The sequence below is a fragment of the Verrucomicrobiota bacterium genome (assembly GCA_034440155.1).
In the GTDB taxonomy this organism is placed as follows: domain Bacteria; phylum Verrucomicrobiota; class Verrucomicrobiia; order JAWXBN01; family JAWXBN01; genus JAWXBN01.
This window is the reverse complement of sequence record JAWXBN010000040.1, coordinates 1-57,018: the sequence shown is the minus strand read 5'-3', so window position 1 is coordinate 57,018 and position 57,018 is coordinate 1. Positions and strand designations below refer to the sequence as shown.

Sequence of the window (57,018 nt, the reverse complement as noted above, 5' to 3'; positions counted from 1 at the left end):
CCTATTTGCTCCGCCAGCGCAAGTTGCGCGAGATTCATGTCCCGCCGGATTTCCCCCTTCGCTTGGCCGAGCAACTCAATGAACAGGACATCTGGCTTGTGAGTACGGATAAACTTTTTCCCGAACGGGAATTTAAAAGTGCTCTAGAAGTGAAGGCTGTCGAAGGGGCCTTGCGGATGACCGAGGCAGGCTTAAAGGCAGGAATCGACTTGATCAGGAATGCGCAAATTGTCCGCAAATCCCTTACCTTTGAAGGGAAAAAATTAACCAGTGAAAGAGTGCGCGCTGAGATTGATGCCACCATCATCCGGCTGGGAGGTTTGCCCGCGCATACGATTGTCGCCGGTGGAAATCAGGCGTGTGACCCCCATGAAAGGGGATTTGGTGTACTCCGTCCGCATGAGACGATCATTCTCGATATTTTTCCGCGTGAACAGAAAAGCGGTTATTTCGGGGATATGACCCGGACAGTAGTTCGTGGCAAAGCCTCTGAAAAAGTAAAAAAAATGTACCAAACAGTTTTTGAAGGCCAGCAAATGGCCCTTCGCAAGATGCGCCCCGGTGCCGATGGGCGGCAGATTCATGATGAAATTAAAGAATATTTTACCCGGCAAGGGTTCCCCACGGGAATAAAAAAAGGTCGGCAAAGTGGTTTTTTCCACGGGACCGGCCATGGCGTGGGCCTTGAAATCCACGAATCCCCCCGTTTTGGCCTGACAACATTCAAGCCCGGCCAAGTCATTACCGTTGAACCAGGTCTTTATTATTGGGGAGTCGGGGGTGTGCGGATTGAGGACATTGCCTTAGTAACCTCCAAAGGGAACCGCCTTTTATCAGATTTTCCATATCAGCTGGAAATTTAGGGGCTTAAGTAAAATCTTTTAATAGGTTGACAGGCTTCGGGATTTGTTTTTTAAATATGTAAAAATTTACATTTACAATTCTTATGTCGATAGTTGGAAAGATTTTTAGCATCATTACTCTGGTTCTCGTCCTCATCGCAGGATACCTCAGTTTCGTCGTATTTAACAAACGGACTGCGGATACGCAAACGATTGCCCAGAAAGTCACACAGGTACAACAAGCTGAGGCTGAGGTTAAGAAAAAATCAGAAGAAGTGGTGACTGCATTAAAAGAAGTGGAACAAAAGACATCCGAAGTCCAGGCGGCTGCAGACCTAGCTACAAAAACCAAAAAAGAATATGATGAAGCCCAAAAGAAGGTTTCGGAATTACAGACTCAATTAGGCGGTAAGGATGAAGAGCTAAATAAAGTCAAAACGGAATTCGATACTTACAAAGAACAATTTTCCGGGATGACCCCTGAGCAGGTCCAAGCCCAAAAGGATGAATATGAAAAACAGATCCAGATGTTGGGCGAGGAAAAGGATCTCTTGACGAAGGGATTAGAGAAGGCCAAAACCGATTTGGCTGATCTTGTCGAAAAAGAGGAACGCCGCAAGCAAGGTGTGATGCCGGTGGGAACCCGTGGCAAGGTGGTTTCATTTAATGCCGATTGGAATTTTGTAGTGGTGGATATTGGTGATAAACAAAAAGTTGTTGAAGGTGTCCAAATGCTTCTTTATCGTGGAAATGTCTTGATGGGCCGGGTGAAAATCAGGACAGTAGAGAGGAATTCCAGTGTTGCTGATATTGTGGCTGTCACGGATGCAGCGATGCAGGGCGCCGGACAAACAAAAGTGCTGGACATCCAGCCTGGTGATATTGTGATATTCTAACAACCCATTTATTCCCCTATGAAAACAACAACTAGAATTATTCTTATTTGCCTTTTTATTTCGCTACCTGCTGTTTTTACCGGCTGTAGCAGCACGAAGGACGAACCCGCAGGCAATGGAAACAATGTGTCTTCCATTCCTTGGAACCGCCCCCAGAAATGGGAAGGAAGCGGTGGGATGGGTAACATGGTGCAAGGTTCCCAGTAAACAGGATAGAGGTTTTTTTATCCTGATGGGGTTCATAGAGTCCCGCAAATTCACCATTTGATGGCTTGAATGGCTTTGGATCCCTGAGAGATGGCTCTTCCCGCTTCCCAAGGTATCCACCGTTGAGAATAATCTGGTCCCCAGGAATCTGAATAACAGATTTCACCAGAAGCTTTATTATAACCGACGATGATCCGGATATGGCCTCCCTGTATGTCAGGTTGGAATCCAACAGGTAAACGGTATTTTTTTATAGATGAAGCCCATTCCTTTTGGCCTTTTGATGCCCTTTCGATGGTGAATTGGTTACTTTGAATTTCGATTTCCGAGGTCACGTAAACGCTCCAAATCAGGGGAATGCCTTGATCGATCCATTTTGTGATTTCGTTAAAATTCAGCGGGATATTCTTTTCCATATCCCTTCCTGAACGGCTCAGGAGATCATCTATGGCTTTAGCAAGATTGTCCGTATACGTTCCCCCACCCCTTTCTGTCCCCCCGCAATTTGCAAGCGTATAAAGATCGACATTGAGCCCCAGATACCGGAGGACTCGTTCATAGGTCGCTGGGGCACAATAACCTTTAGGCCCCTGGTCTATCATGGGAATCTGGCTGATGATCACATCCCCATTGTCCCGTTTTTCCACATTTAATTTGAGAAGGATTTTTAGGTCAGCATCCGTTGTTTTATCTCGCGGACGTCCTTGGGCGTCGGCGGTATTTTTTGGCCAGATCCGCAAGGCGATATATTTCTCCGGCTGGACACAGAGTAAAATGGCAATGGTACCGTTATCCCAGCGGTAAACTTTTTCCTTGAGTGAACCGACACCGAAAGAGGATTGTTTTGGATTGCCCAATGCAGCCGTTAATCTATCAAGTAATGATTTTTCCTGTGAAGAGATTTCTTTTTTGAACGCCGCTTCCTGTTCATAGATGACCTTTTGTCTGTCGGCGGTAATGGGGATATCACCAAAGAAATCCCCCTGATTCATGAAGATGAGATTTAATTCAGTCGGGTGCGTGGGGTCACCATAGACTGAGGCCATGAAGGGTTTGATTCCCGCAATTTCGAGTCCTGTCGTCTGATAACTCCTATAGGAACTCAGATATTTGGTTTGGGATTCCGGGGATAATCCCATTTGCCGGGCCAACTGGCCGGCATCCTGTTCCCAGAATTTTTCTTCAAACCAAATATTTTGATTCAGAGCCTTCAGCTTGTTGAATTCCGACTCTTTTCCCTCCGGTGCAGAGACCTCTGCGGAGGGTCCTTGGCTTTCTGGCACGAGGGGAGGCGTTTGCTCTTGGCCTTGTGCGAGGAGTGAAATGAAAACACCCGTTATCATCAGCAGGGAGGATATCCTCACGCAATCAATTCCTCGGCGATTTGCACGGCATTGAGCGCGGCACCTTTGAGGAGCTGGTCGCCGACGACCCAGAAAGTCAGGCCGTTATCAAAAACTAAATCCTTGCGGATACGTCCGACAGCACAATTATCTTTCCCGGAATATTCGATGGGCATCGGATATACTTTATTTGCAGGATCATCAATTAACTCGATCCCCGGGGCATTCGCTAATACCTCACGGGCTGCAGCTACAGTTACGGGCTTTTCAAATTCCGCAGTGACACTGACGGAGTGGGCGCGCAGGACAGGCACGCGCACACAAGTGGCGGTGGCTTTTAATCCAGGCAGGCCCATGATTTTACGGCCTTCATTCTGGAGCTTCATCTCTTCCTTGGTGTAACCATCTTCCAGAAAGACGTCGACTTGGGGCACGACATTGTAAGCAATTTGTTTGGGCAGGACTTTTACAGTCGGGGTTTTGCCTTGGGCGATTTCGGCAATTTGTGATTTAAGCTCTTCCATCGCCTGGGCCCCTGCGCCGCTTGCGGCTTGGTAGGTCGAGATAATGAGCTTTTTGAGGCCGAAAGCTTTGTGGAGGGGATGAACCGCCATTAATGTGATGGCTGTGGTGCAGTTCGGATTCGCAAGAATGCCTTTGTGCCCGGCGACAGCAGCCCCGTTGATTTCAGGCACGACCAAGGGGACTGAATCATCCATGCGGAATGCGCTGGAATTATCCACCACCACAGCCCCGGCTTTTACTGCGATGGGGGCATATTCTTTTGAAATCTCGCCCCCGGCACTGAAAAGGGCGATATCCACTCCTTCAAATGAGGAGGGTTTTAATTCCTCCACCGTGATGTCTTGACCTTTGAATTTGAGCTTTTTTCCGGCGGACCTGGCGGATGCGAGCAGGGTGAGCTTGCCGACAGGGAATTTGCGGCGTTCAAGGGTTTCAATCATGTCGATACCCACGGCTCCCGTGGCTCCGACGATGGCGATGTGAAGGTTTGTTTTTTTCATGAGTATATAGGTGTATTAGTCGATTCAGGACGGGGAATAATTTATTCCACCATTTTGCACGTGAAGAATGACCGGATTTGTTCTAACAATCAAGACTATGTCTTCCACGCAAAACCCTCAAGTCATAAAAATCCTTGTCAATGTGACCTCGCAAACAGTCGAGGTACGTGATCCGCAAGGGGTGGTTTTCCTCCGTTTGCCTGTAGCCACCTCGAGATTTGGTCTTGGCAGTGAAGAAGGAAGTTTCAAGACACCCACGGGGCTTTTTGTGGTAGCCCAGAAAATGGGGGAAGGGTTACCCCTCGGCGCAGTCCTCAAAGGCCGAGAGTGGACGGGACAAATCTGGTCGGCTGGATCTCCCGCGCAATTTGCTCCGGATGAGGATCTGATCCTGACCCGGATCCTCTGGCTCCAAGGCCTAGAGCTGCAAAATGCCAATACCATGGAGCGCTATATCTATTTCCACGGTACTAACCAAGAGTCATTGATTGGAACCCCATCTTCACACGGTTGTATCCGGCTGACGAATCATGACATCTTGACCTTATTCCAATGGGTCACACCCGGGGATATGGTGCAAATTGCGTAGATGAATCCGGAAATGGCTGTCCAAACGCCATGATTCCCTGTCCCTGCGCAAATTGTGTGAGTTTGGGGTTTACCTCCGGACAAATTGCGTGAGTTTCCCCGTTGTTCCTATCATCAGTCTTGCTTTACGGCGGGCCCCGCAGGGGCGAATTGCCACTCTACGGGAAATTAAATCGAAGCTTGGACTTCGATCAGGCGGGCGTATTTGCCTTTGAGGGCGAGGAGTTCCGTATGTGTGCCGCGCTCAATGATCGTACCGTCGTCGATCACGAGGATCATATCGGCTTGTTTGATGGTGCTGAGGCGGTGGGCGATGACAAAGGTGGTCCGGTTGAGCATGAGCTTGTGGAGGGCTTCTTGGATTAATGCTTCAGTGACTGTATCCACACTAGCGGTCGCCTCGTCGAGGATCAGGATGGGGGGATCTTTGAGTAAGGCGCGGGCGATGGAAAGGCGTTGTTTTTCCCCGACGCTGAGCTTGACCCCGCGTTCCCCGACGACCGTGTCGAGTTTATGTGTGAAATCCATCGCGAAATCAAAAGCATTAGCGTCTTTGAGTGATCGGGATAAATCTTCCTCGCTGGCATCCAGGCGACCATACATGACATTGTCACGGATGGTGCCGTTAAAGAGGAAAGGTTCTTGTGAGACCAGACCGATCTGCTGGCGCAGGGCGGTGAGGGTATATTCCCTGTGATCCCTCCCATCGATCATGATCTGACCGCCGGTCACGTCATGGAAACGGGGGAGTAAATTAACCAGTGTGGATTTCCCGGCGCCTGTGGGCCCGACCAAAGCAATGGTTTGACCTGCGTGGGCGGTAAAATGGATGCCATGCAAAGTGAGTTTATCCTCGTTATAACTGAATGAAACGTCATTGAACCGCACGTCCCCTTTTGCCCGGCCATAAGGGTTTTTTGTGGTGGGGCCGACTTCCAAATCCCCAAAAAGGCTGATTGCCGTGGGTTGGTCAACGATCTGGGGTTTTTCGTCGAGGATTTCAAAAACTCTTTTTCCTGAAGCGCGAGCGGATTGGAGGAGTTGGTTAAGGGGATGGAGCCTATTGATTGGTTCATAAAACATATTCAGGAAAAGTAGGAATTTAACGAGCTGGCCGACTTCCATCCGTCCGTCCATGACGTATTTTGATCCGATCCCGAGAATGATGACCAGGCCGGTTGAACGGATGAAATTTGTCAGAGGGGAATAAATCGCCCAGGTTTTCATCAGCTTGAGGACGACCTGGAAATACTGTTTGAGGCGTTCACCAAAACGTTTAATTTCATAATCCTCGCGCCCGAAGGTTTTGATTTGGCGCATGCCCTGGATATTATCATGGAGGAGGGAGGCGAGGTTATCGCGTTTTTTGGCGTTGAGCGAGTAAAGCTTATGGGCCCGTTTTGTATACCATGCCACAGCGAGCGCCAGAAAAGGCATGGGGATCATGGCGTAGAGGGCTAATGTCCAGTTAGTCAGGAAAAGCATGGCCCCGACCCCGAGTATCTGGAGAGCGAGGACTAATCCTTGTTCGGTCCCATCGACCAGGACGCGTTCGAGATTAACGACGTCATCTTGCATCCTGGTCATGATCTGGCCGGTGCTGCGCTCGTCAAAATATTTCACGGAGAATTTCTGGAGCTTCGCATAAAGGTCTAAGCGCAAATCGGCGGCGATGCGTTGTTCCAGAGTGTTATTAAAAATAATCCTCAGTCCGTTCATGATGTCACTGAGGAGAAAGGCGCCGAAGGCTGCGGCAAGGATCGGGATGAATAAGTGATATTCTTTTGCACGGATGACACGGTCGATCATGATCTCCGTGACATTAGGATAGACAAAACCCATCACGGTCGTGGTCAGGGCGCAAAAAAGGGTCAAGACGACCATTCGTTTGTGACCTTTTGCATAAGAGAGGACACGGATGATAGGGGATGTTTTCAAGGAGGCCATGGGAAACGGATCAAGTATTGTTTTTAATGGTTAGGAACACCCAGCACACGCCGGATTTTATCGTGGATCATTCCGGTGATTCCGGCGGTTAACTCATGCACATGGATAGGGCGGTGGGTATTAGTGATTTTATTTTCACGGAGGGAATTAAAAATGGAGGGGATGGAAAGTTCCGGGGAATCAACAAGGCAATAGCTCCGGTTAAGGTTTGGCAGATGGTGGATGTCACCGGTTGCGACGATGGGTTTATTGTATCGCCGGGCCACTCGCACGGCTTTACGGTTAAAATTAAGCGGGCTTAAATAAAAATTACAGTGTTCGATAGCGTCGAAGAGGTCGATATGATCAGTGAGTTTGTGGTGGAGGCATTGTTTCCCCGGAAAGTAAGGATGGGGTGCCATCACGAAAATTTCATTTCCCCTTTTTTCACGCAAATTGCGCAGGGCATTAAAATCCATTTTTCCGGAGACTTCCTGCTCCGTGACGTTATAGAGCAGGACTTCTTTGCCTTCGATCCACTTCTCGATTCCAGGAATCAGTAGGAAATTTTTACTCCGAGCATAATCGTAAGCGGCCTGCCGGGTCAGTAATGAACCGTGCATGGTAATAGCGAGACCGTGGTAACCGTGGGAGATACAAACGTTAATAAGATCTTCAGCCGAATAGGATATGTAATCTTTCGGGTCTTCGTTACAATGGGAATGAAATTCAATTTTCCACACGGCGGCAAAAATCAGTCCAAGTCGCTTAAGAGAACCGAGGTGCGGTCACGGGTGGCGAGTAATTTTGCTTGGGCTACGACCCTGTCGGCAGCGGAGTCAAAACGGTAACCATTACAATTTGGGCAGAAAGCCGCACTTTCACCTACAATAGACTCGCAGCCCTCACAAACCTTGTAATTTTGTGGGGTCGCAATGATTTTTGCAGCTTGTGCAGCCCGCTTTGGGTTAGACATGTCAAAATATTAGCCATTTTAGGAAACTTTTACAACTTTTTACATGTAAAGAGAAAAATATTGTTTAAGAGTTTGAGATTTAGGGCTTTATCACCTTGACACATGGTTCAAAGTGAATTAACAAAAATGCTAGAAAATTACTCAAAGGAAAATCTAAATTTATGCCTCCCGAATTGAACAAAAATTATCTTGCGACTGATATTGAAATTAAAGGAACAATCAAGTTCGCTGCTGACCTGACCTTGGACGGAAAGGTGGAAGGAGAAATCATCTCCGAAGCGGGTCTCCTGACTATTGCTGAAAATGCTGTAGTGACAGGTGAGATCAAAACCAAGTCTGTTATCGTCATGGGCAAAGTCAATGGAAATATTACCGTCACAGAGCGTGCGGAATTAAAAGCCAAAGCCCAACTTCTCGGCGACATTAAAGCCACCCGTTTGGTCATTGAAGAGGGTGCTACAATTGTCGGTAAATCCGAAGTCACGCCCAATAAAGGTGCACTTGGCGGCATCAAACCTTCAGGTGGGACAAGTGGAAATTCTGAACAAGACAGGAAGTCCGTATTTGCCACACCTGCTACGGGTAAATAAAGATTACTTGTAACTAAGCGCACAAACAATGGTTGATCTTTTCTTCTGGCGTTCAAAAAAAGCAATCGACGTGATATGCCCTCATTGTGGGGCACATCAGTCGGAGCCGAAGGATTGTATCTCCACAGTTTGTAAAGGTTGTGGCGGCTATTTTAAGCCAAGCTCCGCCCTCCGGGTCGAGCCACACCACAAGCGCGCGAAAAAAAATGAAAAACGTAGTGTAGAGTGTTTTGCTTGCCACCAACAACTCGAGGTCTCTGATAAACAACTTTCAGCCATTTGTTTTCACTGTGGTCATAATATTGATATGAATGATTACAGTGTGGAGGGGATATGCGCGCGCAATATTGAAACCAAAGGCCATCTCTATGTCGGGGTGAAAGGTCGTCTGGTGGGGGAGAAAGTGGCAGTGGGTTCGGCTGACATACGGGGGAAGGTCTCAACAAAGGATATTTCCTGTGAAGGTGTTTTTGAGCTGCATCCATCGGCGACATTTTTCGGACATTTAAAAGCCCAAACCCTTAAAGTCTTAGAGGGGGCGACTTTCCATGTTGACCGCATGATGGAAGTTAAAAATGCGGAGATCTACGGTAAAGTAAAAGGTAAAATGATTGTCGAGGGTCGTATTTATTTGGCTGCATCAGCGCAAATCGACGGTGATATCGTTGCTGGAGCCGTGGATGCAGAGCCCGGGGCGGCCATCAATGGGTATGTGAATATCAAGAGTGTGCAAAAAGTGGATTTCAAGAAACAGAATCAGCAGGATAATGATGAAAATGATGTCCTTGATTCTGCCATGAGAGCTTGATCTCTGGATTTTATAATTTTTTTTTAAAAGGGTATTGTCTATGATTCACCATGTTATATTTTTTAAAATTAAAGAGAATACCAGCCCTGATAAAGTCGAAGAGATGATTATCGAAACCCGTATTAGGCTTCTAAAAATCCAGGGCGTGAGCAATTTAAGGGTCGGTAAAAATGCCGACCAGAAAAGCCCTTGGCAATTTTTCCTCTCACTAGACTTGGAGAGCATGGAGAGGCTGGCTCTTTATCGCGATGACGCTATTCACCTCAAGTATGTAGAGGATATTATCAAGCCAAATACAATTGACCGCATGGCTCTTGATTTTGAAATCAGTGCAGGGATTTAGGGCTGCTTATTGCGGTAAAAATATGCATAAAAATATTGTAGGAATACTATCAAAATACTCTCGTATTATAGACTTTGGATTAATAAGTGCAGCAGTTTTATTGGCCTTCTCTTCATTAATTCTTCAATATAAATTGATTACGACACCATTGCCCCTTGAGATTAGGGAAGGGCTAATGCCTTTGGTGACAGGGATCATATTGGATGGTTATAGTCCATATCAAAAAGAGTTTTTACCTTTATATTTAAATGTCTATGGGTTGGGTTATAATCTGGTTTCTGCATGTTTTGCCCTTATTTTTGGGAATACTTTTCTCGTTCATAGAACAGTCACTGCTATATCAATCTTGCTCCTTACTCTCCTTACCTGGACTGTGATCAGAAGGCTGCATGTGTCTCTGGTTTATACGATAGCAGCAAGTTGTATTCTTTATGCGATTTTAGTCGGACAATATTCCAATGCGGCAAGGCCTGATTATCTAGGCGCTCTCTTTTTTTGGTCGAGCATCTATTTAGCAGGATTTCATCAAAACCGAATAAAAGTACTCCTTTTGAGCGTTATTTTAGGAGTAGCAGCATTCTATACAAAACCCTATTTCGGTCTTTTCATGCCAGCTGTGACAATGGGTCTTTTGTGTGTAGGACAGAGAATTAATGCGATAATATATTTGATCTGTAGTATATTATTATTGATATTAACCGGCATATTTTTTCAAAGTCAATGGCCGGCATATTTCTACTCGACCATACAAATACACTTAAATACAAATGAGGCTTCGACAGCCCATTTAATTCCACAAATAAGAGATTATGTTGTTATTCATTGGGGATTAATAGTGATTTTAATATGTGGATTATATTTAATTTATGTAAAAGTGAACAGAGGTATCAGTGGAAGGATTTTATTACGCCACTGGAAAAGTAAATTCTATTCCAAAAGTTACGGAATTTATAATAGTTTATATTACATTATTATCATTTTTATTTTTCTCTGTTGTGCGAGTATTTGGCTCAGTAGAAATACTGGCAATTATCTGATATACTTTATTCAGCTTTGTTCTCCCGTGTTGATAGTCACGAGTATTTACTTTTCTGATAAATATAATCGTCTTCTTGGAAAACTTATTCTCACTTTTTATATAGTTTTTCTGCAAATGGATATGCCAAATGTGCCCGTATATTCTCAACAGTATGATGAAGAAATCAGAAGTTTAATTAATGATAAATCACTTTTGTGCTCTAGTTTGGCTTATTATTCATTAACTACACAAGCTGACATTTATAATGCTGGGTCTACCGAATATTTTTATTCACCATTGATCAATTCCAGTGAGAACCAATTTATTAATGAACGGCTTATTGTTTCAAAATTTGAACACGGGATTATAGAAAATATAAAAAACAAGGTCTATGAAAAAGCCTTTGTTGAAAGTAGTTACCCGTCCTTAATGCCGAAAAATATTCAGGATGCATTAATGGCGAATTATCGTTCAAATCGGACATACTTTATTCCTTTCCATTATTCATACTGGAGAAATAGAAGTTTATTTGGTTCTGGTGAAATTAGTATTACCATTTGGGAACCTATAACAAACACTAGAGATGCGACCTTCAAATAGTGGGTATTATTGTGAATATGTCTATTTTCTACGCATACCTTTCGCAAAATGTACTACACGCGAAATATTGTCACTACTTTCTTGCAGCCAATGCTATGTTCCAACCGAAACGTTTAACAAATGGTATTTTTTTAACGAGAAGATCAAATCGCTCAAGTTTATAATAGAGTGGACGTAAACGTTTTTCTTCCAATACGATTTTCTTCCAATATCTTTGATCGTTTGGATGGATTTTTTCAATAAGGTAGAAACGTAAAAAAATCCACAAACTAAAAAACCAAAAAGTTTCATAATCTAGATGGCTGAACTTTGCCCGGATAGAATCAATGATATTGATGGAAAGCGGATGTTCATCAATTGTACGTACTTTTGTAGCCATTCTCCTGTATATATTAATGATTGGATTATGGCACAATGGGTCCCAAGTGCACATAAATCCTCCAGGTTTGAGTACGCGGTGAATTTCATGGATCGCAGTAGGTGTATCTACATGGTGTAAAGTATTGGCTGCATAGACTACATCGAAAGCATCATTCTCAAATGTGATATTCATTGCATCCATCTTGTGGGTATCGATTTTAACGCCATATTTTTTAGCTAAACGATTTGTTTTTTCTAACATTCCTTCAGAAATGTCCGTGGCAGTAACATTTGCTCCCTGAAGTGCAAAATAGATGCTGTTTTCTCCAGCACCACAACCTAATTCTAAAATACGTTTGCCTTGAAGATTTCCCAAAAATGAAATTAGATATCTGTTTTCGGGACTTGTAGATCCTGTGAAGGATGAAATTACATCAATTTCCTCCTCATTAATTTCTGAAGCCCAACGATCGTGGAAATCAGCTTCTGAACTAATTTTTTGAATGCCGTATTTATTTTTCACTAGTTATATTCCTTGTGTCTGAAAGCAAATAAAGTGGACGTCCTTTTACTTGTTCAAAAATCTTTCCCACATAGAGTCCTACGATTCCGAGAGACACTAAAATCACCCCTGAGAATATGCAAAGCAAAATCACAAGTGAAGCCCATCCTGGTACTGTAATTTTCAGTATGAGAGACTTATAAAGAGTCAAAAGAGAATAACTGATACCTAGTATTACTACCAAACATCCTGAGCTCATCACGATATAGAGAGGAAATGTAGAAAACGAGGTAATTGCATTCCAGGAAAAGGACAACATTTTAATTAATGGATATTTGCTTTTACCTATGGGGCGGCTAGGTCGGTCGAAATCAAGAATTGCCTGCTTAAATCCAATCCAAACAACCATGCCCCTTAAAAACCTGTGGAGTTCTTTCATTTCCTTCAAGGCATCAATTGATTTGCGATTCATTAATCTAAAATCCCCAACATTTGATGGGAGTTCTGCCTGTATAACTTTTTTCATTATCCAATAAAATATTTTTGCAGTAAAAAGCTTGAAGAGTGTCTCGCCATCTCTTAATCGTCTTCTAGCGAGTACAATATCATAGCCCTCTTCTTGGGCTTTTTGCATCATAGGTAATATCATGTCAAACGGGTCTTGCAAATCTCCATCCATAACAACTACATATTCACCAGTGGAATAATCAATACCAGCGGTAAGGGCAATCTGATGTCCAAAATTACGGCTAAGGTGTAATACTTTTAATGTCGGCAGATTCTCTGACAGCTGGTCAAGTAAAGTTGATGTATTATCTTTGCTGCCATCATTGACGATGATGAATTCAAGAGGTGAATCAAAATGTGATTTGAAATCATAGATCTTTTGAATTAGGAGGGGTAATACATCTTGCTCATTGTATAGGGGAATAACAATAGAGAGTAATGGGAGCTCCTTCTTTAACATTAATAGAATATACAGTATTTAGAATGGTGGATTCAAGTGCGAAGTATAACCGTGAGTTGAATCATCTTTATGATGCTTGCCTTTCATTGTTAAATGGTGGATTAACTTGATCATTTAAAGGATTTAGGCTGCTTACTGCGATAGAAACTTTCCAAGTATAAAATCTTTCTGGTAAGAGAGGCTTTTACTTCTGAGTTTTTCTCAAGGACATATTTGATTCTCAGTGCTTCAAGAGAATGGGGATTTAGATCGAGAGACTTTTGGCTGTAGACGTAAGCCTGGTCATAAGCTCCTAATATGAAATGACATATGGCCGAATAAATCAGGAAATCTTCATTCTCAGGAAAAAGGCGTGTTCCCTCCATGGAATAAATTGATGCCCTGTGGTAATCATGTTTATTGTAAAAGAATTTAGTTAGAGAGAATAATGCTTTTGCATCTGGCCGGATTGATAATTGGTGTGTCCACAGAGAAAAAGAGTTTCTCCAGATATGGGCTTGGGCATGTGACAATGTGCACAGAAGGACCGTGATGCAAAGTCCTGAAGATAAGAGTAGGACGGAGGCAAACCTCTTGCGAGTGGCGAGAAATTCTGAATCAAATGCACGAATAAAAAAGTACCCGATGGCTAAGGAAAATACGACCGATGGCAAATAAGAAAAACGGTCGGCTACCTCTTGGGATCCGATTTGGAAAAATCCAAGTACAGGGGAGAGAGTAATGACATAAAATGCCAGTGCTAACCGGGATGTCCGATTGGCCAGTTTGAGCACTAAAAAAAACAGGAGTCCTGAGGCTACTCCACTGATTACAACGAGTTCGCGAACAGTAGGGTCTGCCATGCCGTAATGATAGATGACTGCTAACTTAACGGGGAAAAGAGTTTTTTCGAAATAAAATCCGAGTCCGTAGAACCCCGTAATGAGACGGTCAAAAAGAGTAACATCATTAAAATCCGGCCTCATTTCTGCTGTAGCAGCCAATGTCATGAGACAGATGAATAGTGAGAAAAAAAACAGGGGAATCTTTTCGCGGACGATAAGAATCCAATCACGACGTGCCATGGCACAATCAAGTAATAATAGGCAGACAGGCAGTGTGATAGCCATGGGTTTTGAGAGTCCACTCAGAATGAAGAATGCGAAACAAAAGAGATAATGCCTGTCCGCATAATAATTCCTTGGGGCACCATGTAGTTTTAGGTGATGGAGGTATAATAAGTAAGAGTGTATGGACAGAAGGTAGAAAAAAGTAAAGAGGACATCTTTTAACTCGATGACCCAGGCGACAGATTCCACCCTGAGTGGGTGGATTCCCCAGAACAAGGCACCTGCCCATGACGCGATGATAATTATTTTTGTGTGGTTAATACGGGGAATAGATATTTCAAATAAAAGGTAAATGAGACGCCAGACAATGAAGGTATTACACACATGGAGGAGGGTATTGAGTAGATGGTAGGGAAGGGGATTAAATTTAAAGAGCTGGTAAAGAATAGCAAATGAGAGATTTGTCAGGGGGATCCAGTTTCCATAAAGGGATCCTGTAAAATACCATTTTATATTTTCCCAGCTAAGTTCTTTTAGATGTGGATTTTCCAGAATTAATGGAAGATCGTCCAAATTAACAAAATCAAAAAAAATGGTTTGTGCATATATCGAGCCCAGACAGATGAGCATGATCACGGACAATCCGATACAGGGCAGCCTTAAAATCCTATTTTTTGATGGCATCTGTGTGATTTAGATTCCTTTGAGAAACTCTGAAAATCCGGTTAATGCCTGGGGATGAATGTTATAGGGAGGGCTCAGGCTAATCACATTATGTTTCAAGCCGCCATTTAGGAGGATATAACCCTTTTGTAATCCCTCCATCATAATCTCCACAGCTTTGGAGGGGGCAGGAGTCCCCTTCTCATTAACAATCTCGATTCCCCACATTAAGCCTTTTCCCCTGACATCGCCTGTAAAAGATAGTTCATTAATTTTTGTCATGGAATCCCTGAGGAGCTCCGCCGTATGGGCAATTTGTTTCAGGATAACCGGGTCACGATGGAGCGTAATGCTTTTTAATGCCATGGCACAGGCAATGGGATTGCCTAAAAAAGTGCTGGTATGAAGTGCTTCGCCGGTCGATTCCGGCCACGCCTGATCCATTAGAGGCGCCTTACCCACACATGCTGATAATGGCAAACCACCTGTAAGGGATTTGCCCAGGCAAATCATATCAGGAACGACTGTTTGGCCATCACAATCCTCACAAGCAAAAAACGATCCCGTGCGGTTGAAACCAGTGTAAATCTCATCAAAAATCAAGGGTATTTGATATTTATCCGCCATCGTCCGGAGCAGGGGTAAAAACCATACGGGAGGAATGACCTCGCCCCCCCTCCCTTGGATCGGCTCAACAATAATTGCGCCTGTGAGCGATTTTTTTAATAATCTTTCAATCTTTTTGAAAAATTCATTCATAAAATCATTAGTCGAGTAAGTTGGCTTTTTTCCAATGGAGCAATGGTGTCCTTGTGGATAAGGCAGGAAATCTGCAAAATCTGCTATAATCTTTTTGAAGGGACTGCGGAATTCTGGCCAGCCTGTCACATCCAAGGCCCCAAAACCTAAACCGTGATAACTACCGGAAAAAGCCAGAACACGTTTTTTCCCGGTCAATAGATGAGCTGTTTTTAAAGCAGCTTCTACCGCCTCGAAACCGGAATTACAAAGAATGGTTTTTCCATGAATCTTCGAGTTAGACCCGCGAGTCCATTTTTCAAAAGTGATTTCAGAGAGTTTTTGACAGAGTGTCACTTTTAATTCAGAGGGATGGACATCCCCCATCGCATGGACCAAGTCCCTGCTTTGGAGTCGCAGGTCGCCAGTTATTTGGGGGTTTGTGTGTCCAAGGGTCGCCACTCCAAATGCAGATGTGAAATCAACATAGCGGTTCCCGTCAACATCCCAGATATTTGCATTTTTAGCTTTGCTCCAGAAGACAGGGAAACCCTTACTGACAAATGTAATATTACGCGACTCATATTTTCTTAACTTGAGTGCAAGTTTTTTTGAGAGGGGTCCCGGTATGGATGTTTTGATTTTTGGGAGCATGGCTTCTGGTCAAACTCCTTTTTGATTAGGGGGCCAAATGAATTTGTGAAGCTGGAGTTGAAAACGCACAGGCAAGTCGTCTGCAAGAATCCACTCAACAATCTCTTTCGGATCAATTTTACCGAAAATGGGCGAAAATAATATAGTCCCTACCTTGTCCGGTAGTTTCCAGAAATCAATCTGTTCCCTCGCCCATTCATAGTCCTCCCGAGAACCGATAACAAACTTCAACTCGTCTTTTTTGGCGAGAAAAGCAATATTGGCGTAAAGATTCTTTGCGGATTCTCCGCTTGAGGGGCATTTAAGATCCATAATAATATGAACACGGGGGTCGATCGGCGAAATATCAATCGAACCACTTGTTTCTATCAGGACAGTTTTTCCCGCTTCACAGAGATTTCCCATTAATTCAAGGACGTTTTTTTGTAAAAGGGGTTCTCCACCAGTGACTTCCACAAGTGAACAATTAAATGATAGAATCTTTTCCTGAACCTCTGGTAAACCGGTTTTTTTCCCCTCATAAAAGGCATAGGATGTGTCACAGTAACTGCAACGCAAATTGCATGCGGTCAATCGGACAAAGACACAGGGCAGTCCCGCCCAAGTGCTTTCGCCTTGGATACTGTGATAGATTTCATTTATAACTAACGTGGTTGTTGGGGACATAATGATTAAATGAATTTAAAACGGAGTGCTCCGTATACAAGCATTTTGAGGAGCATCCAGCCATGCCTCCAGCGGTTGATATTGGTTTGCCCATAAACCCTGTCATGGTAACGGATGGGAATATCCAAGATTTTTAAGTTTTTCTGCCGTGCAAAGTACAGGAACTCAAAATCACCAAAGGGATCTTTCAGTCTGAGGTCTGCCTCATCTTTGGCAAAGTCTAAATAGGACTCCCTGAAAAAAACTTTTGTTCCACATAATGTGTCTTTAACGGGTTGACCCAGAATCCAACTGAATCCAATACTGAAAAATTTATTTGCACACATATTCAGGAACCGCATGGCGTGGTTGTCCATCGGATAAACAAGGCGTACCCCGTTGGCAAATTCAGCTTTTCCAGTCGCCAAGAGTTCGTAAAACTTCGGGAGGTCTTCTGGAGCCACAGTCAAATCAGCATCCAGGATCATAATGACATCCCCCGTAGCCTTGGCAATTGCCTCACGCACGGCATTAGCTTTTCCCTTGCCCGTCTGTTTCATGGACGATACTGTTAAATCATTCCTTTTATCTAGATTCTTTTGAATTTCTTCCCAAGTATTGTCTGTGGAGTTGCCTTCGATAAAAATCACTTCGGATCGAGTGCCCATGACAGGGATTCGTTCAACGGCGGAACAGATATTCCCCGCTTCATTTCGGGCAGGTACAATTACAGTCACAGAATACTCTTTACGGGTGTAAAACGGAATACGCGGGCGACATACGATGAATGTCGTCAAACAGAAATGCTGGAGTAGAGGTGCGATCCACCGGTTGAGTATAGGGCCAATAACAGGCAATGGCATGAGTATCCGGTTCTCGATGGTAACATTTTCCCAGTCAGAGAGATTGAGTAAATTTAGCACATCATTCACACTTAACCAGTTGCCGGGTGGTTCTGGATTTTTTAAACCTAAATGATTAGCTAGATTGATGAGCGGATACCAAAGTGTGTTAACAGAATTGATCATTAATCTGGTATTTGAATGACTCATACTGTGAAGTGATTGTAATAACAACTGTATATCACCTACATAATTTAATGTATCAGAAATGAGTATTACATCAAATTTACCATCTAAATTTAAATATTCTGCCGCCTGACAATAAAAGCGCCCATCAGGTATTTTCTTTTTGGCAATATCAACTTGTGTTTCTGAGATGTCCACTCCACTCATTCTTTTGTAGGACAGTAACTTTAAAAGTAAACCTTGTCCTGACCCAATTTCAAGTATGTCATGCTCATGATGAATAAGTCGTTTATAGTATTGAGCAATCAATTGTCTGTAATAATAACTTAAATATGGAGGAGGGGATGATAACTGGTTATAGTGCTTCGAAATCTTGTTAAGATACGCAGATAATTTAATATTTCGATTCATCACGTGCATATCATTTTGTCATGACAATGAGCATGCGTGTTGCAATTAACTTTTTGAAAAAGTGTGGGATTTTTTCAATCGCACGCAGAAAAGCCGCACTTTTCCAAGGAAAGAGTTTCCTTCCTGTGAATCCTCCAGATACCATATAATCCGCTGCGACAAGCAATTTTACATTAATTCTACTCCACTCTTCAAATGTGTCATGATATTCATTCTTTTGGAAAATTCTCCAAGCGTTCCCTTGTGCAGCATAATATTCTAATTGGGATGTTTTTCCAATAACGGCATTTCTATCAATAGTTAAGTTAAGCCCGAGCGGTTCATGATGAAAATGCCCATAGATAAATTTTCCCAATAAACTCATAGCCGGTTCCAATATAATTAGTTTTCCAGAGGGCAAAAGTTTATTATATATTTCAGATAATGCACAATAGGGGTACTTTAAATGATGAAAAACATCGACCATTATAACTGTAGATAAACTACCATCAGAGTACGACAGTCCATAAACATTTTCGATTTTATCCGCATAAACTGTTTTTGAATAATCTGAGGTAACACACTGAGGAATAATATCTTTGATTTTTGATATACCCGAACCAACTTCCAATATTGTTCCTCCTTGTATTTTGTGTATTTCATCTTTAATCAGACTGAAAAAGTGATAATAAGTTTCTCTTAATAATGGTCTATCATGCCATGCCCTGTCATGTATTTTTAATAATTCGTTTAAGTTAGTGAAATCTCTTATTTCATCGATTAAGGCATTATTTTTAGGAGACTTAAACATAGTAGTGATTAATTATTATGGGGCTGTAGTAATTTACTATCAATCTCTTTTACCACATTATCTTGATGATTGTTTAAAAGTTTTTTTACGATAGAGATGCGTGGCAAAAACAATGTTGATTGGGGGTAACTTTGGTATCCTCGAGTATAATAATCTAAGGCTTTCTGTGGATTCTTTTGCGTCATTGAATAATCTCCGAGTACGAGATAGGGCAGTGGGTGTGGACGAACGTTTATCTGATGATTCCACAAAGTATAGGGGGTTTCCCATAACATAATTTGTTTAGAACAAAGAAATGTATAGATAAAAAAAATGACGGATGATAATAATAAAATTTTATATTTAGCACAGAGTATGAAATGATTGTTCGTTACAGTTCTCACTTTCATCCGAGGAGAGGATATGTAATGGACGAGTTTAATACCTGCGATTCCAAAACCAAGATATAACGGTAAAGTCGGAAAATAAGAAAAACGATCAGCATATTCTTGAATCCAAGTTTGCATAATTCCGATTACTGGCAATAAAGTGATAATATAAAATATAACAGATGCCTTAACAAAACGGTTTCCTTTCAGAAACAGTATTGTTAAAAGTAACACGGATGCCAGACCGGAAATAAAAATATAGATAAAATAATCAGGTTTATGACCTTCATAATAGTAAACCGGAACCAAGTTGAGAGGAAATAAGGTCTTTTCAAGGTAAAAACCAAGTCCAGAGCAAGCATTGATAATTCGAATGGATAAACTTAATTCGTTAGTATCAGGTAAAGTGGTTGGTCTTGTTAATATTTGAATGTATGAAAATAAGACAGATAATATAAAGAAGGGAATCTTTTCCATTATGGCTCTCTTATAATCGTTCCTTTTATATAGATAATCGACAATAAGAAATACAAAGGGAAGTGTGACGGCCATTCCTTTTGATAATAATGATAATATCATCATTAAGATGGATAATAAGTAAAAGCGATTTAGTAGAAAAGAATCAGTTTTTGATTTAAGAAGATTCGATATGTACTTAAGATAAAAAATAATGCTGAACAGACAAAAAAACATAAATAGAACATCTTTACGGGCTGAAACCCATGCTACGGCTTCTACCCTAAATGGATGGTTCGCCCATAACAATGATGATATGGCTGCAAATATTGCATTAAGATAGGACTTATTACTTTGAGGATAAAACTTTTCCAAAAGAATGAAAAATATATAAAAAACCAGAACTGCATTACATGCATGAAAAATAATATTAGTAAGATGGAATCCTGGCGCATTAAGTCCGTATAGATGATAGTCCAAGGAAAAACTCGCAAACGTCAATGGTATCCAATTAGACATGACGACAGTGGTAATAGAATGATAAAAAGTTTTTAGAGGGTGCAAATAGATCAAGGGATTCTCTTCAATGAATCTTGGGTCATCAAAATTGATAAAGCCAAAACCTGTTGTTGGTAGCCATTGAATGAAGGTCGCAGTGAAAATAACTATAGATAAAACAATCAATTTATTCTGATTCATGAATTTATTTATTATCTTTTCAAAGTGCTCAAATGATTGGAAAGTTATTACTATCCTAGGTGCAATTATGCCAGATTTCCATATCTTCAGCAAGGACACATGTTAAAGCCATATTTTGATTCAGGAAATCACGAATTTATAATTTTTCAGTTACCGAAAGTATAATGATCTGCCTAGATGAACCCCTCTATTTGAAATTATCGGAGAGTTATAAACATAAAAAAACCCCAGCAATTGCTGGGGTTTTTTGTAGTAATGTGTATTTATATTAATCATTCCAGAAAGAAACAGGAATAATCGATGTATCTGCGAATTCAGCTCTAATGGCTGTTGTAGCAGAGAGTTTTGATCCAACCGGAATCGATGAATATTGGGCGGAGAAATCCATTCCGGATATAGCAGACTGCCCAGAAGCGATTTTGCTGCCTGTTTTGAAGTAACCAGTGATACTTGTCCATAAGATATTAGCAGTACCAGATAGACCACTTTCAATGGCATATTGGTCTGCAGCCGATTCAATGATACGGATATCATTTTTAACGGATGTGGCCAATGAACGTTGACGTGCGCGAAGGAAGTTCGGCACGGCGATCGCTGCGAGCAATGCGATGATTGCTACCACGATCATGATTTCGACGAGCGTGAACCCTGATTGTTTGTTCTTCATATGTTTAGTCCTGTTTGTTTTTTTATGTTTATGTATGGCTATATTATTAGCTATAACTATTAGATAATGGTTAAAATCATCAGATAAGTCAACATAAATATCTCATTGACAGCAGGTCACTTAGAGAGAAAAAGTGTTTCAAAGGTATTCATTATCTCGATTTTATTTGATTGTATTAAAAGTTGACGGCCTTCATCGGCTCGTCCTGTGAAGTACTTTTTGGCAGCACTATAGAGTTCAGGATCTTCAATTTTCGCTTGTTCAGCAAGAATTTTTGCTTTTTTGAGGTCCCCTCTATTTACTAGATAATCAGCATAAAAAAGCTTAAGTAAAGGTGAATGCGGATACGCTGATAAGGCCTGTCCATAAAGACTTTTAATTTTTTGATTATCGGAGGGCTGGTCAGTGGACTCATGGAGACGGGCAAGAATCACGAGGTGATCTACCCCATTAATTCTATTTTGGGCGGCAAGGGTGAATGACTCCAATGCTTTTGGTTTTTCATTTTGGGAAAGAAACAATTTTCCCCGTAAAAATGCGGCCCGCCAATTTTCAGGATTGATACTCAAAGAGTTGTTCAGGCATTCAATGGCTTGGATATTTGAATCATGGGTCGAGAGTACAAAACCCTTTGCATAATCAAGTTGAGAGATTGTTTTTTTGATTTGATAGAGAGTTCCTATCACTAAGAAGATAGAAACAAATACCCCAAAGGTTATCATCAGTTTTGGCAGGGAAGATGAAGGGGCTTCCCGTTTTATGTTCGTGTGACAAGTCCACAAGCCGAGAATCAAAAAGAACAAAGAACCATTTGATGCCCAGCGCCAAGAAAATCCACTGGTAAGACTAGAAGCCAAAAAACCAATGAGGGCGGAAAGGATCATATTGGAAACGGGGCCCGAGTGGCCGGTTCCGAGTTTGCGAGAAGAGAATAAAACTACCCCGATGAAACAACCGCAGAGAATCAGGCCAATGGCCCCATTTTCCGCCAGGATCTGAAAGAATTCATTATGAGCCCTCTCCGCGCCGAGAGTTGAGAGTGTGGGAGCGATTTGGGAATAACCGGGTGAAGCTGATAATGCCACTTGGTTAGGGAAATAATTTTTTCCAAAAGCTCCTGTCCCCACACCAGCAATGGGATTATTCATAAACATATTCATACAGACACGCATTAAAAACAGACGGTAACCGATCGAACCCTCCTCGTTTTTCATGAGGCGCTTTTGAATGGTCACATTAGTATCCATCCCCTTTAGCGCAGTATAGGAGAGCATCTGTATGGTGATTGTAGAGATGATGATTAAAAAGAATATGGTCCAAGCTTTCCATCTTTGTTTGAGTTGGTGCTGTCTGTATCCAAGAAAAAGAAGACAGGCCAGAGAAAATACGATTCCTAAAATGGGGGAGCGGTGGGATGTTTGGAAGATCGCTAATGTCGCAAAAAATAAACCTCCCCCCCACAGGGCTTTTTGGCGGGTGGACTCAGCATATAAGAAGAGCCCGGTAATGATTGCCCATCCTGGCACGAGGTATTCACCAGCACTCAGGCGTACGGTGTTGAGTAGAATGTTTGGACAGTATAAATTATTTTCGATGGATTTTAAGAGCAGGTAAATCGATGCCGCTAGTGTGGATAACGAGATAATCACAAGAACATTTTTCTGATATTGGATTTTCCCATCGAAAGCAAGTTTTGTGAAAATAAAGAGGGATAGATAGCCTAACCAAAGAATACAATAAGAAGTTCCTGCAACCGTGTGCCCATTCACCAGCAGACTCACCCATTGCCAAATAAGGATGGCTAAGCCGAATATGACCGCATTCCGGAAGGAGGGTTGCTGAAATATTCCAAACAATTTGCGCCGTGCCTGCCTAATGGCGAGGATGTACACGGATAACGAGGCCAAGACCAAGGCCAATATGGTCTCACGAATGACTTGGGATTCACCCACGTCAGCAATCCTCCAGACCAAATCAGGCGGTGAAAACCAAAAGAGCCCGACGACCAGACAACAAAGTACCGCAGGGATTACTTTATCAGAGTATGGCAGGGCTAGATTCATGGACTTTCCCAAGGATTGCTTGTTCCGTCATTAAATAAACTGGGGAGTTTTTTGTTTTTGGGATGGGTATTAAAATAATATACTGAGAGGGGCCCGTAATATCCCGTAGGGATTTCATAAAGTTCCTGATACGTGATCCCTTGTTTTTTTCCGGTAAACATTTCTTTAAATACTTTTTGGGTAACACGGGTAGCTTCAGGATGAAGATTTAAAGCTTGTTGCCAAGTCTGGGAATTAGCCGGTAATGACTCGTTTTCCTGAATGGCAGCTTTTATTGTGAATAAAAACCATGAGTCTGGGAAAATATGGAGTCCCTCATCGATGCGGGACAGCGCATCATCCCTTTTGCCTTGTAGATAAAGGGAGAAAGCTTCACTCGCCAGGAGATTTGATGAGAAAAGTCCTAAATCTTGGGCTTCACGCCAGAAATGGGAAGATTCAGGCTGTTTAAGATTACCGTGCTCGGCCATGGCATTGGCGATTGCAAAATAAAAATAATGATAATAAGGGTCTGCCGTGACGAGTTGTTTATACTTATTAAGTTCTTTAGAATAAGTGGCTTGTGGCAGCTTTTTGCTGATTTGAATGAGATAGAAATAATTCAAAAGACGCTGGGTTTTCATGGTAGAGAACAGAACGAGGCATGACACGCCTACAGCCAGAACCGATAAAAGTTTTAAGTGGCTGTTTTTTAGGAGTGAAGCGGGGAGTTTCCATTCTGCCGATATTAATACGCCCGCAATGACATACCACATTCCGGTCGTCACAAGCCGGGGACTGAAAGAACTGGCCAGTCCGCTGATTGTGATCGCAAGTAAGCCCCAGCTCCCCACCAAAAGCACAATGTTATTTTGTTTCCATCCTGCGTATGATAAGCGAAGGGGGAAAAAAACAAAAAATACGGCCCAGAGGGTGAGGCCAATGATGCCTAATTCGCCCGCAACTTGTGCGGGTTCACAATGGGCGCGTGAGATTTGTTTATCTTCGGTTTTTTTTGCATATTTCTGGAATCCTGCATCAACAATCGCCTTTGAATATTCAGGAAAAACCAAGGGATATGTTCCTTGGCCTGTGCCGAAGAGCCAATTATCTTTCCATTGAAAAAAAGATACGAGGACACCATTGATCCGGTAATGAAATGTGTCTTTGGCCTGGTCAATATTATAGGCTCTCCGAGAAGAGTCCCAGTTTTCGAGTCCTCCCGTCAATTTGCTGGGGGTAAGATAAAAGACCGTCGCTAAACAGAGAATGCCCCAAAAGAGGATAAGTTTTTTCCGGTAGTTTGGATATTTGATGTAACCTAATATCACGGACACTATGAGTGTGATCCATAATGCATATAATGGAGCTCTCTGGGCCATAATCAGTACCGAGATATACCCGAGAATCGCACAGACCCTCAAAAATACATGGTAACCATTATTCTGCAGTAACCCGTAAGCGGCTAAAAGGGGTATGGCCACGATGATCATCTCTCCTAAGAGGGAACGGTTCAGGTAGAATGTGATATAAGGGACGTAGCAGCCGTTGGCATAATAGGCATAGATGACGACCATGGATATGCAGGCGACCTGTGCCGCGATAAGCGTTATAACGGCCCGTTTGATTTGCTGAAATTCTCCCAAACAAATCGTCAAGGCAAAGGCCAGCGGCAAGTATCCGAGCCAAACCCTGATTTCCTTCCACCCAAAGCCTGCCTTGATCGACCATACTGTAGACAGAAGGGTCCATCCAATGTAGAGGGATAAAAACAGGAGAAAAAACTTGGTGCCACTCGGAAGTTGCCGAGGCTCCTTCGAAAGGAGAATACGGAATAAAACCAAGAGGCTTAGCAGTACAGTGAATAACTGGGCAAAAAATTCATAGTTAAGGAGTCCTGGGTAATAATTTGTCCCGTATAAATCGGAGTAATCAGCAAATAGATAAGATAACCAGTATCCCAGAAATAGAATGCTTGTGAGGACAATAAACAAAAGATCCGGGAGTCGCAGCGTTTTGAAATCCCCGTTAATTTTCATAATGTCCAAAATATTGGGTGAGTGTCAAAAGGATGATTTTTATATCCAACCATACCGACCAATTTTCGAAGTACTCAAGATCCGCCTCGATCCTCTTTTCCAAAGAGGTATTCCCGCGGTGCCCGCGCACTTGGGCTAGACCGGTTATACCCGGTTTATAAATATGACGAGGCATGTAATGGGGCACCTTTTCCTTGAAAAGATCGACAAAATAGGTCCGCTCGGGGCGAGGGCCGACCAAGCTCATTTCCCCTTTAATCACATTCCAGAATTGGGGCAATTCATCCAAGTTCCACTTCCTGAGCATATCACCGAGTTTTGTGATGCGGGGGTCATTGTCGACACCCAACCCAGCTTCTGAATCCTGTTGTTCAGCTCCGAACCTCATGGAACGAAATTTATACATGATAAATTTTTTCCCACCTCGACCGACCCGCTCCTGCCCAAAAATCACCGGTCCGGCGGAATCTGCTTTGATAAAAAGGGAAATAATCAGGGAGGGAATAATACTTAGTAAGAGTCCGGTGATCCCACCGATAAGATCGACCACCCGTTTAATGATACGGTTTGAGAGTTTATCCAAGGGCAAGTTCGTAACGGCAAGAACAGGCACTCCTTCGATATTGGAGAGTTCCATCCGCCCGAGCATGATCTCGAGGGGGTCGGGAATCAGTCCGATTTTAATGAGTTTCTGGTCAGCATAACGACAGAATTCAATACATTGCTGGGGGGGGATTTGGGACGTAAGGATGAGGACTTGGTCGATTGGTTTTATAATAAGGGATTTTTGATATTCATCATAGGAGCCCAGATGATATTCCTGGTATTCATCAGGGATTTGCCAGACTTGGAGCGTAAGGATGCCGGAAAGTTCCATCATGGGGAAGCGGCTATTGATCATGGATTCAGCTAAACGGTCAGTCATCGGGCTCCATCCGACAATCAGGGTTTTTCTTTTACTGAAAAGAGACCATTTCCTTTGAATGGCGCAAATAGAGTAACGACCTACAAAGAGCATGAATGAGATAGTGAATACTGATAAAATGAGGAACCCGCGTGAATAGGCTTGTTGTTGTGTCCGGATGAAAAAGGCCAGTGTAAACAGGGCGGCCAATGCGGCACAGGTGGATATAAATAATTTCGGTAGTAACATTGACCTCCCGGACATGAATTCAAGCCTGTAGAGACTAGAAATCTTTAATGAAAATAAAATAATGACCGTCATGACTGTGGATAAAAGTGCGTAGTTGGCTTGGACAGGAATCTGGTCTGTAAATGAGATGTCAGATGCCCTGAGGAAAAAGGCGAGACTGATACCCAAAAGGCACATCACCGTATCCACAAGCATCAGCACAGGCTCTAATTCTCTTTGGGACAATCTCATAAGACGGTTAATCGCTAAGATTTAGTCTGTTCTTGATAAAATGGCGAAGCTTTTTTTGGAATTCCGACCGCGCAAATTGTTTCGTGTGGCTGCGAAGGAGTTCGGGGGAGAATTCTCCAGCCATCTTCTCAAATTTTTCAATCGCACTCACCATTGATTCGGATGATTGGTGGGAAAACAAAATACCGGTTTTCCCGTCTATAACCGTATCTAGTATCCCCCCCCGCCCGAAAGCAATCACGGGAGCACCGCTGGCCATGGCTTCCACCGGGGCTATTCCGAAATCTTCTTCACCAGGGAATAAGAAGGCCTTGGCCCTAGCCATTAACGCGCGGACAGTGTGATTCTTTTGCCAGCCCATGAATGTCACGAGTGGGCCGGCCATTTTCTTTAAACGGTTAAGTTCTCCCCCTTGACCAATCACGACTAATGATTTTTTGAGCTCCGAACAGGCTTTGACGGCGATATCGACGCGTTTATAAGGGGTTAACTCACTGACGACCAGATAAAATGATTCCCGTTTTGCATGAGCATGGCACTCATGAATATCCACCGGTGGATGGATAACCGCATCGGTAGGCCTCTGATAATACTCTTCAATGCGACGGGATACAGCATTTGAGATAGCGACAAATGAATCAGGGGTCTGGGCGGCCTTAAAATCATACTCCCGAAGACGGGAAAAAATCCTCTTCGCGAATGAACGGTAAATAATGGGCAGGGAAGCCAGATAAATATCCTGCATCATCCATAAATATCGGGGGGGACTATAGCAGTAACAAAGGTGGAAACTGCCCGCAGGTTTCTTGACACCTTTAATCAGATTGGCATCACTGGAAATGAGCAAATCGCTGGCTGGCAAACTCATCCGTCCGATTGCTGTAGGAAAAAACGGGAGGTAAGCTCTAAAAAAACGGGGGGAACCGGGCAGCTTCTGGATGAGGGAATATTCAATGGCATGTTTCTTTAATCCCTCGGAGAGATTAGCTGAAATCCCAGCGATGGCATGAATGGGAGCATCCGGGAAAAGCCCGGCCATCGCCTCAAGGGTTTTTTCCCCTCCGCGCATGCTCATGAGCCAATGATGGGCGAATGTTACCTGTAATTGATCAAAAGTCATAAATGTGATTGTCACTTGCCAAGACTCATGATAAGCCGATTCCGTTTATGAAGTCACCACAAGAACAATTTGATATTTTACGCTCCGGAGCGACTGCGATTATTTCGGAAAATGAACTCCTTGAGAAACTCAAGGAAAACAGGCCGTTACGGGTGAAGTTGGGTTTTGATCCCAGTTCTCCGGACATCCATCTTGGTCATGCGCTTATCCTCGGCAAAATACGCCAATTCCAGGATTTGGGCCACCAAGCGGTGATTATTATCGGTGATTATACAGCCTTGATTGGTGATCCCACAGGGCGTTCGAAGACACGGCCGGCCCTTGAGCCCGAGCAAATTGCGCGGAATGCCCGGACATATCAGGAGCAGATATTTAAAATAATCGACCCCGAGAAAACGGAGATACGCCATAATAGCGAGTGGTTTTCGAAGATGACTTACGCCGATGTCCTCAAGCTGAATGGTCAAATGAATGTGGCCCGGATGATGGAACGGGATGATTTCAAGAAACGTTTTGAGTCCGGCATTAGTATCACCCTGACGGAGTTCCAGTATCCTCTCATGCAAGGTCATGACTCGGTCATGATCCGTTCTGATGTCGAGCTCGGCGGTAATGACCAGTTATTTAATAACCTCGTGGGAAGGGATCTCCAGCGGGATGATGGACAATCCTCACAAGTCGTCCTAGTCATGCCTATCCTCGAAGGCCTTGATGGGGTTCAAAAAATGAGTAAGTCACTCGATAATTATATCGGCGTGGCCGAGTCTCCCCAAAGTATGTTCGGTAAAGCCATGTCCATTTCTGATGACTTAATGGAACGTTGGTATCCATTATTAACGGGGGGTTCCATGCCAGCGCTAGAGCATCCCATGAAGAATAAAAAATGCCTCGCCCATGCTATTTGCGCAAAATATCATGGAATCATAGAGGCAGACGCGGCGTTAATGGATTTTGAAACCCGTTTTTCAAAAAAAGACCTTGCCTCGGCGGATCTGCCTGAAATGATCAACCCGACCACAAGTTTGGCGGTCTTGGAACTAGTGGAGCATGCCTATCATACAGTTTTTTCCCTGAAAAAATCCCGTGGCGATATTCGTAAACTGATATTACAGGGATCCGTACAGATCGACGGTGAGAAAATAACCGACCCTACATTAAAAGTGAACCTCAAATCAGGATCGATCCTCCGTCTTGATAAGACGCATGCCGTAAAAATCAGCTAGTTTTGGATCCCTGCGGTTGAACTCCGGGCAGTCCTTGCTTCTTCGATCAATGCGGTGATCTGGTCAGAACCCGGAAATTCTTTGAGTCCGTTGTTACCGGTTTCGATGGCCGCATCAAAATTTTTGGCGTTTATTTCGCTTTTCATTTCCTGGAGGATTTTATCGTGATTTCCTAGCAGGTTATTGATATTCCTTGTGCGTTCAAATTTTTGGAGTTCGGGCAGGTTAAGCATATTTTTGACTTCACTCATTTTTCCTGATCTGAATTTTAATTCCATTTGTTTGATGAAGTTGCCTTGTTTGCTGAGTTGGTCGAAAGGGGTTTGTTGTAGCCGGGTCAGTTCGGCCTGATAATCCCCCATTGCCAGTTTTGTTGATGCGACCTGGTTTTGGATAGTTTTAATGTCAGTATTGATTTTATTGACCATACCTTGCATGACATTGATCTGGCTTTTGAGGGTGGCAGCGTAGTTTGGGGAGGATGCTGACGAGGCCTTGGCCTTGGCTTCGTTAATCCGGGTGTTATTCTCCGCCTTGCTTTTTTCTAAGCTTACGATCTTGCCGTCGACAGCGGCGATCTCGATTTGTTTGCTCTTAATTTGTTTATCCAGCCACTCAATCATTTGTGACCCTGATTGATAATAGGCGATCGAGGCAGGATATTTTTTCTCAAGTTCTACAAACACCCGTTTCACCTCGGAAAAATTATTTTTTTGCTGGTGATCTAACAATTCATCATAGAGGAGATTAGCCTTTATGTCATAGGAGATAAATGTGGCTTCCGTAGGGGAAAGCCATTCGCCTCCCGTTTTGATCTCTCCTCTTGAGACCCTGAGCTGCTCCTCTTTGACGGGGGCAAGTGCCTGAGTGATACCGGGGATCATGGGTGATTGAGGGTAAGCCGTGATGAAATCTTCAGCAGCCTCGATCAGGTTATTATATTCCTTTAAGCTATAGGAATGGCGCGGGTGGATCACGAGCTTGGGCAGTTTTTTGAAAGCAATCTCGTCGTCAGAAATCTTTGTTTTTTTTGCAATATGGGATTTGGTGATTTGTGTTTGACCTTCGACTCCGTTAGATTCTTCAAGGTTAACAGTAAAAAAATCTTTATTTTCCGATACAATCGCCCCCCTCACGATCATCCCGTCCTTCAGCTCGAATACATAATAATCTCCAGCCCGCAGGATGCCGGCGACACAAAGGAATAATGCCAAGGGAATAATTGTCATTAGCAAAACGGGCGTAACCTTAGAAATGCGAGGGGATGAGGTTTGTCTCATTTTCCGGGGTGCCTCGTTTGCCGGATTTTCTTCAAAAGGTCAGCCCCGCGGATTTGGCCCGGTGCGGCTGGTTGATCGATGTATCCATAGTTCAAGAGGGAACCCCTCTTGGCCAGTCCGACACGCGATTCGGTCGCATACGCGCCCATGCCCATGAGGGAAACTGGTTTCTGTTGCTTTTCCATGAGCGAGAGTATACGGGTTAATTCCTTACGGGACTTGATGAATCCTGCGACCTTGGCAATGTCCGCCCCGGCCTTAAACATTTCATCTATTTTTTTCTGGATAAACTGGTTTTGCGGTAATTTTTCAAAATCGTGATAGGACAGGATGATGATTTTTCCCAGATTACGGAATGAGGCGATTTTCCCCGGGTCATTAGCTACAGCAAAAAGTTCCAAATCAATTAAATCCACATGGGGAAGAATCATCTCCAGAAAACCCAATCTCCAATTCAGGGGCCAAGTACACTTTCCCCCTTCTTGGTTAGACCGCAAAGTCGCAAGTATGGGTAACTTAATGACTTCGAGTAATTTGCATAACTGGGTAAAATGGCTCAAGAGTGATTTCGGCATTAGGTCCAGCCGTACTTCTATGATATCACAGTCTTTTGTTGTTGCTTGGGAGGCAATCTGTAACCCCTCAAATGTCGTCACACTCCCGACCACAAGGGGATGGGATTTCTTAAAGATATTCTTTTTGCTGACGGCCCGCGACATAGATTATGATTATTATAAAATGTAGCAGAACCGTAACGAATCCCAAGGCTCTTGGCTAACTTTTTTGTTGCCTTAGGTAAAGATTCCAAATGTAAACAAATGAGGGGGCAAATTGCACGGGATTTTCAGAGATCATTTTTTGAATATCATTTTGTGAAAAAAAACGGCCATCTTCGATTTCCTCGGCTTGTAACTGAAATGGGCCGTCATGGACCATTTCATATAGCCAGACGTGTTCCTGCTCAGTCTCCGGGCACGATTTTACCTTAAAGACCGGACGGATAGCCTTGGTCTGTGTTTCATCCAGTCCGATTTCCTCTTCGAGTTCACGGATGGCGGCTTCATAATAATCCTGACCGGTGGATAGATGACCGCTGCAGGAGCTGTCCCATGTCTGGGGATGATTCTTTTTTAGGCGTGAACGGAATTGCAGGAAAAGTTCGCCCTTGGAATTCCACACAAAGATATGAATAGCGCGGTGGTGCAATTTGCGTGCATGCACATCGGGTCTCGGGGCTTGGCCGATGACTTCGTCATTTTCATCGACGACATCAAAAATCTCGGTGGTTTGCTGGAGGTCACTCATATTTTTTCTAGAAAGATTTTACGGTCCGTGTCCATACGGGTCGTTTGGGTTGATTATTCTTTTAGTTTATTAAAGAGTTTAAACCAATCCTCGAGGCCTAATTCCTCGGCCCTCGCGAGGGGATTAAGACCGAGGGCGCTCAAGGTGGCTTCGATATCTTTGGGAGTGATTTGAGGGAGGATTTTGCGGAGCATTTTGCGTCGTTGCGAAAAACCCGTCCGGACAAGGCGGTCAAAGGCCTTATGATCCTCCGCAGCAATTTGCCCGGCATGGTCTGAGGGGCTCAGCCTGATCACGGCTGAGTCCACGTCTGGGGCGGGAAAAAACTGGGCACCTTTGAGTGTAAAAAGGTATTCCACCCTGAAACGCCATTGAATCATCACGGTCATGGCCCCATACGCTTTTGTCCGGGGTTTGGCCGAAAGTCTTTCAGCGAGTTCTTTCTGAACCGTTAAAATAACTGTTTGCGGTGGAGGCGTTGTCTGACAAAGGATCTCCAAAATCGGGGTGGTGATATTATAAGGGATATTGGCGACGAACCGTGCCCCAGGGTACCGCACGAATTGCGCAGGCAGAAGCTCCAAGGCATCCCCTTCGATCAGTTCGAGTTCGGGCCGATCCGCATATTTTTGACGCAGATAACCTGCCAGTCCGCGGTCCAGCTCGATCGTGGTCACGGGTGCATTTTGTGCGAGCAGGCTATCAGTCAGTGTGCCAAACCCCGGCCCGACTTCAATCAGCCGTTCCCCGGGGATGATCTGGGCGGCTTGGGCGATTTGTGTGAGTACGCCTTCGTCCAAAAGGAAATTCTGACCACGCGTTTTGGTGGCGCGTAGCCCGAGGGAAGTCATCAGGTCGATTAAATCATTTTTTTTCATGGAAAGGGTATTTTGGTATTGGAATTGAATTTTTCAGGATTTCCAGCTTATTCTTTGAGGATGAAGAAATTTTCCTACGCCGACCCGGATGGACGGCTTCAAGGCCCTTTTACTTTTGAGGAGCTTGAACACCGCTGTAAAATCGGGGCCATCGACGATAAAACCAAGGTCCGTCGGGACGGTGACATGGAGTGGAAATATTGGGAAGAGATTAAATTCCCCGCACAAGCCCCATCCGCAGGTGTCCCGGAGAAATCCGGCCAATCAAGTGCCACAGGCGCAGTCGAGACACCCAAACCCGTATTTGGCAAATTACCCTCGGCCCCCGTCCTGCCTAAAAAAGCCCCGTCAGAAGTCCCTACTAAAAAGGGGATGAATCTTATGGTGCCGATCGTCGTTTTACTGGTGATTGTCGGGTTACTATTTTTGTCCGGTGCCGGGTACTTTGTTTATCGTTCCGCCAAAGCTCCGAGTTCCACAGCCGATGACGAGATTAAAAACGATCAAAAATTTAATACGTCCTACCGGCAGTGGCATGAAGGCATGATCGCCCTGCTCGGACAGGCCCAGAACCCGTCTGCAAAGCTTCAAGACCCGAAGACGATGTCCCCCACAAACCAGGTTTCCCCATCTAAAATCGGGGTTTGGGATCGGTTCGCTAACCTGCCCGACACTTCGGCGGCTTTGGCTGCCATGAACCGCCGACTTCCCTCCCAATTAAAATGTACCCATATTAATCCGGTTTCTTTCCAGAAAAAACCCGACGGCGTATCAGTTCAATACATGGTGACTTTGGAGAGCAAAGAGGCGCTCTATCTGGTCCCCGTTGTCTTTGGGCAGACTGATGAGAAAAATGCGCAGTTGGCTAATCGTTATTCTAAATACTTGATTTATGCCTTGGATTTGCCAGCAGGAAAAATGTATTCGCCCGAGTATAAGACACTTGTATTAAAGGCTAATGAGCAGGTGACATTCCCTTGGACGGTTAATCTCGCTTCAAAAGCCGACGGGACATGGAAAATCCTCGATGCGGACGCGATTGCCTACCAGCGCGATCCGCAGTTCGAATTCCGGCTTTATCAAGAGTCGGGTAAAAACCCTGCCCCTGTCCTGCGTCCGGAATCCGAACTCATGGTGATGATCACCCAGAGACAACAGGCCTTTGAAGGGCTCGCGACCCAATTCAAACAAGTTAATGAATCAGTCTCCAGTTACCGTAAACAAGCCCAGTCACAAGCCCAAACCCAGGCAAAAGCTTATGTTCAGGAAAATGTCCCCATCCCGAGTGCCCCCCGCAAAACCCATGGCGGAGCGGGTAGCGGGACTCCGACGACCACGGGTATAGGGGCAGCGGCTGGTGCCGGACTCGGGGCAGGAATCGGGGCGTTGGCAGGCGGGGGAGAGGGTGCGGCCATAGGTGCCGGTGCCGGGTTTGTGGCAGGACTCATTGGTGGATTAATCAAAGGGTCCATGGATGAAGAAAATGCTTACCGCCAACAGCAATCCTATTACCAACAACAAATCCGACGCCGGGCCGCCGCTGAAAAACAAGTCACGTCCACTGCGCAAAAGGCTGCGAATGCAGCCGCGAACCGTTACCAGACAGAACTTTATAATCAAATGGAAGCAGCCATGCAGCAAATTGCCCAACAACATGACGCAGCCCTTTATGCCCGCTATCAGGTGAATGCCGTCGGCCTGCCTGCGACACCGGGGAAGTGACTTCGCGGCGGGTGAATAACACCATCAAAGTCCGCGTGCCGGGGTTCGATCAATCAATCATGACGAGGAAGAGTCCTCGATTGACTGTGCCCGGAAACACAATCATTTACGTGGATCGATGTATTTTTCAAAATCGTTTTCTTGAAGAATAGTGGGGAAGATTATAATCTTTCCCTTCATGATCCCCTCTACCAAAACCTTCTTTACGGCCGTCATCAGCGGTATCCTTTTTACCTCATCACTCAGCGCTATCATGACGCAGGAGAAGCAACAAACGATGACCACAACACAAGCCCTAGAACGATTAAAAACGGGGAATAACCGGTTTCTCCAGGGCGATGGCGAGCAATACGATTATTTAAAAAATGTAAAGGTTACCTCCGGCGCGCAATATCCTTTTGCCGTAGTCATCGGATGTATCGACTCGCGTGTGCCTGCGGAATTGGTTTTTGACCAGACCATCGGCGATATATTGAATGCCCGTGTGGCCGGGCCGGTCATTAATGATGATATTTTGGGCAGTGTGGAATATTCGACAAAGGTCGTCGGCAGTAAGTTGATCGTGGTCCTCGGCCATACCGATTGTGGTGCGGTTAAAGGGGCCATTGCCGGGGTGAAAATGGGAAATCTCACAGGTCTTCTTAATCAAATCAAACCCGCAATCAAAGATGTACCGAAAAATATCGAACCGAGGAATGACAAAAATAAAACTTTTGTCGAGGCAGTCGCTTATGAGAATGTTAAACGGATGATTAAGCAGATGCGTTCACAGAGTCCTATCATCAAGGGATTGGAAGAAGAGAAAAAAATAGCCATCGTCGGCGCGATCTATGACGTGAAAACCGGGAAAGTGCATTTTTTTTGAGTAACCCCTACAAGTGAGGATTGATTTCCTTACCAAAATAGGGAATCCTGTCTGGTCTTATGAATTCCGTTACTAACCAAGCCCCGTCTTATATCCGTGACCTCGTGCCCTATGAACCCGGAAAACCAATAGATGATGTAGCGCGGGAATGGGGACTCGACCCGAAATCCATTATCAAACTTGCCTCGAATGAAAATCCTCTAGGGCCTTCACCAAAAGCCAAAGCGGCCATGCAACAGGCCATCGAAAAAGCCGAGCTTTATCCTGACGGCGGTGGTTTTCATCTCCGCACGGCGATTGCGGAAAAATTCTCCTTAGAAATCGGCAATGTCATTTTGGGTAATGGCTCAAATGAGATTCTGGAATTCCTCGGAAAAGCTTTCCTGCGTCCCGGCGACGATATCATTGCCGCCCGCCACGCTTTTGCCGTTTACCCTATCATCGCCCAAATGAGTGGGGCAAATACGATTGAAGTCCCCGACCCAGAGTTCCGCCATGACCTTAAAGCCATGGTCGCGGCCATCACACCCAAAACAAAACTCTTTTTTATCACCACCCCCAATAATCCGACCGGCGCAGTTTGCTCCGAGCAGGAGATATTCGACTGCGTGGCGGCGATCCCGCCGCATATTGTGGTCGTTATTGATGAGGCTTATTATGAATTCCTCGACCAGCCCCCGCGCACAGTCGATTTGATCCGGAAATATCCGAATGTTATTCTCATGCGGACTTTCTCGAAAATCCAAGGTCTCGCCGCCCTACGGATTGGTTATGGCTTGGGGCCGAAGGAATTGGTCGAGGTCCTGCAGAAAACCCGCCAACCATTTAATGCAAATGCCATCGCGCAGGCAGGTGCTTTGGCCGGACTCGGAGACGAGGAGCACCAGCGCAAGACAAAAGAAATTACCGACAGCGGCCGCAAATTCCTCGAAGGAGAATTTGCGCAGATGAAACTCGAATACGTCCCCAGTGGCGGGAATTTTATCATGGTCAAAGTCGGGGGCTGCGGTGCGGGAAAAAAAGTGTTTCTGGAACTCCAGAAATCCGGGGTCATCGTCCGTGATTTGACCAGCTACCAGCTCCCTGAATATATCCGGGTTACTGTCGGGACACCCGAGCAAAATGCACGGTTTATTGACGAGCTCAAAAAAGTAATCGTGTAATGACGGCCGTGTATCCTGGACGTATCTGTAGATGATAGAAGAAAAGAGGAGTTTTTTTAAAAATACAGGATTTTCTCGCTTGAGGGTGGGTGCGGAGGATGTCAGAGTATTTATCCACCTATGAGTCGTTACCAAGTAAAAAGATCATTCAAAGAGAAAATGCTAAATCTGATCCCTTTTGGGATTGGACGCGACAAACCAAAACATTTCACCAGCATGGTGGATATTGTCTGGAAAAATAAAGACAATCTGCCTTACGCCTACAAAATCCTGACCCGTGGTGTCTGTGACGGGTGTGCCCTCGGGGTCGCGGGATTGCATGACTGGACCATTAAAGGCGTACACCTTTGCCTGACGCGCCTGAATCTCCTGCGCCTGAATACGATCGGTCCGCTCGACCACGAGCTTTTGAAGGATGTATCCGTCTTAGAGGAAATGGATAATGTCGCACTCCGCGGTCTGGGTCGCCTAGCTTATCCCATGATCCGTAAAAAAGGTGAAAAAGGATTCAGCCGTATTTCCTGGGATGAAGCTTATGAAAGGATAGTCTCCCGGATTCACTCCACGACTCCCGATCGTACCGCATATTTTGTGACCTCGCGCGGGGTGACAAATGAGATTTATTACATGGCCCAAAAAGCGGCCCGCGCCATGGGGACAAGTAATGTCGATAACGCGGCGCGCCTGTGCCATTCCCCCAGCACATCGGCGATGAAAAAAACTTTGGGATATTCTGCCAGTACGTGTTCCTATACCGACTGGTACGGGACTGACCTGATTGTTTTTTGGGGGAGTAACCCCTCCAATGACCAGCCTGTCGCTACAAAGTATCTACACGAGGCCAAATGCCAGGGGACAAAGATTGTCATGGTGAATCCTTATTTGGAGCCCGGTATGCGCCGTTACTGGGTGCCGTCCACCCCGGAGAGTGCGGTTTTCGGATCTCCTTTGACGGATTATTTTTACCCGATCCAGACGGGTGGGGACATTGCCTTTATTTACGGTGTGCTCAGGATATTGATTGAGGAAGGCTGGTGTAATGAGGAGTTTATCCGCAATCATACGTCTGGATTTGAGGAATTAAAGCAGGCGGCATTCTCGCAGGATATGGCGGTACTTGAGAGTCAGTGCGGTATTGACCGTGACGGGATGCGTGAATTTGCCTTGATGCTAAAAAACGCCAAAAATGCCGTTTTTATCTGGAGCATGGGCATCACCCAACACGCATTCGGGGCGGATGCCGTCCAAATGGTTTTGAATCTCGGACTCGCCCGCGGTTACGTGGGACGTGAGAAAAACGGGCTTATGCCGATTCGTGGGCATTCCAGTGTGCAGGGAGGCGCGGAAATGGGGGCCTATTCTACTGCATTCCCGGGAGGTGTACCCATCAATCCCGTGACGGCAAAGGAACTTTCCTCGCAATACGGATTCCCCGTTCCGGATAAATCGGGGTTGACCACGACAGAAATGGTGGAAGCTTGCGACCGTGGCGAGCTCGATCTTTTTTACATGCTCGGGGGCAATTTGCTCCGGAATCTTCCTGAACCCAAATATGTCACGAAAGCTCTGGCAAATTGCCCGTTGCGTGTGCATCAGGATGTGATTTTGACAGACATGATGTTTATCGAGCCCAAGGATGAAGTCATCCTTTTGCCTGCACAAACCCGTTTCGAGCAAACCGATGGAGGGACCTCGACCACGACGGAAAGGCGCATCGCTTTCTCGCCGGAGATCCCCCGGCAAGTCGGGGAAGCCCGGGCGGAATGGATTATCTTGCGGGACTTGGCACTGAAGGTAATGCCCGGGTTGAAGGATGTCTTTGGTTGCCGCTCCGGCCAGGAAATGCGTGAGGAGATCGCCCGTGTGGTTCCTTTTTATGCCGGTATCGAGAAATTATCAAAGACCGGCGAGATGGTCCAGTATGGAGGCACACGCATTTGCGAAAATGGTGTTTTTGGGACTGATGATGGTAAAGCGCATTTAAGGTCTGTGGAATTACCCGTGTTACAACGCAAGGAAGGTGTCTATAAATGTAGCACCCGCCGCGGGAAACAATTTAACTCCCTCATCTATGCCGAGGTCGATCCGATTACCGGAGCTCAACGAGATGCCGTCTTTATCAATCCGGATGATGCTGCCAAGTATCATTTGAAAAATGGTGATCCTATCCGGTTAAAAAATGACACTGGGGTCATGGATGGGCATGTGTTTTATTGTGATATCCTTCCCGGGAATCTACAGGTTCACTGGCCCGAGGGTAATATTATCATTAAACGAGGGGCCGTGGATGTGGGTGGTGGGGTCCCTGATTATAATGCTTATGTCGAGATTGAATCCTTGGTCGGAAAAAAATAATTTTAAATTTGCGTAACGATTTTCTCTCCCACGGCGTCTGTGGTAATGAACAATATAAAAAGGAATGATGATGATGAATACTCTGAGAAATACACTTCTGGCGATCGGTAGCTTAACCCTCCTGATTTCACCTATGGCCTTGCGCGCTGAGGGTACACAAAAACCAACCGACGGTGCTGCCGCTAAAACGAAAAAGGGAGAGGGCGGTAATAAGATGGCTGAAAAACTCGGCCTCACGGATGAACAAAAAACCAAGATAAAACCCATCATGGAAGAGCAACGCGCCAAGATGAAGGAAATCAAAAATAACGAATCCCTGAACAAGACACAAAAGCGCGAACAAATGAAGGCTGTCCGTGAGTCTTATGAACCAAAGATGAAAGCTCTCCTGACTCCGGAACAACAAAAACAATTCGACCAGATGAAGGCCGAGCGTAAGGCGAAATTTGAAGCTAAACGAGCCGAATGGGCCGCTAAAAAAGCCCAGGACAGCAAGGCAGCTGATAATGGCGAGTCGACCCCCGCTGCTCCCGCTAAAAAGTAATTTTACCAAGCGAGATTTTTCCCACCGCACTGGCATCGCCGCCTGTGCGGTTTTTTTTATGCCTGCTTTGAGGAACGGTAGGTGCCCGTATAATCAATTAGCATACCTACACAAAAAAAATATATTATACGTATGAATACAAAACTCACTTTGAGTGTCGAGGAGGATCTTATCAGGAAAGCAAAAGCCATGGCCAATGAACGGGGTAAGTCCGTGTCTCAGATGGTCGAGGACTATTTTCTGTCCCTTTTGTCGGATAACATACAGAAAACTCACGAGGAGATACCCCGCCCGTAACAAAATCAATGCGGGGAATAATCGCAAAAAGCCGCTTATCCAGAGGTGATTATAAAAAATATCTGGAGAAAAAATATTTATGAAGGTCCTTGTGGATACAAATATTATTTTGGATGTGTGGATGGATCGCAGGCCTTTTGTGGATGAATCGATGGTGATACGGGGAGCTGCGGAACAAGGGAGGTACGAGGGATATTTATGCGCAACGACGCTGACGACTCTCTTTTATCTAGGGAATAAAGTTTTGGGGGCGCAAACCATTCATAAGGAATTAAAGAAGCTCTTATCCATCTTTGGGGTTAGTGGTGTTAACCGGGTTGTGTTAGAGCATGCATTATCCAGTAAAATGCCTGACTTCGAGCATGCTGTTTTGGACGAATCAGGTTTTATCATCGGAGTGGATTTGATCGTTACAAGGAATCCTAAAGACTTTAGGAAATCTAAAATCAGGAGTATGTCGCCAGAGGAATTAATTGGACTCCTCAAATTAAGATAGTTCGGCGGATGATTACTTCTTTTCTAACCGTTTAAAAATAATCCAACCGGCGAGGAGTGTGGCCAAGAGGCTGGTGGAGAGAATCAGGATGGAAATGGGAATACCGACGATTTTGTGCATGTCGAATAGGAAATAAAGTGTGAAAGCGGTGGTTTCACCGATGACGAGCGCGCTAAAAACGATGATACTGGGATTTTTCATCAAGGGTTACTCCAGTGCGTTTAATTCATCCCGCACAAATTGTGCGAGTGGAGCAATGGCGGATTTTGAAAAGTCGAACTTTGCTCCAACGGCCTTAAAGAGGTCGGGTAATGTCGCTTTTGATCCGAGGGATAAACCTGATTTATAGTCAGCCAAGGCTTTCCGGGGGTCACGGCGGTAATTCTGCCAGACTTGGAGCGCGCCGAGCTGGGCAATCCCGTATTCAATATAATAAAAGGGATATTCAAAAATATGGAGTTGGCGGTGCCATGCAGATTCGAGGGCTGGTTCAAAGCCCGAATAATCCTCGATCCCGCCGAAACGCGCGTGCAATTTGCGCCAGGCCGCACGGCGTTCCTCGACCGTATGGTCCGGGTGTGTGTATATCCAGTGCTGGAAAGCATCGACTTGTGCGATCCACGGGAATACTTTGATGATCCCCTCCAGATGAACCTTGCGTGCGCGTTTAGCTTCATCGGGGGAATAGAACTCTTCCAGAAATGAACTGGTCAGGAGCTCCATACTCATGGAGGCGACCTCGCAGAATTCAATCGGAGCCCCGCGCAGGAAATACAGGTCTTCTTCGCGTGTGGCGAGGGCGTGAAAAGCGTGACCGGCCTCATGGACCAAGGTTTCCACGTCGCGTTGGACACCCACGGCATTCATAAAAATAAAGGGCAGCCGGGATTCCGACAAGGTGGACTGGTATCCACCCGGGGCTTTGCCCTTACGATTTTCTAAGTCGAGCAAATTGTTCCGGACAAGGATTTGGAATTCCTCTTGGAGGCCTTTATCTAGGCGTGCAAATACTCGGTCAGCCTTTTCAAGGAAATCATCCGCTGTTGTAAAGGGTTTTAATGGCGCAAGATTGTCCGGGTCCACGGATAAATCCCACGGGCGTAATTTGTCCAAACCCATTTTCTCAGCACGTTTTGTTTGGAGTTCCCGTGCGATGGGGACAAAACATTCCGCAACAGCCTCGTGAAAAGCCTCACAATCTGCCGGGGTATAATCGAAGCGCTCGAAATTCCGAAAGGTGTAATCCCGGAAATTCTCAAAGCCACTATTACGCGCGATTTGTGCGCGCAATTTGCGCAAGTCATCAAAAGCCTGATCGAGAGAGTCCGTATCCTGCAAACGCCGCCCGGCGATGAGGGTCCAAGCTTCCTCGCGCAATTTGCGTTCAGGCTCTTCGAGCAGGCGAGACATTTGTGTCAGGGTTTTTTCTTCGCCCTGATAATTAACCGTCATGGCGCCGATTGTTTTTTGGTAAGACTGGGAGAGCTTGGCGATTTCGGTTTCCACCGGGATATTCTCTTCCCGAAAGAGTTCTACATAATTATCCACGCTACGGATGTGGGTGGAGTAACGCTGCGCCGGGAGTTGCTTTTTGAGCGGAGATGCACTGAGGAGTTTGGTCAGTTTGAAATTCGCCGATTTGAGGTTCGGATCGATTTTTTCGATGAAATCGAGATAACACTTTTCGCGCGCCGGATCATCAGTCTGGCATGTCATTGAGATGTAACGGCGGCTATTCTCCTCGGAGAGGGCCGCGGAGAGTTCACTCCAGCGGTCTAGCCATTGCTCGAGAGTGCAGAGGGAGTCCACCGATGCAAATTGTTTTTCGAGTGAGTCGAAAAGAGGGGCAATTTGCTCCCATGAGCCTAGGTCGATTTGCGCGGGGACAAATTGCCGCTGACGATAAGGTTTGAGTGCGGAATCGAAAGCGGCTGATTGTGTCATCCCCTATTAATTACGCATTTTGAGAATTTTGCGAACAGAAGATTGAGAATTTTCTATAGAGTCAACATTTTCTTGGATAGCGACATCTTCGACCCCGACTACTCCAGGCAGATTCTTTTTAGGGGGGATAAAGGCATACCTTTGGAAAAGGGAATGATCGGCAGCGTCAATCTTTTTAGCGATCTTTTGATTTTCATTGATCACCTCAATACGGAGCTTTTGACGGCCCCACCTACCCAGTTGTTTATCCGAGATATGCGGGATATAAAGGTCGATCTTACGGCCTTTGATCAAACGGCCTTTATCACGAACCACAAAGACTTGGTCTCCAAACCCTTCAATCCTGACTTTTGTCCCGGGGGGAAGGACTGACCAATCAGCGGCAATCATACCCCATTGGAGGGGGTCTCCACCATCAGCAGCGACGGCTCCCCATTTTCCATTACACTTATAACTACTGGAATAGGCTGTGACGACCCATTGCTCTTTCTTTTCTTTCGTAATTTTGGTTTCAATCTGTTTGACGGCCTGAGCCATTTGCACAAAACCAAGACTTAATATTGTAGTGATCACGAACAGGGTGATTTTTTTCATAAGACCTCCTCTTATTATTGTTAGGGGAATACACATAACGCATTCCCTTTGTGTTAGGATCAACCTCCATCCAGCCGATCCTTTTTGCCGTGTTCTTATTTCGACTGATATTTTGTACGCGGATTCAATTTATTCAAGGGATAATATTTGAGTGATGTCCGCTAATAGTATTGATCTGAAATACACCCCCTACATCTTGTGCCAATAAAAAAATTTAATTATCGACATCTAGGATAACGCCCATTTTTACGCTTTTTCGTTATTAACTTTCATAAGTTGCTCATGTTTAAACGATTTTATTAAAGTGTAAAAACGCAACTATGAATTTGCTGATTCTCAGTCGCCTCATATATAGATTTCATAGAAGATTTTGGTGTATCGTTAAGATTCTTTTAATCAACAGGATATATATATGTGGATTAAGAACTGATATTTTTACCTTCAGATGCGGGCGGCTTTGGGTCGAGATCGCTTATGTCAGCATTAATCAAAGCAGTGTGGGAAGGCTTCCTGACTTAAAGAATCGGTATCTTTCTGGTCTGAGTTCGTCGCAGAAGGCTTCTTCTCAATAAGTACGAGTATCGAATTAAAAATTATTTTTGGCCTAACTATTCTGTGCGGCTTTTTTGGTAATTACAGGCGAAAAAAGGCAATGGCCTTCATCCTCCATGGATTTCAGTTGATTTAAAGTTCATTATCACCCAATTTGCCCGTGTTTAAACGCCAAAAACTTTTTAATCACTATTCCTCTATGAAAAACCTGATCACACTTCTTTTCTTATTTGTCCTGACACTGGGTATGAATGCCCAGACACCGCCGTTTAATATCCCTAAAGCCTTTTCGGTGGATCAAAAGACCACGATAAGTGGTCAACCGGAAGACTTTACGACAAAAATGTATACGGATGATGGCAAAGTACGGGTGGAGATATCGCCGCGGGGTATGAAGATGATTACGATTGTCCGCCCGGATCAAAAAAAGATATACAACATCATGGTCGATCAAAAGATGTATATGGAAATGCCGATGGATCCCAAAAAAGATCCACTCAAAGCTTTACCAGATATTAATTCAAAGATCGAAAAGGTCGGGGAAGAAACGGTTAATGGCATCGCTTGTGACAAATATAAATTTACCAATGGGGGCGTGGAAGTTTTTGGTTATGTCAGCAAAGAAACCCAGTTTATCGTCCGAATCCAGTCGGCTGACGGAAAGATGACCAGTGACTGGACGAATTTTATAGAAGGTCCGCAACCTGCTGGACTTTTTGTCCCTCCAGCAGGATTTATCAAGATGACGATGCCCGCTGGCATGAAGATACCCGGGGTACCCTCGAAATAACCGTAAAATCAGGATGTCTATTTATGATTAAGAGGGAGCACTGATGAATCCAGTATTCGCCCAGCCGGACCAGCGGATCCTCTTTCTGGATTATCTTAAGGCCTTTATTATTATCTTGGTGGTCGCTCACCATTCCTCCCTGGCCTATATGAGTTCTGCCTCATATAATTATACAAATTACCTTTTTTCTTCGGCTCCGGTCGTGGATGTGGTTCGTAATCAATGGTTTTATTATTTCCAAGCATTTAATGATATTTTCTTCATGTCCCTCATGTTTTTTATTTCAGGGATATTCACTTTCCCGAGTTTACAGAAGAAAGGGCCATGGGTTTTCCTGAAAGACCGTGTGATCCGCCTTGGTATCCCCTTTCTCATCGGAGTGATTATCATTGCCCCGGTCGCCTATTACCCCAGTTACCTAGTGACCGGCCATCAAGTGTCGTTCTGGAATTACTGTCTCGGCGAGTTTTTCCGGAATGGCTGGATTCCCGGGCCGGCATGGTTCCTCTGGGTGTTATTAGCTTTCAGTATCGTGGTGATTCCCTTGGCTCAATGGTTTTCAGGGTTATTGGCTGCCCTACACCGTTTCTCGGTTCGCCAAGGGGAGGGATGCCAAGCGGTGGTGGTCATGATTTTTTTATCCCTGCTGGTGTATGTTTTTGCCTCCCTGATCCGTCCTTCTCCATCGGCATCAGGCTGGATTTCATTAGGGGGTCCACTGTGGATACAGGTTAACCGGGCGGGCCTCTATTTCCTATTTTTCCTGATGGGCGCGGTTATTGGGCAACGAGGGCTTTCTCAGGCAAAGATTTTTGGGCCTGAAAGCTTTGTGTCACGTTCCTACGTATGGTTATTGGCCTTGGCCCTCGGGCTTTTTATTTTGAAGGTTCGTTTATCCGGTTCTCCTGAGGAAGGTTGGCGGGCATGGGGTGGTCAAACCATGCGGGATACCGTTTCTTCGGGACTATTTGCCATGATCTGTGTCCTCACGAGTCTGGGGCTGATCGGTTTTTTCAGGCGTTTTATGAATCATCCCTCACGGCTCATGGATTTCTTTTCTGTGAATGCCTTTTTGATTTATCTCGTGCACTATCCCTTTGTCATTTGGATTCAATACTTTTTGCTCCCGCAAACAGCATGGAGTTCCTGGGCGAAATTCTGCATCGTTTTTGCGGGAGCCCTTTTGGCGAGTGCCCTCACCGCCCTCCTCGCTCGGAGACTCCCAGGAGTCCAACGTATTTTTTAGGCCCACGTCAAAAGGGGCGGAAAGCAAAAGTCTCTACGATATCCGTCCGATCGGATTTTCGTCGGCGTGGTAGGAACTGCGAACGAGAGGGCCGCTCTCGACATGGCGGAACCCGAGGCCGAGCGCAAATTCTTTCCAGTGGGCAAATTGCTCCGGGCTCACCCATTGGGCCACGGGCAGGTGGTTACGGGAAGGTTGGAGGTATTGGCCGAGGGTGAGGATGTCCGTATCGATCCCGCGCAAATGGCGCAGGACCTCCGCGAGTTCATCAGATTCTTCACCCAGACCGAGCATGACGCTCGACTTGGTCACAAATCCCCGGCTCTTGGCGTATTCGAGGACGCCCAAGGAACGTTCATATTTCGCCTGTGGCCGCACGAGTTTGTGGAGGCGGGGAACCGTTTCGACATTGTGATTCAAAATATCCGGGTGTGCGTCGAGGATGGTGTCGATGTCTCTGGTGAGACCTTTCATATCAGGAATCAGCACCTCGATCCGGATGCCCGGGACATTTGCGCGGACGGCACGGATCGTGTCCGCCCAGACTGAAGCGCCGCCATCGGCGAGTTCATCCCTCGCTACGGAGGTGATCACCACATGGCGCAGTTTCATGGATTTGACCGATTCAGCCACGCGGCGGGGTTCATCGAGGTCGAGCTCCGTGGGGCGTCCGGTTTTGACCGCGCAAAATCCACATGAGCGTGTGCAGATATCCCCGAGGATCATGATCGTCGCCGTGCCGCGCGCCCAGCACTCACCCCGGTTCGGGCACTGCGCACTCTCGCAGACTGTGTGGAGACTCTGGTGCTCCATCAGACTTTTGATCTGTCCGGATACCGTATCACGCCCCAGCCTGACCTTCAGCCATTCGGGCTTCCGTGCTAGACTCGTGGCGGGGCTGGTTTGATTCATGATGAGGGACATGACTTCCGCAGGATGACGGCTAAACCGGGTTTGTCCAACCGCTTTTCAGCAAGGGCGATCATGGCATCGTAAAGTATATTTTCATCGACCATGATATGAATATGATTGATGGCCAAATAAGTCAAAGCACTGAGGATGGCTACCCGTTTACTTCCGTCAATAAAACATTGTGATTCTGCCCAGTGAAATGTGGAAGCCGCCGCAATTTCAAAATGATCAGCTGAGGTATATAAATGCGCATTGATCGGTTGGTTAGCTGCCGATAGAAAACCGTTCCCGTCCCTTAGACCATGCATGCCACCGTGCGCTTCAACAGCTTGATGGTGTAATTTTAGAATATATTCAGACGACAAAAATTTTGGAGATGTCATTGGGCCAGACGCCTGAAGAGTTCAAAATGTTTTTTCAAGAGTAATTCCCCTTGCTTTTGGACACACTCGCTATCAGCGAAAGTTACAGTCATTTTATCACCTGTGGAATCTTGGAGGAACTGGGAGATCTTATTTTTTTCCTCCGGACTCAAGGCTTTGATTTCTTTAATGATTTGGGCGGTCGTCATGGTGTGATCATAGTCCGTATGCTCCCGATTTTCAAGTCAAACCCGTTATTTGTGGCTCCGCGCGAGGGTAGGGGATCTATCCATGAATCGCTCGGCCCGAGGACATCTCGGTGGCCTCCAGGATGATTTCGCTGAGGGTGGGGTGGGCGTGGATCGTGGAGGTGATGTCGTGGGCGGTGAGATCGAGATTAATCGCGAGGGCCATCTCGGAGATGATCTCGGTGGCTTCTCCTCCGATAATGTGGCAGCCGAGTAATTTGCCGCCGGGCTCCTCGCGGAGGACTTTGACGAATCCGGTATTCTCACCAGTGGCGAGGGCTTTGCCGGAGGCGAGGAAAGGATATTTTCCGGCCCGGTAGGAGAGCCCGTGTAATTTGCATTCTTCCTCGGTGAGCCCGACACTGGCGACCTGCGGGTGGCAATACGTGCAGCCGGGGAATACCCTAGCGCGTCTGGGTACGTGCTCGGTGAAAATGCCTTCGACAGCTTGGATCGCCTCGTAAGCGGCCACGTGCGCGAGCCACGGCGGCCCGATTAAATCCCCCGCGGCATACACTCCCGGCAGACTCGTTTGATAATCGTCCCCGGTTTTTACAAATCCTTTTTCCAGCGCAATTTGCGCGGGGTCGCCCAGAAAATCAAGATTCGCCTCCACCCCGACTGCGCAGAGGACCGTTTGGAATTTTTCTGTGAATGCCTTTTTACCGGAGAATGTCACTGCGACCCCGTCGAAAAGTTTTTCGATTTTTTCGATTTTTGTTTCCGGCAGGATCGTCATACCCCCGCGGGTGAAAATCTTGGCCAGCTCAGCGGAGATCTCGCGGTCTTCGCGGGGCAGGATCGTGGGGAGGGCCTCGGCCAGCGTGACTTTACTGCCGAAGGTATGAAAGAAATAGGCAAACTCCACCCCGATCGCGCCCCCACCGATGATCAGGATAGACTCAGGTTTTTCAGGTATGACCATGGCCTCGCGGCTCGTGAGTAATTGCCGGCCATCCGGGACGAAACCGGGGATGAGCTTGGAGCGTGCCCCGGTGGCGAGCAGGATTTTCTCTGCGGTGAGAGTTTGATCCCCGAGCCTGATTTTTCTGTCTGGGAGTAGCTTCGCCTCGCCGGTGAAATAACCGATCTTGTTTTTCTTGAAAAGGAATTCCAGCCCCTTGGCGATGCGGTCGGAGACTCCCCGACTGCGGGCGATGATCTTCGTCCAGTCCACACTCACCTCCCCGGTTTGGATTCCGAAATCCGCCGCTTTTTTCACCAGAGCATAAACCTCGGCATTCCGGATCAGGGATTTGGTCGGGATACAACCCCAGTTCAGGCAAGTGCCCCCGGCACGTTCCTTTTCGATGAGTGCGACCCGTTTGCCCAGTTGCGCCGCCCGGATCGCCCCTGTATAACCCGCAGGGCCCCCGCCAATCACGATGAGATCATAAGTATCGTTCACGACGACCGATCATGAATCCCCCCCGCGCAAATTGCCAGAAGAGAAATACGGATATTTATCCACAGATTTCAGCGATGAACATAGATTTTTTTTAAACTAAGGGGTCGAGATTCCTCCCCCCCCCCGGCATGGAGGAGGAGAATGTTCTAGATATTAGGTGCTAAGTTTCTAAGTGCTAGGTACTGAGTCGTAGGGCGACCGAGCCCCGTTGCCAAACGCCGGATGTCCCTCCATTCGGAAAAAACTCCTCCTCATTCGTATCTTTCGTGATCTTCGTCGTGAAGATACCCTTGGATAAACCTATATCCAGGGGTCGAGGCTTGTTTACTTTTTATCGGAGCAGTAAAAAACCCGCAGGACACTGATAACTTCCTGCGGGTTAATAAAAGATAGAGACTGCGGTTATCACTATTGATTATGCGCGGCTGACGTAATCACCTGTGCGTGTATCGACTTTGATAATCTCGCCTTCTTTAATAAAAAGAGGGACTTGGATGGAAATGCCCGTTTCGAGTTTGGCCGGTTTCATGACGTTATTAGCGGAGTCCCCTTTGACGCCGTCGGCGGATTCAGTGACTTTGAGAGAAACGGTGGGAGGCAGCTCGATGATGACAGGAATGTCTTCGACAAAGGTGACTTCGACAGATTGATTGTCCGTGATAAAGTTTTTCGCATCACCGACCATGTCAGGCTGGAGGGTAATCGTCTCGAAAGTGGTGGGTTCAGTAAAAACAAAGGCTTCAGCGTCCATGTAGCTGAATTCATATTTAGAGCGGGAGACATCGACGACTTCGACCTTTTCGGTGGAGCTAAAGCGGATATCGCTGGATTTATTCGTCTTTAAACTACGGATGGTCGCTTGGACAAAAGCGCGCAAATTGCCCGGGGTACGGTGGGTTGTTTCGAGAACCATGCAGACGTCATTATTATACTTGATCGCCATGCCTTTACGCACGTCATTTGCTTGAATAGCCATACTTTTTTTGCATCCTTTAAAGAACTTTGAGTTTTGGTAAATCCTGGGAATCAATCAGTCCGACAGGACGACCCAGCTTATCGACAACCACCAAATCGTCAATAGTGTGCTCATCGAAAATTTTCAGGGCTTCGGCGGCCAAGGCATTATCCCGGATGGTAATCGGGCGGCGAGTCATGACATCATCGATTTTTCGGGTCATGAGGTCTTCATCAGAAAAATGCCGCCGGAGATCCCCGTCGGTGAAGACCCCGAGCAATTTGCCGCGTGCATCGATAATGCAGACCGACCCGCATTTGGCCCGGATCATGGCCGCGAGGGCGGTTTTTACGGTGACCCCAGATTTCGTCGAGGCCATTTTTTTGCCGGTGCGCATGATGTCGGTGACTTTATTCAAAAGAGTACGCCCTATGGAGCCACCGGGGTGGAACCGAGCAAAATCCTTTTCCTTAAACCCACGGATTTGTAAAACGGTCATGGCAAGAGCATCGCCGAGGACAAGCATGGCTGTGGTGCTGGAGGTCGGAGCGAGATTAAATGGGCAAGCTTCCTTTGGCACCTTCGCACAAAGCACGACATCACTGTGTTTAGCCAAGGACGAACGGGTCGATGCGGTAATGGCGATGATTTTGACCTTAAAACGTTTGAGCGCGGGCAGGATACGGACGAGCTCCTCGGTCTCCCCCGAATAACTCAGGGCCAGGACAGCGTCACCGTCATTGACGATACCGAGATCCCCGTGTAAAGCGTCGGAAGGACTGAGCAAGACACTGGTCGAGCCTGTACTGGTCAAGGTCGCAGCGACTTTGGTCCCGATATTGCCGCTTTTGCCGACACCGATGACGATAATCTTCCCCTTTTTATTCAAGGTCTCGACCAAGACTTCAGCAGCCCGCGCAAATTGCTCGTCGATCTGTGCACGAACGGCACGCAAAGCGGAGATTTCAATATCAAAGACCCGACGGGCTTTCTGGATGGCTGTCATAGACCTCACACTCTCTCAAAATACATCCCGCGCTTCAATAGCCATTTTCCCGGAAGGGCAAATGATCCGTAAGGCAAGATCCCCCCCCCCAGAGTAGATCATTCTAGGTAATGGAATCAATCGCTTTTTCCAGTGCTTCAAAAAGCAACGTGAGGTTTTCAGGGGAAATGCAGTAGGGCGGCATCAGGACTATAGAATCCCCGACCGGACGGGTCAGCAGTCCGTAAGCGCGGGCGGCCAAACAAATGGCGCGGGCCCGGTCACCGCGGCATTTGTCCGGGATCATCTCCACAGCACCGATCAATCCGATGGATCGCACCTCTTTGACGCCGGGGGATTTGCCCAAGCGGGCGAGGCCGGATTCCAGCAACGGGATTTTCTGCGCTACCTGTGCGAGAATATCCTCCTCTTGGAAAATCTTTAAATTCTCCCGAGCCACGGCACAGCCCAGCGGATGGGCGGTATAAGTGTGCCCATGATAAAGCAAACGTCCGCTGTAATAATCCCCGCTGAAAGCCTCATAAACATGTTCCGGCGCGAGGGTAATGGCCAAGGGCATGTACCCTCCCGTTAATCCCTTTGACAACGTGATAAAGTCGGGGGCAAATCCCCCGGCATAACAACCCAGGAAATGCCCCGTCCGCCCAAAACCCGCGAGCACCTCATCCATGATCAATAATGCCCCGCAAGTACGCGCCCCTTGAGCAACTTGCGTCATGAATCCCGGGGCGTGGGGTAACATTCCGCCGGCACCATGGAGAGAACTCTCCAAGAAAACCGCAGCAATTTGCGCGCCCCGTGTCTCGGCGAGGGTGGAAAACTCCGCAGCATCCTCCACCAAGATAACCTGTGGAGAGTCTGCGGTGTGTCCGTCCTCTTCCCGGCGGAGCATGAGTGATTCATACGGGCGGCTGAATGTGCCCACGCCCCCGAGGCTGACATTGAGCATGGTGTCACCGTGATAAGCATTTGCAAAGGCCACGAGCAATTTGCGTTGTGGCTGGCCGGTCATCCCGAAATATTGAACGGCCATCTTTGCCGCGATTTCATTTGCGCAGGACCCGTTGTCGCTGAAAAATACACGCGAGGGCAGATGGCGACGATCCACGGATCCGGGGAATCCGAGGGGTGCCGGACCGTGGAGGGTGTCGATGAGTTCTTTCGCTAGGAGAGAGGCGGGTTCATTAGAGTGCCCAAGGAAAGAACTGTGCGCGATTTTAGCGAGTTGATCCCGGAGGGCGCGATTTAACCGCGGATGGTTGTGCCCGTGTAAATTGCACCAGATTGAGGAATTCCCGTCGAGGTAACGATTTCCCCGGCTGTCCCAGAGGTATTCCCCTTCACCGCGGACAATCACCAGCGGCCCAGCGCCCAAATCGTCATCGCTACTGGTGAAAGGGTGCCAAGAATAATTCCTGTCGGCTGTTTGTAAGGGATCAAAACTCATCACTTTTTCCGTTTTAGTCCATGTGGGAGGATTCGGCAAAATAATCCTGCAATAACTTAAAGAGTTGGTTGGGTGCGTAGGGTTTGAGGAGGAAAGACTGGATGCCGCGTTTTTCGAGTTCATCCTTTTGCTCCTGGATCGTGTATCCGCTGGTGACGATAATGCCCATGCGGGGATTGATCGAACGGATTTGATCGATTAACTCGAGCCCACTCATGCCGGGCATGACCATGTCCGTGACGATAAGGTCGATTTTTGGCCCGAGTTTTCGGAATAACTCGAGGGCCTCCATACCGTTAATGGCTTGGTAAACAATGATCCCCTTATCCTCAAGCAAATCGCTGACCATTTCCAAAACCATGTCTTCATCGTCCACCAGTAGAATAATTTTATTCTTGAGCCCCGAATAATCCGCCTGCACCGCTGGCAAGGTCTCTGTTTCTTCAATGGTTTTTTCATTGGTCACGGGCAGGTAGATTATAAATACCGTCCCCTGGTCCTGGACACTGTCCACCTCGACGAGACCCCCGTGCGAACGGCAAATCCCGTAAACCATCGCCAAGCCCAGGCCCGTGCCGCTCTTATTCTGTTTGGTCGTGTAGAAGGGTTCGAAAATACGGTTAATGATCGCAGGCGGGATGCCCGTACCATTGTCTTTGACCGACCACCGGATGTAACCGTGGGGAGAGACCCCGGGCAATTTGCGCGCGAGCTCCGCATCAGGTAGTGACAAATAATCCGTGGTCACGCTGAGGGTTCCGCCCAGGGGCATGGCATCGACGGCATTTAAGCAGAGATTCACCATCATCTGATCCATGGCACCTTTGTCCCCGAAAATCTTTTTATCCCCGGCGGTGAGTCCGTACTGGACTTTGATATTTCCGGGGACCGATCGTGAGAGGAAATCGAGGGATTCACGGATGGTGTCATTCAGGGAAATGATTTCTTTGCGGAAAACATCACCCCGGGAAAAGGTGAGTAATTTGCGTGTGATGCCGACGGCGCGAGAGAGGGCGTCCTGGGTGCGTCTCAGGTGTAAATGCCTTTTATCCGAGACACTGGTTTGTTCGAGAGTTAATGCCAGATAACCATTCACCACGGTCAGGATATTATTAAAATCATGAGCGAGGCCCCCGGCTAATTGCCCGACACTTTCGATTTTCTGGGCTTGCCTGAGCTGGTTTTCCAGGATTCTTGCCTGGCTGACATCTCGGAATGTCCAGAGCCGGTAATTGTCAGCCAGCCGGGTCGTGAAAAACTCCACATAAAGGGAGTCATTGATCTGGAGTTCAAATTGCTCGGAGCCCGGATTATTTAAGGCCGCATCGATACGGGATGAAATTATTTGTTTTTGCAGGCTCTCCCCCATGATCCGAGCGGTTACTTCCGTGAAGGAAGGATTCTTTGCGATCCAGTCCTCGGAGAAATTCCACATCTTGAGGAATTGGGGGTTACACACCTCCACCTTGTTCTGGTTATTACACAAGATCACCCCGCTCTGCATATTCAGGATGATTTGCCTGAGGGACTCCCGGCTGCGACTGACATCGGCCTCAGCTTGTTTGATCGGGGTGATATCCGAGAAGGTGATGATCAACCCCAAGAATTCATCATTAATATTTAATACTCCGCTAGACCCATAAATCCAAACCGTGTCATGTGGGGGATTAGCCAGCCCGACGACATACCCGTACAGGGAATATTGATCATGCAAGGAAACAAACGGGGCAAATTGCTCCATGGGCAAGGGCTCGCCATTTTCCCGGACTAAGGCGGGGAAAATATCTTTCATGGCGCGTCCTTCGATTTTTCCTTTCGGTAAACGCAGGATTAGGCGGGCGGCGGTATTTATCTGCGTGATATAACCCTTTGTGTCCGTGGCGATGACACCTTCTTTCATTTCCTCGAAAAGGATTTGGAATCTTTCCTCGGTCAGGCGCAAGGCGGTCGCATTAAGTTTGCGTTCCGTCACATCACGGCCCACACAGACAAACTGGAATCCCTGGTCGGTCGTGGACGGCCCGATATTCCAGATGATATACCGCTTTTCGCCGTTGGCCGTAATGATCTGGGTCTCGAGGTTTTCCACAGACTTGCGGCCGACAAAAACTTTCTCGATAGTCACCATCTGCTCATCAGGGATGAGGAATTCTTTCCACCAAACTTTCCCCTTCAGATAATCCGGTGTGTAACCGGTGTATTTCTGCATGGTGAAATTACACAGTCCGACCGTGCCAGATTCATCAGCGACAATCAGGATCACATTGGCCGAGTCAATAAAACTGAAAAGCTCGCGTTCCGACCTCTGGATCCGTTTAAGCAACTGTGTCTTTTCAATTTCTTGAAGCTGGCTACGGTGTAAAAGATAGATTAACCGGTAAACTAAAAGAGAAACAAAAAAGGCTATTACGAGACTCGCTCCTAAAAGCACCAGATTATCGGTAGGCCAAAAATAAATGGGGATCAACCCGAGACAAACGGCAATCAAAGACCCCATCATGAGCGGCCTTTTAAGGATAGCATCCTCAATCGGTTTAGGTAGCCGAAATATCATACAAGTCATCTACTTTGCTCTACTCACCCCGCAAAAGTCGAGGAAATCCTTTTGTTGAATCCAGATAAAGGAGGAAGTATTATTTTCTATCTGAGTGACAGGGATTTTGCTCACGTCTTGAAAAAAAAATCTCGCTTTTTTGAAAAAGGCAAAAGAATATTGGGCCTCACCTCAACCTCTGGAAACTGGAGCCTCTATCGTTATATGAAAATAAAAAACCTGATTTTTATCTTGTCCATGCTTGGCCTATTGGCTTTTAACCCCGTCGTAAAAGCTCAAACAGAACAAACCCCTGCGACCGAAACCGCGGCGACAGAAAGTCCTGCTCCTGGTGAAGCTGTGGCGACAGAAAGTCCTGCTCTTGGTGAAGCTGTGGCGACAGAAAGCCAAACCACGGAAGAATCCACCCCCTCCGAGACGACTGTGATCCAGGAAACCCAAACCGAAGAAGTCACCGCACCTGATGCGAGCGAGTCACCAGCCTCTCAAGAAGAACTCGTCGTGGTGGAACAAACCGGAGACACCGCAAATCAAGCCATCGGCGCAGCTGGTGCAGTGGGTGGTTTGGTCGCAATCATCGTATTCCTGCTCATCTTCATCGTTTTAATCGTGTCTGGATGGAAAGTGTTTGTCAAAGCGGGTAAACCCGGTTGGGCCTCACTCATCCCTATCTATAATATCGTCGTTTACTGTGAAATCTGCGGTAAACCCGTATGGTGGGTCATTCTTTTCTTTATCCCTTTTGTGAATTTTTTCGTAGCGATTATTCTCGTAGTATCAATCGCTAAGGCCTTTGGAAAAGGAACCGGATTCGCAATCGGGCTCATCTTGTTACCCATTATTTTCTTCCCGGTTCTCGCCTTTGGTGATGCAGAATACATGGGCGCCTAGTTACGCGGTGAGTCTTTGATCCATTTGAATAATCCCCCCCCCGATCCATCTCCGGACAGGGGGGATTTTTTTTGCGAAGTGTTATATGAGGACTCGGGAGAGCCGGTAAATGGTCCCAGTGAAATCCGGCTTGCTTTCGGATTTATTTCCATGCAATTTGCGGGGCAATCAGGTCGCGCGTCCATCCAGAGCCCTTATGAATATCACCAGCTCCACACCACCTCCGTTAACCACCGGAAAACGCCCCCCCACGTGGGCCTTTGTGCTGGCTTTTGGCATCGTGTATGTGGGTTACGGATTTAATTTCCTCGCGATCCGTGTCGGAGTGGAGACCATGCCTCCTTTTATTTTTGCAGGGGCTCATGTCATCCTCGCGGGATTGATCCTATTCTCCTGGCAACTTCTCCGTGGACAATCGCTCGCCATTTCTAAGAGTGGTCTCAGTAAAGCGGCGCTTTCGAGCCTTTTCCTTTTTGTGGGTGGGGTCGGCCTCGTCACAGCGGGCGAAAAAAACGGGGTTCCCTCCGGCATGGCCGCCGTGATCAAAGCCTCGGTTCCCCTCTGGGTGGCCATCCTCGAGACCCTCCGTCCACATGGCGAGAAAATCAACCGCCGGATGCTTATCGGACTTTTACTCGGTGCCTTTGGGGTCATTTACATGATCGCGCCCCAGCTCGACCCGGCGGCGGCAGGGGCGCACCCTTTTGGAACGACGCTTTTGGTCATGTCGGCCCTTCTTTTTGCCATCGGGACCCTGATTGTCCGGCATTGGCCCCCGTGCCCTTCGATCTTCACAGCCATATCCTATCAGATGATCATCGGTGGAGCCTATTTACTTGTCTTAGGCTTATGCCTAAATGAACTCTCTGAAATCAACGCTGCCGCCTTTACCGGCCCGGTCATCGGGGCATTTTGTTTCCTGCTTTTTATCCATTCCCTCTGCGCTTTCACGGCTATGAATTGGCTCTTGCGTTATTTGCCCGCCTCACTAGTCACCACAAAGTTTTACGTGTCTCCCGTCGTGGCGGTTTTCGCCGGATGGCTGATCTTGGATGAGGCACTCACCCTGCGGATCATCGGTTGTATGCTCATGATCCTTGCCGGAGTCTTTGTCATCCTCTGGCAAGGTCAAAAGACCCCTGCGCGTGAGCCCGCTCTCAAAGCGAATGATGCGGATGAGCTAGAAGATTAACTCTGTTTCCCCCTCTTCCCTCCGGGATAGGCATTACTGATCCTGCGCAAACTAAATGGTTATCCGGTGCAAATTGCTTAAATGTGTTCGATCAATTCGCTGGCGGGAAAACGGACCTTGGCCTGGGTCGCATATTTATCTTCAGGATTACGGTGACCGGCGGCACAGGCGACGATGGTCGCATACCCTTTAGCAGGGAGCCCCAGGATCTCGTCATATTTGGGTGGCTCGATTCCTTCCATCGGGCATGTGTCGATTCCTAACATAGCGGCGGCTGTCATGAAATTCCCGAGGGCAATATAAACCTGGCGGGCTGCCCATTGATTGACGATGAGGCTGCGAGGGCCATTGATCACATCCTTTAATATCATGTCGCGGTAAAAATTCAGGCTTTCCAGCGGCATATTACGCGTTTTGGCCATGGACTCCACAAAACGCAGCGCGTGTTCTTCGCCCATGTTTTTCATGATGGCAAAAACCACATAATGGGAAGACTCAGTGACTTGGGGCTGGTTCCAGGAATGGGGCTGGAGCTTGGCCTTCACCTCCGGATCGGTAATCACAAAGAATTTCCACGGTTGCAGGCCGTACGAGGAAGGAGTCAGGATCAGCGCTTCTTCCAATGTGTCCCAAGTGACATCCGGGATTTTTTTTGTCGCATCAAAACGTTTCGTGGCGTAACGCCAGTTTAATTGATCGAGGAGTTGTTCATTGGAAATGGGGTTCATCATCCCCCAAAGGTATTCATTCCCCCGTTTTTTTTCAATCGGGAATATGTGATTTCCACATAAAATCGAAAGATAATCGCCTCATCGTGTCCCTAACGGGAGGGGCAGGCTCCCGCTTGCCCAGGCAAGTAGGGCCGCTTGCCCTACACGCTGGAGGGGCAGGCTTTCCTGTAGGGCGACCGGCCCGGTTGCCGAATGTCGGATGCGTCCGTGAAACTCTGGCCTGTGGCAAGCAGGGCCGCTTGCCCTACACGCTGGTTGGGCGGGCTTTTCTGTAGGGCGACCGGCCCGGTTGCCAAACGCCGGATGTGTCCGTG

At 46.3% G+C, this 57,018-nt stretch carries 54 protein-coding genes; 20 read left to right on the top strand and 34 right to left on the bottom strand.

Going from position 1 to position 57,018, the window contains the following annotated elements; all coding sequences use genetic code 11:
- The 3 genes from SGI98_04290 to SGI98_04280 all read left to right on the top strand — a co-directional run.
- The coding region (locus tag SGI98_04290) for a Xaa-Pro peptidase family protein (protein MDZ4742622.1) at positions 1 to 863 on the top strand (863 nt) is incomplete at its 5' end.
- A gap of 83 nt (positions 864 to 946) precedes the next feature.
- Positions 947 to 1,738, top strand: coding sequence for a hypothetical protein (locus SGI98_04285; GenBank protein MDZ4742621.1), 792 nt, complete (start codon positions 947 to 949; stop codon positions 1,736 to 1,738).
- An 18-nt stretch (positions 1,739 to 1,756) separates the two neighbouring features.
- The gene (locus SGI98_04280; protein MDZ4742620.1) at positions 1,757 to 1,945 is read left to right on the top strand and encodes a hypothetical protein; all 189 of its coding nucleotides are present in this window, start codon (positions 1,757 to 1,759) and stop codon (positions 1,943 to 1,945) included.
- A 50-nt stretch (positions 1,946 to 1,995) separates the two neighbouring features.
- On the opposite strand, the gene SGI98_04275 is transcribed toward SGI98_04280, so the two are convergent.
- Together SGI98_04275 and SGI98_04270 are read right to left on the bottom strand one after the other, a co-directional pair.
- Positions 1,996 to 3,288, bottom strand: a complete 1,293-nt coding sequence (locus SGI98_04275; GenBank protein MDZ4742619.1) for a C39 family peptidase — start codon at positions 3,286 to 3,288, stop codon at positions 1,996 to 1,998.
- A gap of 17 nt (positions 3,289 to 3,305) precedes the next feature.
- Positions 3,306 to 4,313, bottom strand: a complete 1,008-nt coding sequence (locus SGI98_04270; GenBank protein MDZ4742618.1) for an aspartate-semialdehyde dehydrogenase — start codon at positions 4,311 to 4,313, stop codon at positions 3,306 to 3,308.
- A gap of 97 nt (positions 4,314 to 4,410) precedes the next feature.
- Here SGI98_04270 and SGI98_04265 point away from each other — a divergent pair, with 97 nt between their 5' ends.
- Positions 4,411 to 4,902: a L,D-transpeptidase gene (locus tag SGI98_04265; GenBank protein MDZ4742617.1), complete on the top strand. Its 492-nt coding sequence runs from the start codon at positions 4,411 to 4,413 to the stop codon at positions 4,900 to 4,902.
- 167 nt (positions 4,903 to 5,069) lie between these two features.
- On the opposite strand, the gene SGI98_04260 is transcribed toward SGI98_04265, so the two are convergent.
- The 3 genes from SGI98_04260 to SGI98_04250 are packed head-to-tail and all read right to left on the bottom strand — an operon-like array spanning position 5,070 to position 7,803.
- Positions 5,070 to 6,839 carry an ABC transporter ATP-binding protein gene (locus SGI98_04260; GenBank protein MDZ4742616.1) on the bottom strand — a complete coding sequence of 590 codons (1,770 nt, stop codon included), beginning with the start codon at positions 6,837 to 6,839 and terminating at the stop codon, positions 5,070 to 5,072.
- A gap of 32 nt (positions 6,840 to 6,871) precedes the next feature.
- Positions 6,872 to 7,570: a PHP-associated domain-containing protein gene (locus tag SGI98_04255; protein MDZ4742615.1), complete on the bottom strand. Its 699-nt coding sequence runs from the start codon at positions 7,568 to 7,570 to the stop codon at positions 6,872 to 6,874.
- Positions 7,571 to 7,581: 11 nt separating this feature from the next.
- Positions 7,582 to 7,803 carry a hypothetical protein gene (locus SGI98_04250; protein MDZ4742614.1) on the bottom strand — a complete coding sequence of 74 codons (222 nt, stop codon included), beginning with the start codon at positions 7,801 to 7,803 and terminating at the stop codon, positions 7,582 to 7,584.
- A 161-nt stretch (positions 7,804 to 7,964) separates the two neighbouring features.
- Between SGI98_04250 and SGI98_04245 the strand changes: the two genes are divergently transcribed.
- Genes SGI98_04245 through SGI98_04230 form a run of 4 tightly spaced genes read left to right on the top strand, consistent with a single transcriptional unit; the run spans position 7,965 to position 11,162 of the window.
- Positions 7,965 to 8,393: a polymer-forming cytoskeletal protein gene (locus SGI98_04245; protein MDZ4742613.1), complete on the top strand. Its 429-nt coding sequence runs from the start codon at positions 7,965 to 7,967 to the stop codon at positions 8,391 to 8,393.
- 28 nt (positions 8,394 to 8,421) lie between these two features.
- Positions 8,422 to 9,201, top strand: coding sequence for a polymer-forming cytoskeletal protein (locus tag SGI98_04240; protein ID MDZ4742612.1), 780 nt, complete (start codon positions 8,422 to 8,424; stop codon positions 9,199 to 9,201).
- A 40-nt stretch (positions 9,202 to 9,241) separates the two neighbouring features.
- The gene (locus tag SGI98_04235; protein MDZ4742611.1) at positions 9,242 to 9,544 is read left to right on the top strand and encodes a Dabb family protein; all 303 of its coding nucleotides are present in this window, start codon (positions 9,242 to 9,244) and stop codon (positions 9,542 to 9,544) included.
- A 22-nt stretch (positions 9,545 to 9,566) separates the two neighbouring features.
- Positions 9,567 to 11,162, top strand: a complete 1,596-nt coding sequence (locus tag SGI98_04230; protein ID MDZ4742610.1) for a glycosyltransferase family 39 protein — start codon at positions 9,567 to 9,569, stop codon at positions 11,160 to 11,162.
- A 73-nt stretch (positions 11,163 to 11,235) separates the two neighbouring features.
- On the opposite strand, the gene SGI98_04225 is transcribed toward SGI98_04230, so the two are convergent.
- From SGI98_04225 to SGI98_04165, 13 genes are all read right to left on the bottom strand, one after another.
- The gene (locus SGI98_04225; GenBank protein ID MDZ4742609.1) at positions 11,236 to 12,045 is read right to left on the bottom strand and encodes a class I SAM-dependent methyltransferase; all 810 of its coding nucleotides are present in this window, start codon (positions 12,043 to 12,045) and stop codon (positions 11,236 to 11,238) included.
- Positions 12,035 to 12,991, bottom strand: coding sequence for a glycosyltransferase family 2 protein (locus tag SGI98_04220; protein MDZ4742608.1), 957 nt, complete (start codon positions 12,989 to 12,991; stop codon positions 12,035 to 12,037). Before SGI98_04220 ends, SGI98_04225 begins: the two co-directional genes overlap by 11 nt.
- A gap of 110 nt (positions 12,992 to 13,101) precedes the next feature.
- Positions 13,102 to 14,724: a hypothetical protein gene (locus tag SGI98_04215; GenBank protein ID MDZ4742607.1), complete on the bottom strand. Its 1,623-nt coding sequence runs from the start codon at positions 14,722 to 14,724 to the stop codon at positions 13,102 to 13,104.
- 9 nt (positions 14,725 to 14,733) lie between these two features.
- Complete coding sequence (locus SGI98_04210; protein ID MDZ4742606.1) at positions 14,734 to 16,095, bottom strand: aspartate aminotransferase family protein; 1,362 nt, start codon at positions 16,093 to 16,095, stop codon at positions 14,734 to 14,736.
- Positions 16,096 to 16,104: 9 nt separating this feature from the next.
- Positions 16,105 to 16,761 carry a radical SAM protein gene (locus tag SGI98_04205; GenBank protein MDZ4742605.1) on the bottom strand — a complete coding sequence of 219 codons (657 nt, stop codon included), beginning with the start codon at positions 16,759 to 16,761 and terminating at the stop codon, positions 16,105 to 16,107.
- Between the two features lie 5 nt (positions 16,762 to 16,766).
- Positions 16,767 to 18,179, bottom strand: a complete 1,413-nt coding sequence (locus SGI98_04200) for a glycosyltransferase (protein ID MDZ4742604.1) — start codon at positions 18,177 to 18,179, stop codon at positions 16,767 to 16,769.
- Between the two features lie 10 nt (positions 18,180 to 18,189).
- On the bottom strand, positions 18,190 to 18,969 hold the full coding sequence (locus tag SGI98_04195) for a methyltransferase domain-containing protein (GenBank protein ID MDZ4742603.1): 780 nt from the start codon (positions 18,967 to 18,969) through the stop codon (positions 18,190 to 18,192).
- A gap of 8 nt (positions 18,970 to 18,977) precedes the next feature.
- Positions 18,978 to 20,492: a hypothetical protein gene (locus SGI98_04190; protein ID MDZ4742602.1), complete on the bottom strand. Its 1,515-nt coding sequence runs from the start codon at positions 20,490 to 20,492 to the stop codon at positions 18,978 to 18,980.
- Between the two features lie 268 nt (positions 20,493 to 20,760).
- A complete protein-coding gene (locus tag SGI98_04185; GenBank protein ID MDZ4742601.1) occupies positions 20,761 to 21,159 on the bottom strand; it encodes a prepilin-type N-terminal cleavage/methylation domain-containing protein in 399 nt (132 codons plus the stop codon).
- Positions 21,160 to 21,275: 116 nt separating this feature from the next.
- On the bottom strand, positions 21,276 to 23,222 hold the full coding sequence (locus SGI98_04180; GenBank protein MDZ4742600.1) for an O-antigen ligase family protein: 1,947 nt from the start codon (positions 23,220 to 23,222) through the stop codon (positions 21,276 to 21,278).
- Complete coding sequence (locus SGI98_04175) at positions 23,219 to 25,240, bottom strand: O-antigen ligase family protein (protein MDZ4742599.1); 2,022 nt, start codon at positions 25,238 to 25,240, stop codon at positions 23,219 to 23,221. The genes SGI98_04180 and SGI98_04175 overlap by 4 nt, the downstream gene beginning before the upstream one ends.
- Positions 25,230 to 26,624 (bottom strand): sugar transferase, encoded by a 1,395-nt coding sequence (locus tag SGI98_04170; GenBank protein MDZ4742598.1) that lies wholly within the window; start codon positions 26,622 to 26,624, stop codon positions 25,230 to 25,232. The genes SGI98_04175 and SGI98_04170 overlap by 11 nt, the downstream gene beginning before the upstream one ends.
- A gap of 7 nt (positions 26,625 to 26,631) precedes the next feature.
- Positions 26,632 to 27,744 (bottom strand): glycosyltransferase, encoded by a 1,113-nt coding sequence (locus SGI98_04165; protein ID MDZ4742597.1) that lies wholly within the window; start codon positions 27,742 to 27,744, stop codon positions 26,632 to 26,634.
- Positions 27,745 to 27,791: 47 nt separating this feature from the next.
- On the opposite strand from SGI98_04165, the gene tyrS reads away from it, so the two are divergent.
- Positions 27,792 to 28,967: a tyrosine--tRNA ligase gene (gene tyrS, locus SGI98_04160; GenBank protein MDZ4742596.1), complete on the top strand. Its 1,176-nt coding sequence runs from the start codon at positions 27,792 to 27,794 to the stop codon at positions 28,965 to 28,967.
- Here the strand turns inward: tyrS and SGI98_04155 are convergent.
- Genes SGI98_04155 through rsmA form a run of 4 tightly spaced genes read right to left on the bottom strand, consistent with a single transcriptional unit; the run spans position 28,964 to position 32,430 of the window.
- On the bottom strand, positions 28,964 to 30,196 hold the full coding sequence (locus tag SGI98_04155; protein ID MDZ4742595.1) for a hypothetical protein: 1,233 nt from the start codon (positions 30,194 to 30,196) through the stop codon (positions 28,964 to 28,966). The two genes, tyrS and SGI98_04155, sit on opposite strands and share 4 nt — an antisense overlap.
- Before the next feature lie 47 nt (positions 30,197 to 30,243).
- Positions 30,244 to 30,966 carry a type I 3-dehydroquinate dehydratase gene (locus SGI98_04150; GenBank protein ID MDZ4742594.1) on the bottom strand — a complete coding sequence of 241 codons (723 nt, stop codon included), beginning with the start codon at positions 30,964 to 30,966 and terminating at the stop codon, positions 30,244 to 30,246.
- Positions 30,967 to 31,021: 55 nt separating this feature from the next.
- Positions 31,022 to 31,552 (bottom strand): NUDIX domain-containing protein, encoded by a 531-nt coding sequence (locus SGI98_04145; protein ID MDZ4742593.1) that lies wholly within the window; start codon positions 31,550 to 31,552, stop codon positions 31,022 to 31,024.
- A gap of 53 nt (positions 31,553 to 31,605) precedes the next feature.
- Positions 31,606 to 32,430, bottom strand: a complete 825-nt coding sequence (gene rsmA / locus SGI98_04140; GenBank protein ID MDZ4742592.1) for a 16S rRNA (adenine(1518)-N(6)/adenine(1519)-N(6))-dimethyltransferase RsmA — start codon at positions 32,428 to 32,430, stop codon at positions 31,606 to 31,608.
- 60 nt (positions 32,431 to 32,490) lie between these two features.
- On the opposite strand from rsmA, the gene SGI98_04135 reads away from it, so the two are divergent.
- The 7 genes from SGI98_04135 (at position 32,491) to SGI98_04105 (ending at position 39,872) form a co-directional block, all read left to right on the top strand.
- Positions 32,491 to 34,152, top strand: coding sequence for a hypothetical protein (locus tag SGI98_04135; GenBank protein MDZ4742591.1), 1,662 nt, complete (start codon positions 32,491 to 32,493; stop codon positions 34,150 to 34,152).
- Between the two features lie 178 nt (positions 34,153 to 34,330).
- Entirely contained in the window at positions 34,331 to 35,017 is a 687-nt protein-coding gene (locus tag SGI98_04130) for a carbonic anhydrase family protein (GenBank protein ID MDZ4742590.1), read from the top strand.
- Between the two features lie 59 nt (positions 35,018 to 35,076).
- Positions 35,077 to 36,180, top strand: a complete 1,104-nt coding sequence (gene hisC / locus SGI98_04125; GenBank protein MDZ4742589.1) for a histidinol-phosphate transaminase — start codon at positions 35,077 to 35,079, stop codon at positions 36,178 to 36,180.
- A 120-nt stretch (positions 36,181 to 36,300) separates the two neighbouring features.
- Positions 36,301 to 38,535 (top strand): FdhF/YdeP family oxidoreductase, encoded by a 2,235-nt coding sequence (locus SGI98_04120; GenBank protein ID MDZ4742588.1) that lies wholly within the window; start codon positions 36,301 to 36,303, stop codon positions 38,533 to 38,535.
- Between the two features lie 67 nt (positions 38,536 to 38,602).
- Positions 38,603 to 39,079 (top strand): Spy/CpxP family protein refolding chaperone, encoded by a 477-nt coding sequence (locus SGI98_04115; protein ID MDZ4742587.1) that lies wholly within the window; start codon positions 38,603 to 38,605, stop codon positions 39,077 to 39,079.
- 132 nt (positions 39,080 to 39,211) lie between these two features.
- Positions 39,212 to 39,376 (top strand): DUF6364 family protein, encoded by a 165-nt coding sequence (locus SGI98_04110; GenBank protein MDZ4742586.1) that lies wholly within the window; start codon positions 39,212 to 39,214, stop codon positions 39,374 to 39,376.
- A gap of 91 nt (positions 39,377 to 39,467) precedes the next feature.
- Positions 39,468 to 39,872 (top strand): PIN domain-containing protein, encoded by a 405-nt coding sequence (locus SGI98_04105; GenBank protein MDZ4742585.1) that lies wholly within the window; start codon positions 39,468 to 39,470, stop codon positions 39,870 to 39,872.
- 12 nt (positions 39,873 to 39,884) lie between these two features.
- Here SGI98_04105 and SGI98_04100 read toward each other — a convergent pair whose 3' ends face one another.
- From SGI98_04100 to SGI98_04090, 3 genes are read right to left on the bottom strand one after another with little or no spacing between them, the layout of a single operon-like run.
- Entirely contained in the window at positions 39,885 to 40,073 is a 189-nt protein-coding gene (locus tag SGI98_04100) for a hypothetical protein (protein ID MDZ4742584.1), read from the bottom strand.
- A 6-nt stretch (positions 40,074 to 40,079) separates the two neighbouring features.
- Positions 40,080 to 41,816 carry a M3 family oligoendopeptidase gene (locus tag SGI98_04095; GenBank protein MDZ4742583.1) on the bottom strand — a complete coding sequence of 579 codons (1,737 nt, stop codon included), beginning with the start codon at positions 41,814 to 41,816 and terminating at the stop codon, positions 40,080 to 40,082.
- Positions 41,817 to 41,822: 6 nt separating this feature from the next.
- Positions 41,823 to 42,410 carry a 3D domain-containing protein gene (locus SGI98_04090; GenBank protein ID MDZ4742582.1) on the bottom strand — a complete coding sequence of 196 codons (588 nt, stop codon included), beginning with the start codon at positions 42,408 to 42,410 and terminating at the stop codon, positions 41,823 to 41,825.
- A gap of 751 nt (positions 42,411 to 43,161) precedes the next feature.
- Between SGI98_04090 and SGI98_04085 the strand changes: the two genes are divergently transcribed.
- Positions 43,162 to 43,752, top strand: coding sequence for a DUF4412 domain-containing protein (locus SGI98_04085; protein ID MDZ4742581.1), 591 nt, complete (start codon positions 43,162 to 43,164; stop codon positions 43,750 to 43,752).
- Positions 43,753 to 43,795: 43 nt separating this feature from the next.
- Positions 43,796 to 44,998 carry an acyltransferase family protein gene (locus tag SGI98_04080; protein MDZ4742580.1) on the top strand — a complete coding sequence of 401 codons (1,203 nt, stop codon included), beginning with the start codon at positions 43,796 to 43,798 and terminating at the stop codon, positions 44,996 to 44,998.
- A gap of 33 nt (positions 44,999 to 45,031) precedes the next feature.
- Here SGI98_04080 and lipA read toward each other — a convergent pair whose 3' ends face one another.
- The 8 genes from lipA to SGI98_04040 form a co-directional block, all read right to left on the bottom strand.
- Positions 45,032 to 45,910 carry a lipoyl synthase gene (lipA, locus tag SGI98_04075; GenBank protein ID MDZ4742579.1) on the bottom strand — a complete coding sequence of 293 codons (879 nt, stop codon included), beginning with the start codon at positions 45,908 to 45,910 and terminating at the stop codon, positions 45,032 to 45,034.
- Positions 45,907 to 46,218 carry a type II toxin-antitoxin system death-on-curing family toxin gene (locus SGI98_04070; GenBank protein ID MDZ4742578.1) on the bottom strand — a complete coding sequence of 104 codons (312 nt, stop codon included), beginning with the start codon at positions 46,216 to 46,218 and terminating at the stop codon, positions 45,907 to 45,909. Before SGI98_04070 ends, lipA begins: the two co-directional genes overlap by 4 nt.
- A gap of 71 nt (positions 46,219 to 46,289) precedes the next feature.
- Entirely contained in the window at positions 46,290 to 46,481 is a 192-nt protein-coding gene (locus SGI98_04065) for a hypothetical protein (GenBank protein ID MDZ4742577.1), read from the bottom strand.
- A gap of 76 nt (positions 46,482 to 46,557) precedes the next feature.
- Complete coding sequence (gene lpdA / locus SGI98_04060; protein ID MDZ4742576.1) at positions 46,558 to 47,928, bottom strand: dihydrolipoyl dehydrogenase; 1,371 nt, start codon at positions 47,926 to 47,928, stop codon at positions 46,558 to 46,560.
- A 415-nt stretch (positions 47,929 to 48,343) separates the two neighbouring features.
- Positions 48,344 to 48,904 (bottom strand): elongation factor P, encoded by a 561-nt coding sequence (efp, locus tag SGI98_04055; GenBank protein ID MDZ4742575.1) that lies wholly within the window; start codon positions 48,902 to 48,904, stop codon positions 48,344 to 48,346.
- A 16-nt stretch (positions 48,905 to 48,920) separates the two neighbouring features.
- Positions 48,921 to 49,889 (bottom strand): KpsF/GutQ family sugar-phosphate isomerase, encoded by a 969-nt coding sequence (locus tag SGI98_04050; protein ID MDZ4742574.1) that lies wholly within the window; start codon positions 49,887 to 49,889, stop codon positions 48,921 to 48,923.
- 103 nt (positions 49,890 to 49,992) lie between these two features.
- Entirely contained in the window at positions 49,993 to 51,336 is a 1,344-nt protein-coding gene (gene bioA / locus SGI98_04045) for an adenosylmethionine--8-amino-7-oxononanoate transaminase (protein ID MDZ4742573.1), read from the bottom strand.
- Between the two features lie 13 nt (positions 51,337 to 51,349).
- Positions 51,350 to 53,890: a PAS domain S-box protein gene (locus SGI98_04040; protein MDZ4742572.1), complete on the bottom strand. Its 2,541-nt coding sequence runs from the start codon at positions 53,888 to 53,890 to the stop codon at positions 51,350 to 51,352.
- Positions 53,891 to 54,094: 204 nt separating this feature from the next.
- Here SGI98_04040 and SGI98_04035 point away from each other — a divergent pair, with 204 nt between their 5' ends.
- Positions 54,095 to 54,781 carry a DUF5684 domain-containing protein gene (locus tag SGI98_04035; protein ID MDZ4742571.1) on the top strand — a complete coding sequence of 229 codons (687 nt, stop codon included), beginning with the start codon at positions 54,095 to 54,097 and terminating at the stop codon, positions 54,779 to 54,781.
- Positions 54,782 to 54,977: 196 nt separating this feature from the next.
- Entirely contained in the window at positions 54,978 to 55,973 is a 996-nt protein-coding gene (locus tag SGI98_04030; GenBank protein MDZ4742570.1) for an EamA family transporter, read from the top strand.
- A 77-nt stretch (positions 55,974 to 56,050) separates the two neighbouring features.
- Here SGI98_04030 and SGI98_04025 read toward each other — a convergent pair whose 3' ends face one another.
- Positions 56,051 to 56,704, bottom strand: coding sequence for an NAD(P)H-dependent oxidoreductase (locus SGI98_04025; protein ID MDZ4742569.1), 654 nt, complete (start codon positions 56,702 to 56,704; stop codon positions 56,051 to 56,053).
- Between the last annotated feature and the right edge of the window lie 314 nt (positions 56,705 to 57,018).

Excerpts from the sequence above, each read along its gene's own strand:
- SGI98_04180 (MDZ4742600.1), bottom strand. The coding sequence starts at position 23,222 with ATGAATCTAGCCCTGCCATACTCTGATAAAGTAATCCCTGCGGTACTT.
- SGI98_04115 (MDZ4742587.1), top strand. The coding sequence starts at position 38,603 with ATGATGATGAATACTCTGAGAAATACACTTCTGGCGATCGGTAGCTTA.
- SGI98_04285 (MDZ4742621.1), top strand. The coding sequence starts at position 947 with ATGTCGATAGTTGGAAAGATTTTTAGCATCATTACTCTGGTTCTCGTC.
- SGI98_04090 (MDZ4742582.1), bottom strand. The coding sequence starts at position 42,410 with ATGAAAAAAATCACCCTGTTCGTGATCACTACAATATTAAGTCTTGGT.
- SGI98_04245 (MDZ4742613.1), top strand. The coding sequence starts at position 7,965 with ATGCCTCCCGAATTGAACAAAAATTATCTTGCGACTGATATTGAAATT.
- SGI98_04265 (MDZ4742617.1), top strand. The coding sequence starts at position 4,411 with ATGTCTTCCACGCAAAACCCTCAAGTCATAAAAATCCTTGTCAATGTG.
- SGI98_04155 (MDZ4742595.1), bottom strand. The coding sequence starts at position 30,196 with ATGACAATTATTCCCTTGGCATTATTCCTTTGTGTCGCCGGCATCCTG.
- rsmA (MDZ4742592.1), bottom strand. The coding sequence starts at position 32,430 with ATGAAAAAAAATGATTTAATCGACCTGATGACTTCCCTCGGGCTACGC.
- SGI98_04205 (MDZ4742605.1), bottom strand. The coding sequence starts at position 16,761 with ATGTCCCCAACAACCACGTTAGTTATAAATGAAATCTATCACAGTATC.
- hisC (MDZ4742589.1), top strand. The coding sequence starts at position 35,077 with ATGAATTCCGTTACTAACCAAGCCCCGTCTTATATCCGTGACCTCGTG.
- SGI98_04130 (MDZ4742590.1), top strand. The coding sequence starts at position 34,331 with ATGATCCCCTCTACCAAAACCTTCTTTACGGCCGTCATCAGCGGTATC.
- SGI98_04190 (MDZ4742602.1), bottom strand. The coding sequence starts at position 20,492 with ATGAATCAGAATAAATTGATTGTTTTATCTATAGTTATTTTCACTGCG.
- SGI98_04270 (MDZ4742618.1), bottom strand. The coding sequence starts at position 4,313 with ATGAAAAAAACAAACCTTCACATCGCCATCGTCGGAGCCACGGGAGCC.
- SGI98_04070 (MDZ4742578.1), bottom strand. The coding sequence starts at position 46,218 with ATGCATGGTCTAAGGGACGGGAACGGTTTTCTATCGGCAGCTAACCAA.
- SGI98_04275 (MDZ4742619.1), bottom strand. The coding sequence starts at position 3,288 with ATGATAACGGGTGTTTTCATTTCACTCCTCGCACAAGGCCAAGAGCAA.
- SGI98_04230 (MDZ4742610.1), top strand. The coding sequence starts at position 9,567 with ATGCATAAAAATATTGTAGGAATACTATCAAAATACTCTCGTATTATA.
- SGI98_04210 (MDZ4742606.1), bottom strand. The coding sequence starts at position 16,095 with ATGCTCCCAAAAATCAAAACATCCATACCGGGACCCCTCTCAAAAAAA.
- SGI98_04175 (MDZ4742599.1), bottom strand. The coding sequence starts at position 25,240 with ATGAAAATTAACGGGGATTTCAAAACGCTGCGACTCCCGGATCTTTTG.
- SGI98_04170 (MDZ4742598.1), bottom strand. The coding sequence starts at position 26,624 with ATGAGATTGTCCCAAAGAGAATTAGAGCCTGTGCTGATGCTTGTGGAT.
- SGI98_04095 (MDZ4742583.1), bottom strand. The coding sequence starts at position 41,816 with ATGACACAATCAGCCGCTTTCGATTCCGCACTCAAACCTTATCGTCAG.
- bioA (MDZ4742573.1), bottom strand. The coding sequence starts at position 51,336 with ATGAGTTTTGATCCCTTACAAACAGCCGACAGGAATTATTCTTGGCAC.
- tyrS (MDZ4742596.1), top strand. The coding sequence starts at position 27,792 with ATGAAGTCACCACAAGAACAATTTGATATTTTACGCTCCGGAGCGACT.
- SGI98_04250 (MDZ4742614.1), bottom strand. The coding sequence starts at position 7,803 with ATGTCTAACCCAAAGCGGGCTGCACAAGCTGCAAAAATCATTGCGACC.
- SGI98_04025 (MDZ4742569.1), bottom strand. The coding sequence starts at position 56,704 with ATGATGAACCCCATTTCCAATGAACAACTCCTCGATCAATTAAACTGG.
- lipA (MDZ4742579.1), bottom strand. The coding sequence starts at position 45,910 with ATGAATCAAACCAGCCCCGCCACGAGTCTAGCACGGAAGCCCGAATGG.
- SGI98_04120 (MDZ4742588.1), top strand. The coding sequence starts at position 36,301 with ATGAGTCGTTACCAAGTAAAAAGATCATTCAAAGAGAAAATGCTAAAT.
- SGI98_04085 (MDZ4742581.1), top strand. The coding sequence starts at position 43,162 with ATGAAAAACCTGATCACACTTCTTTTCTTATTTGTCCTGACACTGGGT.
- SGI98_04080 (MDZ4742580.1), top strand. The coding sequence starts at position 43,796 with ATGAATCCAGTATTCGCCCAGCCGGACCAGCGGATCCTCTTTCTGGAT.
- SGI98_04240 (MDZ4742612.1), top strand. The coding sequence starts at position 8,422 with ATGGTTGATCTTTTCTTCTGGCGTTCAAAAAAAGCAATCGACGTGATA.
- SGI98_04280 (MDZ4742620.1), top strand. The coding sequence starts at position 1,757 with ATGAAAACAACAACTAGAATTATTCTTATTTGCCTTTTTATTTCGCTA.
- SGI98_04195 (MDZ4742603.1), bottom strand. The coding sequence starts at position 18,969 with ATGTTTAAGTCTCCTAAAAATAATGCCTTAATCGATGAAATAAGAGAT.
- SGI98_04100 (MDZ4742584.1), bottom strand. The coding sequence starts at position 40,073 with ATGAAAAATCCCAGTATCATCGTTTTTAGCGCGCTCGTCATCGGTGAA.
- SGI98_04065 (MDZ4742577.1), bottom strand. The coding sequence starts at position 46,481 with ATGACGACCGCCCAAATCATTAAAGAAATCAAAGCCTTGAGTCCGGAG.
- SGI98_04150 (MDZ4742594.1), bottom strand. The coding sequence starts at position 30,966 with ATGTCGCGGGCCGTCAGCAAAAAGAATATCTTTAAGAAATCCCATCCC.
- SGI98_04030 (MDZ4742570.1), top strand. The coding sequence starts at position 54,978 with ATGAATATCACCAGCTCCACACCACCTCCGTTAACCACCGGAAAACGC.
- SGI98_04215 (MDZ4742607.1), bottom strand. The coding sequence starts at position 14,724 with ATGCCATCAAAAAATAGGATTTTAAGGCTGCCCTGTATCGGATTGTCC.
- SGI98_04040 (MDZ4742572.1), bottom strand. The coding sequence starts at position 53,890 with ATGATATTTCGGCTACCTAAACCGATTGAGGATGCTATCCTTAAAAGG.
- SGI98_04220 (MDZ4742608.1), bottom strand. The coding sequence starts at position 12,991 with ATGTTAAAGAAGGAGCTCCCATTACTCTCTATTGTTATTCCCCTATAC.
- SGI98_04145 (MDZ4742593.1), bottom strand. The coding sequence starts at position 31,552 with ATGAGTGACCTCCAGCAAACCACCGAGATTTTTGATGTCGTCGATGAA.
- SGI98_04200 (MDZ4742604.1), bottom strand. The coding sequence starts at position 18,179 with ATGAATCGAAATATTAAATTATCTGCGTATCTTAACAAGATTTCGAAG.
- SGI98_04110 (MDZ4742586.1), top strand. The coding sequence starts at position 39,212 with ATGAATACAAAACTCACTTTGAGTGTCGAGGAGGATCTTATCAGGAAA.
- SGI98_04165 (MDZ4742597.1), bottom strand. The coding sequence starts at position 27,744 with ATGACTTTTGATCAATTACAGGTAACATTCGCCCATCATTGGCTCATG.
- SGI98_04235 (MDZ4742611.1), top strand. The coding sequence starts at position 9,242 with ATGATTCACCATGTTATATTTTTTAAAATTAAAGAGAATACCAGCCCT.
- SGI98_04135 (MDZ4742591.1), top strand. The coding sequence starts at position 32,491 with ATGAAGAAATTTTCCTACGCCGACCCGGATGGACGGCTTCAAGGCCCT.
- SGI98_04185 (MDZ4742601.1), bottom strand. The coding sequence starts at position 21,159 with ATGAAGAACAAACAATCAGGGTTCACGCTCGTCGAAATCATGATCGTG.
- SGI98_04035 (MDZ4742571.1), top strand. The coding sequence starts at position 54,095 with ATGAAAATAAAAAACCTGATTTTTATCTTGTCCATGCTTGGCCTATTG.
- SGI98_04050 (MDZ4742574.1), bottom strand. The coding sequence starts at position 49,889 with ATGACAGCCATCCAGAAAGCCCGTCGGGTCTTTGATATTGAAATCTCC.
- efp (MDZ4742575.1), bottom strand. The coding sequence starts at position 48,904 with ATGGCTATTCAAGCAAATGACGTGCGTAAAGGCATGGCGATCAAGTAT.